Origin of the sequence: Marmoricola sp. URHB0036 (assembly GCF_000426045.1) — a bacterium.
In the GTDB taxonomy this organism is placed as follows: Bacteria; Actinomycetota; Actinomycetes; order Propionibacteriales; family Nocardioidaceae; genus Marmoricola.
Map to the genome: position 1 here is coordinate 113,449 of NZ_AUEP01000011.1, position 55,814 is coordinate 169,262.

General features: G+C 70.2%; 56 protein-coding genes (2 of these 56 only partly in view). 37 read left to right on the plus strand and 19 right to left on the minus strand.

Annotated features, from left to right (window positions below; translation table 11 throughout):
• The 6 genes from H976_RS0113775 to glsA form a co-directional block, all read left to right on the plus strand.
• A protein-coding gene (locus H976_RS0113775; RefSeq protein ID WP_027862022.1) for a tyrosinase family protein crosses the window boundary here: on the plus strand, nt 1-1,347 show its 3' portion. 141 nt of this gene lie to the left of the window's left edge; 1,347 of the gene's 1,488 nt are visible here — the last part of the coding sequence; its start codon lies off the left edge, out of view; it ends in the stop codon at nt 1,345-1,347.
• Between the two features lies 1 nt (nt 1,348).
• On the plus strand, nt 1,349-2,086 hold the full coding sequence (locus H976_RS0113780; RefSeq protein WP_027862023.1) for a DUF2182 domain-containing protein: 738 nt from the start codon (nt 1,349-1,351) through the stop codon (nt 2,084-2,086).
• Between the two features lie 66 nt (nt 2,087-2,152).
• Nucleotides 2,153-3,403 (plus strand): arginine deiminase, encoded by a 1,251-nt coding sequence (gene arcA / locus H976_RS0113785; protein WP_027862024.1) that lies wholly within the window; start codon nt 2,153-2,155, stop codon nt 3,401-3,403.
• 7 nt (nt 3,404-3,410) lie between these two features.
• Nucleotides 3,411-3,968 carry a copper chaperone PCu(A)C gene (locus H976_RS0113790; RefSeq protein WP_027862025.1) on the plus strand — a complete coding sequence of 186 codons (558 nt, stop codon included), beginning with the start codon at nt 3,411-3,413 and terminating at the stop codon, nt 3,966-3,968.
• A complete protein-coding gene (locus H976_RS0113795; RefSeq protein WP_027862026.1) occupies nt 3,965-5,008 on the plus strand; it encodes a lysylphosphatidylglycerol synthase domain-containing protein in 1,044 nt (347 codons plus the stop codon). Before H976_RS0113790 ends, H976_RS0113795 begins: the two co-directional genes overlap by 4 nt.
• Nucleotides 5,009-5,015: 7 nt before the next feature.
• The gene (gene glsA, locus H976_RS0113800) at nt 5,016-6,020 is read left to right on the plus strand and encodes a glutaminase A (RefSeq protein ID WP_027862027.1); all 1,005 of its coding nucleotides are present in this window, start codon (nt 5,016-5,018) and stop codon (nt 6,018-6,020) included.
• A 9-nt stretch (nt 6,021-6,029) separates the two neighbouring features.
• Here glsA and H976_RS26285 read toward each other — a convergent pair whose 3' ends face one another.
• Entirely contained in the window at nt 6,030-7,616 is a 1,587-nt protein-coding gene (locus H976_RS26285) for an alpha/beta-hydrolase family protein (protein ID WP_051276812.1), read from the minus strand.
• A 59-nt stretch (nt 7,617-7,675) separates the two neighbouring features.
• Entirely contained in the window at nt 7,676-9,511 is a 1,836-nt protein-coding gene (locus H976_RS0113810; RefSeq protein ID WP_027862028.1) for a peroxidase family protein, read from the minus strand.
• 205 nt (nt 9,512-9,716) lie between these two features.
• On the opposite strand from H976_RS0113810, the gene H976_RS0113815 reads away from it, so the two are divergent.
• A complete protein-coding gene (locus H976_RS0113815; RefSeq protein WP_036226367.1) occupies nt 9,717-10,094 on the plus strand; it encodes a hypothetical protein in 378 nt (125 codons plus the stop codon).
• Nucleotides 10,095-10,382: 288 nt separating this feature from the next.
• Nucleotides 10,383-11,675 carry an HNH endonuclease signature motif containing protein gene (locus H976_RS0113820; protein ID WP_027862030.1) on the plus strand — a complete coding sequence of 431 codons (1,293 nt, stop codon included), beginning with the start codon at nt 10,383-10,385 and terminating at the stop codon, nt 11,673-11,675.
• A 519-nt stretch (nt 11,676-12,194) separates the two neighbouring features.
• On the opposite strand, the gene H976_RS0113825 is transcribed toward H976_RS0113820, so the two are convergent.
• Genes H976_RS0113825 through H976_RS0113835 form a run of 3 tightly spaced genes read right to left on the minus strand, consistent with a single transcriptional unit; the run spans nt 12,195 to nt 15,225 of the window.
• Nucleotides 12,195-13,019 carry a carbohydrate ABC transporter permease gene (locus H976_RS0113825; protein WP_036226370.1) on the minus strand — a complete coding sequence of 275 codons (825 nt, stop codon included), beginning with the start codon at nt 13,017-13,019 and terminating at the stop codon, nt 12,195-12,197.
• Nucleotides 13,019-13,948, minus strand: coding sequence for a carbohydrate ABC transporter permease (locus H976_RS26290; RefSeq protein ID WP_196804074.1), 930 nt, complete (start codon nt 13,946-13,948; stop codon nt 13,019-13,021). The genes H976_RS0113825 and H976_RS26290 overlap by 1 nt, the downstream gene beginning before the upstream one ends.
• Nucleotides 13,945-15,225 (minus strand): ABC transporter substrate-binding protein, encoded by a 1,281-nt coding sequence (locus tag H976_RS0113835; protein WP_036226377.1) that lies wholly within the window; start codon nt 15,223-15,225, stop codon nt 13,945-13,947. The genes H976_RS26290 and H976_RS0113835 overlap by 4 nt, the downstream gene beginning before the upstream one ends.
• Before the next feature lie 150 nt (nt 15,226-15,375).
• Here H976_RS0113835 and H976_RS0113840 point away from each other — a divergent pair, with 150 nt between their 5' ends.
• Nucleotides 15,376-16,143 carry a DeoR/GlpR family DNA-binding transcription regulator gene (locus tag H976_RS0113840; RefSeq protein ID WP_027862033.1) on the plus strand — a complete coding sequence of 256 codons (768 nt, stop codon included), beginning with the start codon at nt 15,376-15,378 and terminating at the stop codon, nt 16,141-16,143.
• Here the strand turns inward: H976_RS0113840 and melA are convergent.
• The gene (gene melA, locus H976_RS0113845) at nt 16,118-17,428 is read right to left on the minus strand and encodes an alpha-galactosidase (protein ID WP_027862034.1); all 1,311 of its coding nucleotides are present in this window, start codon (nt 17,426-17,428) and stop codon (nt 16,118-16,120) included. The genes H976_RS0113840 and melA overlap by 26 nt on opposite strands.
• A 98-nt stretch (nt 17,429-17,526) precedes the next feature.
• Here melA and H976_RS0113850 point away from each other — a divergent pair, with 98 nt between their 5' ends.
• Genes H976_RS0113850 through H976_RS0113865 form a run of 4 tightly spaced genes read left to right on the plus strand, consistent with a single transcriptional unit; the run spans nt 17,527 to nt 21,094 of the window.
• Nucleotides 17,527-18,495 carry a carbohydrate kinase family protein gene (locus tag H976_RS0113850; RefSeq protein ID WP_196804075.1) on the plus strand — a complete coding sequence of 323 codons (969 nt, stop codon included), beginning with the start codon at nt 17,527-17,529 and terminating at the stop codon, nt 18,493-18,495.
• Nucleotides 18,476-19,354, plus strand: a complete 879-nt coding sequence (locus H976_RS0113855; RefSeq protein ID WP_027862036.1) for an SIS domain-containing protein — start codon at nt 18,476-18,478, stop codon at nt 19,352-19,354. Before H976_RS0113850 ends, H976_RS0113855 begins: the two co-directional genes overlap by 20 nt.
• A 7-nt stretch (nt 19,355-19,361) precedes the next feature.
• Nucleotides 19,362-20,279: a 1-phosphofructokinase family hexose kinase gene (locus H976_RS0113860; RefSeq protein ID WP_027862037.1), complete on the plus strand. Its 918-nt coding sequence runs from the start codon at nt 19,362-19,364 to the stop codon at nt 20,277-20,279.
• Complete coding sequence (locus tag H976_RS0113865; protein WP_027862038.1) at nt 20,276-21,094, plus strand: class II fructose-bisphosphate aldolase; 819 nt, start codon at nt 20,276-20,278, stop codon at nt 21,092-21,094. The genes H976_RS0113860 and H976_RS0113865 overlap by 4 nt, the downstream gene beginning before the upstream one ends.
• Here H976_RS0113865 and H976_RS0113870 read toward each other — a convergent pair.
• The 3 genes from H976_RS0113870 to H976_RS26295 are packed head-to-tail and all read right to left on the minus strand — an operon-like array spanning nt 21,091 to nt 22,450.
• A complete protein-coding gene (locus H976_RS0113870) occupies nt 21,091-21,450 on the minus strand; it encodes a VOC family protein (RefSeq protein WP_027862039.1) in 360 nt (119 codons plus the stop codon). The two genes, H976_RS0113865 and H976_RS0113870, sit on opposite strands and share 4 nt — an antisense overlap.
• A 53-nt stretch (nt 21,451-21,503) precedes the next feature.
• On the minus strand, nt 21,504-21,794 hold the full coding sequence (locus tag H976_RS0113875; RefSeq protein WP_196804076.1) for an anti-sigma factor: 291 nt from the start codon (nt 21,792-21,794) through the stop codon (nt 21,504-21,506).
• A complete protein-coding gene (locus H976_RS26295) occupies nt 21,791-22,450 on the minus strand; it encodes an RNA polymerase sigma factor (protein ID WP_051276813.1) in 660 nt (219 codons plus the stop codon). Before H976_RS26295 ends, H976_RS0113875 begins: the two co-directional genes overlap by 4 nt.
• Nucleotides 22,451-22,591: 141 nt before the next feature.
• Between H976_RS26295 and H976_RS0113885 the strand changes: the two genes are divergently transcribed.
• From H976_RS0113885 to H976_RS26305, 12 genes are all read left to right on the plus strand, one after another.
• The gene (locus tag H976_RS0113885) at nt 22,592-23,212 is read left to right on the plus strand and encodes a GNAT family N-acetyltransferase (protein ID WP_036226380.1); all 621 of its coding nucleotides are present in this window, start codon (nt 22,592-22,594) and stop codon (nt 23,210-23,212) included.
• Nucleotides 23,213-23,215: 3 nt separating this feature from the next.
• Nucleotides 23,216-23,683, plus strand: coding sequence for a GNAT family N-acetyltransferase (locus H976_RS0113890; RefSeq protein WP_081682896.1), 468 nt, complete (start codon nt 23,216-23,218; stop codon nt 23,681-23,683).
• The gene (locus H976_RS26300) at nt 23,677-24,495 is read left to right on the plus strand and encodes a GNAT family N-acetyltransferase (RefSeq protein ID WP_036226383.1); all 819 of its coding nucleotides are present in this window, start codon (nt 23,677-23,679) and stop codon (nt 24,493-24,495) included. Before H976_RS0113890 ends, H976_RS26300 begins: the two co-directional genes overlap by 7 nt.
• A 10-nt stretch (nt 24,496-24,505) precedes the next feature.
• A complete protein-coding gene (locus H976_RS0113900) occupies nt 24,506-25,762 on the plus strand; it encodes a CpaF family protein (protein WP_027862043.1) in 1,257 nt (418 codons plus the stop codon).
• A complete protein-coding gene (locus tag H976_RS0113905) occupies nt 25,762-26,610 on the plus strand; it encodes a type II secretion system F family protein (RefSeq protein WP_027862044.1) in 849 nt (282 codons plus the stop codon). The genes H976_RS0113900 and H976_RS0113905 overlap by 1 nt, the downstream gene beginning before the upstream one ends.
• Complete coding sequence (locus H976_RS0113910) at nt 26,607-27,533, plus strand: type II secretion system F family protein (protein WP_027862045.1); 927 nt, start codon at nt 26,607-26,609, stop codon at nt 27,531-27,533. The genes H976_RS0113905 and H976_RS0113910 overlap by 4 nt, the downstream gene beginning before the upstream one ends.
• Nucleotides 27,534-27,582: 49 nt before the next feature.
• Nucleotides 27,583-27,747, plus strand: coding sequence for a hypothetical protein (locus tag H976_RS30405; RefSeq protein ID WP_196804085.1), 165 nt, complete (start codon nt 27,583-27,585; stop codon nt 27,745-27,747).
• Nucleotides 27,719-28,129, plus strand: coding sequence for a TadE/TadG family type IV pilus assembly protein (locus H976_RS0113920; protein ID WP_027862046.1), 411 nt, complete (start codon nt 27,719-27,721; stop codon nt 28,127-28,129). The genes H976_RS30405 and H976_RS0113920 overlap by 29 nt, the downstream gene beginning before the upstream one ends.
• Nucleotides 28,126-28,566, plus strand: a complete 441-nt coding sequence (locus H976_RS0113925; RefSeq protein ID WP_027862047.1) for a hypothetical protein — start codon at nt 28,126-28,128, stop codon at nt 28,564-28,566. Before H976_RS0113920 ends, H976_RS0113925 begins: the two co-directional genes overlap by 4 nt.
• Nucleotides 28,563-29,006 (plus strand): pilus assembly protein TadG-related protein, encoded by a 444-nt coding sequence (locus H976_RS0113930; protein ID WP_027862048.1) that lies wholly within the window; start codon nt 28,563-28,565, stop codon nt 29,004-29,006. The genes H976_RS0113925 and H976_RS0113930 overlap by 4 nt, the downstream gene beginning before the upstream one ends.
• A 113-nt stretch (nt 29,007-29,119) precedes the next feature.
• On the plus strand, nt 29,120-29,545 hold the full coding sequence (locus H976_RS0113935) for a hypothetical protein (RefSeq protein ID WP_027862049.1): 426 nt from the start codon (nt 29,120-29,122) through the stop codon (nt 29,543-29,545).
• Nucleotides 29,546-29,562: 17 nt separating this feature from the next.
• Nucleotides 29,563-31,014, plus strand: a complete 1,452-nt coding sequence (locus H976_RS26305) for a DUF2252 domain-containing protein (protein ID WP_196804077.1) — start codon at nt 29,563-29,565, stop codon at nt 31,012-31,014.
• A 13-nt stretch (nt 31,015-31,027) separates the two neighbouring features.
• Here the strand turns inward: H976_RS26305 and H976_RS0113945 are convergent, their stop codons facing one another.
• Nucleotides 31,028-32,515, minus strand: a complete 1,488-nt coding sequence (locus H976_RS0113945) for a basic amino acid/polyamine antiporter (RefSeq protein ID WP_231388925.1) — start codon at nt 32,513-32,515, stop codon at nt 31,028-31,030.
• Between the two features lie 102 nt (nt 32,516-32,617).
• Between H976_RS0113945 and H976_RS26310 the strand changes: the two genes are divergently transcribed.
• Nucleotides 32,618-32,890, plus strand: coding sequence for a hypothetical protein (locus tag H976_RS26310; RefSeq protein ID WP_036226388.1), 273 nt, complete (start codon nt 32,618-32,620; stop codon nt 32,888-32,890).
• Here H976_RS26310 and H976_RS0113955 read toward each other — a convergent pair.
• Nucleotides 32,865-33,614 (minus strand): PIG-L deacetylase family protein, encoded by a 750-nt coding sequence (locus H976_RS0113955; RefSeq protein ID WP_051276815.1) that lies wholly within the window; start codon nt 33,612-33,614, stop codon nt 32,865-32,867. The two genes, H976_RS26310 and H976_RS0113955, sit on opposite strands and share 26 nt — an antisense overlap.
• 102 nt (nt 33,615-33,716) lie before the next feature.
• Between H976_RS0113955 and H976_RS26315 the strand changes: the two genes are divergently transcribed.
• From H976_RS26315 to H976_RS26325, 5 genes are all read left to right on the plus strand, one after another.
• Nucleotides 33,717-34,148: a MaoC family dehydratase gene (locus H976_RS26315; protein ID WP_036226391.1), complete on the plus strand. Its 432-nt coding sequence runs from the start codon at nt 33,717-33,719 to the stop codon at nt 34,146-34,148.
• A 101-nt stretch (nt 34,149-34,249) separates the two neighbouring features.
• Nucleotides 34,250-34,822, plus strand: a complete 573-nt coding sequence (locus tag H976_RS0113965) for an OsmC family protein (RefSeq protein WP_027862052.1) — start codon at nt 34,250-34,252, stop codon at nt 34,820-34,822.
• 33 nt (nt 34,823-34,855) lie between these two features.
• Nucleotides 34,856-36,121, plus strand: a complete 1,266-nt coding sequence (locus H976_RS26320; protein ID WP_051276816.1) for an NAD(P)/FAD-dependent oxidoreductase — start codon at nt 34,856-34,858, stop codon at nt 36,119-36,121.
• A 61-nt stretch (nt 36,122-36,182) separates the two neighbouring features.
• Entirely contained in the window at nt 36,183-37,394 is a 1,212-nt protein-coding gene (locus H976_RS0113975) for an NAD(P)/FAD-dependent oxidoreductase (protein ID WP_027862053.1), read from the plus strand.
• A gap of 30 nt (nt 37,395-37,424) precedes the next feature.
• Nucleotides 37,425-40,544 (plus strand): AAA family ATPase, encoded by a 3,120-nt coding sequence (locus tag H976_RS26325; RefSeq protein ID WP_051276817.1) that lies wholly within the window; start codon nt 37,425-37,427, stop codon nt 40,542-40,544.
• Here H976_RS26325 and H976_RS0113985 read toward each other — a convergent pair.
• The 3 genes from H976_RS0113985 to H976_RS0113995 form a co-directional block, all read right to left on the minus strand.
• Nucleotides 40,541-40,732 carry a hypothetical protein gene (locus tag H976_RS0113985; RefSeq protein WP_027862054.1) on the minus strand — a complete coding sequence of 64 codons (192 nt, stop codon included), beginning with the start codon at nt 40,730-40,732 and terminating at the stop codon, nt 40,541-40,543. The two genes, H976_RS26325 and H976_RS0113985, sit on opposite strands and share 4 nt — an antisense overlap.
• A gap of 87 nt (nt 40,733-40,819) precedes the next feature.
• On the minus strand, nt 40,820-41,437 hold the full coding sequence (locus H976_RS28885; RefSeq protein ID WP_051276818.1) for a GNAT family N-acetyltransferase: 618 nt from the start codon (nt 41,435-41,437) through the stop codon (nt 40,820-40,822).
• A gap of 62 nt (nt 41,438-41,499) precedes the next feature.
• Nucleotides 41,500-44,103: an AAA family ATPase gene (locus H976_RS0113995; protein ID WP_036226394.1), complete on the minus strand. Its 2,604-nt coding sequence runs from the start codon at nt 44,101-44,103 to the stop codon at nt 41,500-41,502.
• A gap of 97 nt (nt 44,104-44,200) precedes the next feature.
• Here H976_RS0113995 and H976_RS0114000 point away from each other — a divergent pair, with 97 nt between their 5' ends.
• Together H976_RS0114000 and prfB are read left to right on the plus strand one after the other, a co-directional pair.
• Nucleotides 44,201-44,770 (plus strand): sigma-70 family RNA polymerase sigma factor, encoded by a 570-nt coding sequence (locus H976_RS0114000; RefSeq protein WP_051276819.1) that lies wholly within the window; start codon nt 44,201-44,203, stop codon nt 44,768-44,770.
• Nucleotides 44,771-44,818: 48 nt separating this feature from the next.
• Nucleotides 44,819-45,937, plus strand: a complete 1,119-nt coding sequence (prfB, locus tag H976_RS0114005) for a peptide chain release factor 2 (protein WP_027862057.1) — start codon at nt 44,819-44,821, stop codon at nt 45,935-45,937.
• Here the strand turns inward: prfB and H976_RS0114010 are convergent.
• Nucleotides 45,934-46,764 carry a VOC family protein gene (locus H976_RS0114010; RefSeq protein ID WP_027862058.1) on the minus strand — a complete coding sequence of 277 codons (831 nt, stop codon included), beginning with the start codon at nt 46,762-46,764 and terminating at the stop codon, nt 45,934-45,936. The two genes, prfB and H976_RS0114010, sit on opposite strands and share 4 nt — an antisense overlap.
• A 123-nt stretch (nt 46,765-46,887) precedes the next feature.
• On the opposite strand from H976_RS0114010, the gene H976_RS0114015 reads away from it, so the two are divergent.
• Nucleotides 46,888-48,237, plus strand: a complete 1,350-nt coding sequence (locus H976_RS0114015) for an MFS transporter (protein WP_051276820.1) — start codon at nt 46,888-46,890, stop codon at nt 48,235-48,237.
• Nucleotides 48,238-48,267: 30 nt separating this feature from the next.
• Here H976_RS0114015 and H976_RS0114020 read toward each other — a convergent pair whose 3' ends face one another.
• From H976_RS0114020 to H976_RS0114035, 4 genes are all read right to left on the minus strand, one after another.
• Entirely contained in the window at nt 48,268-48,594 is a 327-nt protein-coding gene (locus H976_RS0114020) for a hypothetical protein (protein WP_027862060.1), read from the minus strand.
• Nucleotides 48,595-48,654: 60 nt separating this feature from the next.
• The gene (locus H976_RS0114025; protein ID WP_027862061.1) at nt 48,655-49,686 is read right to left on the minus strand and encodes an NADP-dependent oxidoreductase; all 1,032 of its coding nucleotides are present in this window, start codon (nt 49,684-49,686) and stop codon (nt 48,655-48,657) included.
• Nucleotides 49,687-49,752: 66 nt separating this feature from the next.
• Nucleotides 49,753-52,590 (minus strand): S8 family serine peptidase, encoded by a 2,838-nt coding sequence (locus H976_RS0114030; RefSeq protein WP_081682899.1) that lies wholly within the window; start codon nt 52,588-52,590, stop codon nt 49,753-49,755.
• Nucleotides 52,591-52,796: 206 nt separating this feature from the next.
• On the minus strand, nt 52,797-53,408 hold the full coding sequence (locus H976_RS0114035; protein ID WP_155918251.1) for a hypothetical protein: 612 nt from the start codon (nt 53,406-53,408) through the stop codon (nt 52,797-52,799).
• A 98-nt stretch (nt 53,409-53,506) separates the two neighbouring features.
• Here H976_RS0114035 and ftsE point away from each other — a divergent pair, with 98 nt between their 5' ends.
• The 3 genes from ftsE to H976_RS0114050 form a co-directional block, all read left to right on the plus strand.
• On the plus strand, nt 53,507-54,196 hold the full coding sequence (gene ftsE / locus H976_RS0114040; RefSeq protein WP_027862064.1) for a cell division ATP-binding protein FtsE: 690 nt from the start codon (nt 53,507-53,509) through the stop codon (nt 54,194-54,196).
• 18 nt (nt 54,197-54,214) lie between these two features.
• Complete coding sequence (gene ftsX, locus H976_RS0114045; protein ID WP_027862065.1) at nt 54,215-55,132, plus strand: permease-like cell division protein FtsX; 918 nt, start codon at nt 54,215-54,217, stop codon at nt 55,130-55,132.
• Between the two features lie 115 nt (nt 55,133-55,247).
• Nucleotides 55,248-55,814: the start of a M23 family metallopeptidase gene (locus H976_RS0114050; protein WP_027862066.1), read on the plus strand. It continues 654 nt past the right edge of the window; the window shows 567 of its 1,221 coding nt (coding positions 1-567); it begins with the start codon at nt 55,248-55,250; its stop codon lies beyond the right edge, outside the window.

Consider the following 55,814-nt stretch of genomic DNA (forward strand, 5'->3'; position numbering starts at 1 on the left):
TGGCAGTTCCAGGCGGCCATCCACGGCCGCGAGGACGGCAACGGCAGTGCGGACACCAGCAACCCGTTCTGGTGCAACTGCCAGCACGGCAGCTGGTTCTTCCTGCCGTGGCACCGGATGTACCTCGCGGCCTTCGAACGGGTCATCCAGTTCCACCTCGAGGACGACGAGTGGTCGCTGCCGTACTGGTACGCCATCGACCCCGACGACGTCCGCAAGGCGGTGCTGCCGCCCGCCTTCCTCGACCGGACGCTGGACGACAACAACCTGCAGACCGAGATGCGGTCGCAGCACGCCAAGGCGGGCCGGCCGTTCTCCGGCGACATCGACCCCGACGCGCTGGGGCGGGCATTGGAGCAGTCGTTGCTGGCGCAGCGCTACACGACGGCGAGCGGATCGTCGACGTTCGGCGGCGGCGAGCGAGCCGACCTGAGCTTCGACGGTGGCGAGCGCGGGCTGCTCGAGAACGTCCCGCACGGTCTGGTGCACTCGCTGGTGGGCAACGACTACGACGCCAACGGACATCCGGTCTTCGAGGGATGGATGGGATCGTTCTACACCGCCGGCCTCGACCCGATCTTCTGGTGCCACCACTCCAACATCGACCGACTCTGGGACGTCTGGCTGCGCGAGGACGACAGCCACACCAACCCGACCGACGACCAGGCTTTCCTCGACACCACGTTCACCTTCCCCGCCCCTGAGGGCGCCACCGTCACCTGGTCGGTCGCCGAGGTGCTCGACACCGAGTCGGGACTCGGGTACGTCTACGAGAGCTACGACCCGCCGTCGGCGATCGCTCCACCCGGCGGCGTGCCGGCCGAACGGGAACGTGTCCTGGCCGCAGGCTCGGGCAGGGAGGAAGCCATGCCACCTCAGGTCCTCGGCGCCGCCGACGACGTGTCGCTGACCAGCAACGCTGCGGTCGAGGTCCCGATGGGGCGGGGCGCGGTGGAGCGTGACCTGACCGCCGGCCCCGAACGCGTGCACCTGCGCATCGAGGGCGTGACCGGGACGCGGGCAGCGCCGCTCTACGGCGTCTACCTGAACGTGCCCGCGGGGGCCGACCCGCACGACTTCCCCGCCCTGCGCGCCGGCTCGTTCGCCACCTTCGGTCTCGCGGAGACCTCCCGCACCGACGACCAGCACGATGCCGAGGGGCTGACCGCGGTCTTCGACATCACCGATCTCCGCGACCGGCTCACCGAGGCCGGACGGTGGGACGACACCCGGGTCGAGGTGCGCTTCAGCACCGAGGTCCCGGGCTCGCCCACTGACGACGCCGGGACACCGGCCGGCCCCGAGCCTGACCTGCGTGCCCGTCGCGTCGCGCTGATGGTCGAGTGAGATGACGACCCTGGCGGGCGAGCGCCCGCGCCTCGCACGCCGTTCCGTTCGTCGTCACCTCGCCTGGCACCCCGAGTGGTGGCTGTACGCCGTCGCGGCCGCCGCCTGGGTGGCGTTGCTGGCGATGAGCCTCGCGATGTCGATGCCGATGGTCGCGCACACGCTCTCGTGGACGGAGCGCTGGTCCCACTGGCTGCTGATGGTGGGCGCGATGATGCTGCCGGTGGCCGCTCGGCAGGTCCGGGCCGTAGCCCAGCGCAGCCTCTGGTCACGCCGCCAGCGCTCGGCGGGGTGGTTCGTCGTGGGGTACGTCGCGCTGTGGGCCGCGGTCGGCGCCGGGCTCGTCACCATCGTCATCGGCGCCGGCCTGGATGACGGCGCGAGCGACCTGCTGGTCGTGTCGCTGCTCCTGGCGGCAGCCTGGCAGACCTCTGCTCCGCGACGACGGCTGGTACGCCGGTGCGAGGCGCTCAAGCTCGGTGCTCCCTCCGGCCTGGCCGGCGATCTCGACTGTGCTCGCCTCGGGGTGCGATCGGGCGTGCGCTGCCTGCAGGAGTGCTGGCCGGCGATGATCGCGATGGCCCTGAGCCAGAGCCTGGTCCTGATGGTGGGCCTGACCGTCGTACTCCTGACCGAGCGGACGCGCGGCGCCAACCCACAGCGTCGCGGCGGCCGGCCGCTCGAAGCCTGGGTGCTGGCAGGGTTCGCCGCCGCCGCCCTCGTGGTCGCTCTCACCTGATCTGGGGGATTTACGGCCGGGTGGCCCCTGCCTAGCGTCGAGGAACCGCTCGGTAAGGAGCACGACATGAGCGAAACCGCTGCTGCCACCCACGGCGTGCACTCCGAGGTGGGCCGCCTCCGCAAGGTCGTGGTCTGCGCGCCGGGCCTGGCCCACAGCCGGCTGACCCCGACCAACTGCGACGACCTGCTCTTCGACGACGTGATGTGGGTGCAGAACGCCCAGCGCGACCACTTCGACTTCATGTCGAAGATGCGCGAGCGGGGCGTGGAGGTGCTCGAGCTGCACAACCTGCTGGCCGAGACCGTCGAGCTCCCCGAGGCCAAGGCGTGGTTGCTGGACCGCAAGATCATCGCCAACGAGGTCGGGCTCGGCCTCGTCAAGGAGACCCGGGCGTACCTGGAGTCCCTCGACTCGCGTGAGCTGGCCCGCTACCTGATCGGCGGCTTGTCGGCCCACGACCTGCCCGAGGAGTACCGCACCAGCTACCTCAGCCTCACCCGCCTCGACGCCGGCGTCCGTGACTACCTGATGCCGCCCCTGCCGAACACGCTCTACACCCGCGACACCACCTGCTGGCTGTACGGCGGGGTCACCTTCAACCCGCTCTACTGGCCGGCCCGGCAGGACGAGACCCTGCTCTACAAGGCGATCTACACCTTCCACCCGGAGTTCGTCGGCTCGACCGTGTGGTGGGGCGATCCGGAGAAGGACTGGGGCCTGGCCACCTTCGAGGGCGGGGACGTGATGCCGGTCGGCAACGGGGTCGTCCTCATCGGGATGAGCGAGCGCACCTCACGACAGGCGATCAGCCAGGTCGCCGCCGCGCTCTTCGCGCAGGGTGCGGCCGAGCGGGTGATCGCGGCCGGGATGCCCAAGCTGCGCGCGGCGATGCACCTCGACACGGTGTTCACCTTCGCCGACCGCGACGTGGCCACCGCTTACCGTGACATCGTCGACGGGATCCAGCCGTTCTCCATCCGACCCAGCGACCGCGACCCCGGCGTGGAGGTGGTGGAGGAGAAGGACTCCTTCGTCGACGTCGTCGCGGACGCGCTCGACCTCCCCGAGCTGCGGGTGATCGAGACCGGTGGCGACATCTACGCCAACGAGCGGCAGCAGTGGGACAGCGGCAACAACCTCGTGGCCCTCGAGCCGGGGGTGGTGGTGGCCTACGACCGCAACACCCACACCAACTCGTTGCTCCGCAAGGCGGGGGTCGAGGTGATCACCATCGTCGGTGCCGAGCTCGGGCGCGGGCGTGGCGGGGGGCACTGCATGACCTGTCCGATCGTCCGCGACCCCGTCCAGTTCTGAGGTCGCCGTGCTGGGGACCCGGACCTCGACCTTCGCAGCGACGCTGCTCCTGGTCGTCGGTGCCGCACTGTCAGGGTGTGGCAGCGACGTGCCCAGCCAGTCGGACGTGCGGGACAAACGCATCAACGCGCCCGTACGCCGCGACAGCGTCAGCACCCAGATCGGGAGCATCCGACTGCTCGCGATGCGCATCCAGCGCCCCGACGAGGCGCACGCTGCAGGTACCAACAGTGCGCTGTGGTTGACGATCGCGAACAGCGGCACCGCGGACACCCTTGTCGCGGTCTCGTCGGTCGACGCACGATCTGTGGTGCTGCGCGACGGTGCCGAGGCGCCGGAGAAGAGCATCGACGTCCACGTGGACGTGGGCGGCGTCGTACCCATGCAGCACGCCACGGGACCGCACCTCGAGCTGGTGGACCTCAAGCGCGACATCGGCAAGCGCTCGTTCGTGCCGGTGACCTTCCGCTTCCAGTACGCCGGCTCCGTGACCGTCCGGGTCTTCGTGTCCGGCGTCGACCACCCGGTGGTCGCGCCGTTGCCCGCGTCGGACAGCACGGGGTGACCGGTCCGGTCGAGACGAGGTCCCGGGCGCGACGCTGGCTGCGCCCGCTCGGTCTGCTGGCCCTCTCCCTCGCCTGCGCCTACATCATCGTGGGCCTCGTCGGGCGCATCGACTGGAGCGCCGTACGCGATGCCATCGGTGCGGTCTCGTTGTGGCAGTTCCCGATCCTGCTGGCCGTGCTCGCGGTGCGACAGGTGCTCAACGCGACTCCGCTGGCGCTGTTCATCGAAGGACTGGGCCTGCGTCGCGCGGTGCAGAACGACCAGGCCGCCACCCTCACCTCGACCATCGCGCCCCCGCCGGCCGACATGGTGCTGCGGCTGGCGATGTTCGACTCGTGGGGGATCCCCATCTCCAGCGGGCTGGCGGGCGCCCTGATGAACATCCTCACCTTCTACGCGACGCGTTTCACGGTGCCGGCCGTGGGAGTGGTGCTCGTGCTGGCCTCGAGCGCGCCGTACCACGCGCTCTACACCTGGACCGCCTGCGTGGGCGCCATCATCGCGATCACCCTGCTCGTCGTGCTCCGGGCCGTGGTGCTGCGGGAGCAGACCGCCATCTGGGTCGGGACCACCGGCGGGAGGTTGGTCCGTCGGCTGAAGCACTCGGTGGACCCGGAGGCATGGGCGGCCCAGGCCGTCGACTTCCGGTCCCACGTGCTGCACCGCACTCGCCGAGGACTTCCGCTCTCGTTGGTGCTGCTGGTCGTGATGGTCGTCGTGGACGGACTCTTGCTGGCGATCAGCCTGCGCTGCGTCGGCGTCGGGACCGACGAGCTGCCGACCCTCGCCGTCGTCGGCATCTTCCTGGTGGCCTACCCGCTCACCCTCTTCCCTCTGGCCGGCGTGGGGATCCTCGACGCCACGCTGTTGGCCGCCTTCGTGGAGATCGCGGGGTTGCCGCTGGAGCCCGACATCGTCGGTGGCCTGGTGGTCTACCGCGTGATCACCCTGGGCGTGCCGATGCTGTTCGGGCTGGTGTCGATCGCGCTGTGGCGTCGTACCGATGGAGAGAAGGCAACGTCCCATGTCCCCACATGATCTGCCCGTGCACGAGCCCACCCCCGAGTCGACGGCCCAGGTGTCGACCGGCACCATGCCCGGGCCGGAGACCGTGGTGGAGCTGATCACCCAGGCCCACCGGTCCTACGCGGACGTGACCGACGGCTCGGTGGCCGACTACATCCCGGCGCTCGCCGTCGCCTCGCCGGACCTCTTCGGCATCGCCGCGGTCGGGGTGAACGGGCGTACGGCCGGGGTGGGCGACAGCGAGCACGCCTTCACCATCCAGAGCGTGGCCAAGCCGTTCCAGTTCGCGCTGGTGTGCGAGGCGCTCGGCCACCGCGAGGTGCGCGAACGCATCGGGGTGAACGCCACTGGTCTGCCCTTCGACTCGGTGATGGCCGTCGAGATCGCCTCGGACGGCCTAACCAACCCGATGGTCAACGCCGGCGCGATCGCCACGACCAGCCTGGCCCCGGGGCGGACGGCCGAGCTGAAGTGGAGGTTCCTGCGCGACGGGCTGTCCCGCTTGGCCGGGCGGGAGCTGGAGGTCGACGAGGAGGCTCTCGCCTCCGAGCGGGCGACCAACGGGCGCAACGAGGCGATGGCCAGGCTGCTCGAGGGACACGGCCGGATGTACTTCGACCCCGACGAGACCACCGACGTCTACACCCGCCAGGGAGCGCTCCTGGTCACCGCCTCCACCCTCGCGCTGATGGGGGCCACCCTCGCCGACGGGGGAGTCAACCCGATCACGCAGCGACGGGTGGTCAGCGAGGACACGTGTCGTCGTACGTTGGCGCTGATGCTCACCGCGGGGCTCTACGAGCTGTCGGGCGACTGGCTCTACGAGGTCGGCCTGCCCGCCAAGAGCGGCGTCAGCGGCGGCATCATCACCGTCGCGCCGGGCAAGGGCGGGCTCGCCACCTTCGCCCCACCGCTGGACGCCGCCGGCAACAGCGTCCGCGGCCAGCTGGCCACCAAGATGCTCTCCCGTGGCCTCGGGCTCGACCTGCTGGCGTCGAGCCCCGTGGCCGAGTCCACCGATTGAGTACGACGTCTACTCGCGGCGCAGCTGCGCGCGCAGCAAGTCCAGCATCTCCGGGGTCCAGCCCTGTGGTTGCAGGATCGCGTTCCAGCCGTCGACGTGCTCGCCGCTGAAGTTGTGGCCGTGCCCCGGCGGGGTGGAGAAGCCGAGCGCCAGGTCGGCGGTGACCTGCCAGAACGTCACGACCGGGATCCACCGCATCGAGTCCGAGACGTCGGACCCGCGTGCCTCGGTGAGCCAGTCCGGCCGGTGCCACAGCAGGTCGGGGCTCCACCAGGTGATCGGGTCCGACGGCTGCTGGAGGTAGAGCACCCGGGTGCCGGTCCACGGCCGGTCCTCGGGCGGGATGTTGTCGCTCGCGCGGTTGGCGAACCGGATGATCCGGCCGTCGCGATAGACCGGCTCGATCTCCGGGCTGCCGGCGTCACGGGAGTCGACGAACTCGCGGTAGAGCGGGTTGAAGCTCGGTGGCCCCACGAACAGCACCCCGTCGGTGCGGTTGGCCAGGTCGGCCTCGCCGCTGAAGGCGTTCTCGCCTCCGAACGAGCCGAGGCTCTCGCCGAACACGTACAGCTTGGGTCGATGGTCGGCGGGCAGCCGCGACCAGTGGTCGTAGACCGCGTCGAACAGGTCGCGTCCCGCGACCCGGGCCGCCGTGTGGTCGACGAGGTAGGACATCCACGACGGGAGGTGGGAGTACTGCATCGCCACGATCGCTGAGTCGCCGTCGTTGAGGTACTCGAAGCTGCTGGACGCGCTCGGCTCGACCCAGCCCGTCCCGGTCGTGGTGGCGACCATCAGCGACCGGCGGTCGAACCCGCCGGCACGGTCGAGGTCCCTGACCGCGAGCCTGGCCTGGTCCTCGAGCGTGTCGGCCGAGGAGGTGCCGGTGAAGATCCGGATGGGTTCCTGCGCCGGGCGCCCGGTGACCTTCGTGATGTCCCCGGCGTCAGGTCCTTCGCCGACGAAGATCCGCCCCTGGCGACCGAGCGAGTCCCACGAGACCAGGGAGTCGGGACCGCCGGAGCGCAGGCTGGTGGTCGGCTTGCCGATGTCTCTCGGCGTGGTGAGGTCGCCCACCGCCAGGCTGGCATCGAGGGTGTTGATCGCCCACGTCCACAGCACCCCGGTCACACCGAGGAACAGCGCCCCGGCGAGTACGACGATCCCGGTGACGCGGGCTGCCCGGTGGCCCATGTGCCGGTCGAGGTAGCCCGCCAGCTTCCGGTACGCCGTCCGCAGGGCACGCGCGAGGGCGACGAGCCCCACGAACACCAGCACGCCGACGATCGGGACCAGGAGTGCGGCGGCGAGGCTCTCCGGGTCGGTGCCGATCAGGGCGGCGCTCTGGCGTTGCCAGTGCCGGCCGACCAGGATCGCGACGAGGAGGACGACGGGTGCGGTGATCGCGAACGCTCGCCGGGCTCGGTGGCTCGAGCGGCGGGCGTCGCGGTCGGCGTACTCCCGCCACACCCAGGCGCCGGCCACTCCGAGGGCGTAGCCCATCGCGGCGTCGACGCCTGCGACGAAGCCCTGGTAGGCGGCCGGACGGGGGAGGAGCGATGGTGTGAACGAGAGCGCCGCGAAGACGAGGGCCACCCACAGCCCGGGCAGGGTGTAGCGGCAACGGGTGCGGACCGAGGTGGCGAACCACCTTGCTAGTGAGCGGGTCGCTTCCAGAGGGCGAAGGCGTTGTCGGTCGCGTCCACGTACGGCGCCAGGCTCGGGCAGTGGCGCTTCAGCACCGAGCCCATCGTGTTCTCGTCGAGCCACGCCAAACCTTCCGCCGTGTAGACCTCTTCGGTGAAGCTGTCGGTGAAGAACCGGTCGCTGTTCAGGCGACGCGAGGCCATCAGGATGAAGATACGGAATGCGGTGTCGCTGAACGCGAAACCCTCCGGCCTGTCCTCGGCATACATCCCGGAGAGGAGGTCGACGCTGTCGAGGTCACCGTCGTACACCTCCTCGAGCTCCCTGGCCCATGCCTGGTTGGAGGTGAGGTCGGCGAAGGACTCGGGCACCGGCTTGTGCATCTGGCGGAGGAACGCGGTGTAGCGCGGGACGCCGAGCTCGCGGCATCGCAGGACGTCGAGCGACGCCATGTCCATCAGCTGGCCGTCGGGTCGGGTGAAGGTCTGGAGGTAGCGCGGGTAGTTGTGCAGGCAGACGACGCCCGGGTTCATGGTGCCGAAGGTGTAGAGCAGGTCTCCGAGCTGCTGTGCCCTGAGCACGTCGACGGCGGCCGGGCCGGTGAGCGTGTCGAACTCGCGTGCCCCCAGGGTCGCGCTGTCGTCGGCGGCGGCGCGGAAGTCGAAGCTGTCAGGGATCAGCGGATGCATCCGGTAGACCGCGACGAACTCCTCGGTCAGCGCGTAGGGGACGCCGTAGTGGTCGGTGTGGGTGCCGGGGATGCCGGTCACGATCTCGTCGTGGACGAAGCGGTCGAGGACGTGGCCGAGCTTCTGACCGGCCAGGCCGTACCAGTTCGCGTGCAGCCCCGCGGCCGCCGTCGGGTGGGCCGTCACGGCGGGGGTCCACTCGATGGTGTGGATCTTGGCGAGCAGGGCGCAGTTGATGACGCGCGCCCGCTGGAACAGCTTCTCGTCGTCCCAGGAAGGGTTGGCGCCCGCGAGCATCGTGGCGATGCTGTTGTGCTCGTGGACGAACAGCGTCTGCATCATCCCGAGGCCGAGCCAGAAACCGGGCAACAGCGTGGGGTTGCTCGCCGGGTCGTCCGGGATGGGTGGCAGCCCGTCGACCAGCTGCATGCGGCCGCCCTCGTGCTCGCGGAGGAAGTCCTGCTCCGCACCGCTGTTGCCGTAGATCTGGGACCCGTCCCACCAGTGCGTGTTCGTGTTGACGTACGTCGGGGGCAGGTCGCTGCTGGGCGGTGACGTCGGGTCGGGCGGCGTCCGGAAGACCTGCAGGGGCGGCTCGGGCCAGTCGTCGTCGGGGTCGAGCTCGAGGACCCACGGGTCGTCGGTGGGGCTGGTGCCGTGCCGGAACCAGTCGTGGATCATGAACTGCAGCCACGCGGCGATCAGCGCGTTGCCGGCGCTGGCCGGGATCAGCTCCTCGCGGGTCATCAACCGTCGGCTGATCGTGCGCGGATTGGGCTCCAGCATGCGGTCGGTGTCGGGCCAGCTGTGCTCGATCGGCACGTTGCGACCGAAGCGGGTGCCGGCCATGCCCATGGTCGGGTTGGCGAGGTCGTTCCAGCTGCCGTCGACGGTGCGCTGCTTCTCGAAGGCCGGGTCCCACTCGGGCGCCTCGACCGCGCCCACCGAGGGTTGGCGGGAGGTGTCGTGCAGGTTGTGCTCGCGCAGCACGTTGCGAATGCCGACCAGGTCGAAGAGTCCCATCAGCTTGGGCAGCTTGTCCCAGCCCAGCTTGTGGTCGACGCCGGTCGCGAGTGCGTCGTACGCCCGCCAGAGGACGTTGAGGTGGAACGGCCTGTCGGCGCTGCTCGGATGTGTGGGTCCGGGATCGGTCATCGCCACTCTCCTTGTCTCACACGAGTCAGGAGAGGCGAGCGGAAGGCACAGATACCCGGTGGCGGGTCTGCTTCCCGACGCGGCCCGAGCGACTCGGGACGAACGAATCTCAGTATGTGAGCGCGCGAGAGCCGGTGTAAACGGGTGGGGACCTTGGTCCATACCGCCGCCCCGTCGTACGCCCGGGTCGCCTAGCGTGCCAAGAATGAGCGACCACGCATCCCTCGGCACCGCGGCGGTCCGCACCCTCGCGGCGATCCGCATCGTCAACGGCACCCTCGGCCTGCTGGCCCCGCACGTCCTCGCGGCGCGCACCAGCACCGATCCCGACAGCACCGAGCCGTACTACGCCTTCCGGATGTTCGGCATCCGCACTGTCGTACTCGGCCTCGACCTGCTCACCCTCACCGGCCCGGCCCAGCAACGAGCCCGCACCCAGGCCGTGATCATCCACGCCTCCGACACCGCCGCCGCACTCCTCGGCGGCCTCCGCGGCGACGTACCCCCCAAGGTCGCCAGGACGACAGTCGCCATCTCAGCGGTGAACACCGCCCTGGCCGTCGTAGCCAAGCTCGCGCCGTAGCACTCGGCGCTGGTCGGTCGGTCTGAGTCAACGAGAGTCGTGGTTTCCGTGGGCGTGGGGTTGCGCTGGCGTCCCGGCGCCTTGGTTCGCCGTCCGGCCGCTGGGGTTGAGGTGTTGTGGTTGCGGCGGTCGGGTTCTGGGAGTGGGTCCATCGCGGCTTGCTTGGTGTTCGGTGGTTGAGGAGCGCCAGCGAGCGTCTCGAAACCACTGATGGAGGGGGCAGAGGAGTTCTCCACATCTTCGAATCTCTGATCGAAACTGTCGGTGCCGGCGTCTAGAGTTTTCGCCATGGACACCACCACCCTTACCGCTGCTGAGGTGATCGACGGTGTCCGCCAAGCCCGCGACGACGAGCACACAGCAGCCCTCCGACAAGTCGAGTTCGCCGTCCACTGGGCGCTGATACACCCCTGTCGTGATGAGTTCCCGGCCGGCTGGGAGGACGAGCACGGCATCTTCGCCACGACGCCGACCGCGCCGTTGGCTGGTGCTGGTGCGCCGCTGGTCGACGAGTTCGCGCCGGCATCCTTCGCGGCCGCCCTGGGTATCTCGCTGGAGGCGGCCAAGCAGCGGATGGCAGATGCCCTGGAGCTCACCTACCGACTCCCCCGCCTCCTCGACCTCGTCCAACGCGGGGTGGTGCCGGTGTGGCGAGCACGGGCGATCTCCCGGGAGACTCACGACCTCTCACCAGAGGCGGTCGCGTTCGCAGACCGGCTGATCAGCGCCACGCCCTCGAAGATCGGGCTGGTCGACGCCGCCCGGCTCGTCCAGGAGGCACGGCTGTACTTCGACCCCGACCGGGCGGTGGCCGACGAGGAAGAAGAGCTCGCCCGACGCGGAGTGTGGTTGCGCCATCGCGGCAACCCGGCCACCACCGACGTGGTGATGACCCTCGACACCCCCGACGCATTGTTGTTCGACCAGACCGTCGGACGCATCGCCGGCGAGCTCCGCGAACTCGGCGACACCGAACCGGTCGACGTCCGCCGAGCCCGCGCCGTGGGGATTCTCGCCGACCCCCAGTACGCCCTCGACCTCATGTCCGGCCGCGACGCAGCGCCGGGCCCGGGCAGCGTTCTCGGTGCGGTGAACCTCTATGTGCACCTCGACCCCGACCAACCCGGCGCGGTCAGCATCGAGAAGCTCGGGGCCGCCACCGACCAGCTCCTCACCGAATGGCTCACCAGGTATGCCGCAGCAGGCGGCAAGGTCATCGTCCGACCCGTCCTCGACCGAAGCTCGACCCAGGCGGTCGACCAGCACGACCCACCATCAGCGATGCGAGAGCTCTGCACCCTGCGTGACGCCTACTGCGTCTTCCCCGGCTGCATCCGCGACTCCAGGTCGTGCGACCTCGACCACATCACCGCCTACATCCCCATGTCCGACGGCGGCCCACCCGGTCAGACCAACCCGCTGAATCTTGCGCCGTTGTGCCGCACCCATCACCGGATGAAGACCTTCACCGCCTGGGACTACAAGCGTCGAGACGACGGCACCCACATCTGGACCAGCCCCACCGGCCACCAGTACGAAGTCCCGCGCATCAGCCGCCGCCCACCCCGAAGAACCAACTGATCCGTCACCCCGGCCAGCCCCAGCCGGGGTCACACCCATGCCGTCAGACGGAAATCCACCCCACCCCGGCAGCCGCAACCACAGGACCTGTTGCCGAGCGACGGCACGCCGACTGAGGGCGCCGGGACGCCACCGCAACCACCGCGGACGTCAACCACGTACCCCGTCAACCCGGAGCCCCGACCAGACCGAGCAGGCCCGGAAGCACCACCAACCGAGCTACGTCCAGGCAGGCGCCCACCCCCGCCGCCGCCACGACGCGAGAACAGAGTGGTTTCGAGACTCTCGCTCCTCAACCACCGACCAACAGTGACTGACCCACTCTCCGAAACCCAGCCACCGCAACCACAGGATCTCGAGCCGAGCGACCGTAAGTCGACCGACGGCGCCGGGACGCCACCGCAACCACCGCGGACGTCGACCACGTACCCCGTCAACCCGGAGCCCCGACCAGACCGAGCAGGTACGGAAGCATCGCCAACGACACCCACGCCCAGGCGACCGTCCACCCTCAACCAGTCACTTGATCCCGGTGGTGGCGATCGAGCGGACGAAGTAGCGCTGGCCGAACAGGAACAGCAGCAGCACCGGCAGCTGGCTGAGCAGGGTGCTCGCCATCAGCACCGGCCAGTTGGTGAAGTGCGCGCTCTGGAAGCTGGCCAGGCCGAGCTGGACGGTCATCGTCTCGGGCGAGGAGGTGACGACCAACGGCCACAGGAAGTCGTTCCACACCTGGAGGAAGGTGAGTACGGCGACCGTGCTCAGCGGTGGCCCCATCAGGGGGAGCAGGATGCTGAACAGGATGCGCACCCGACCGGCACCGTCGATGGTCGCGGCCTCCTCGAGCTCGGCCGGGAGGCTGAGGAAGAACTGTCGGAGCAGGTAGATGCCGAACGGGGTGACCAGGTTGGGAACGATCAGGGCCGGGAGGCTGTCGACCAGCCCGAGCTGCTTGACGATCAGCAGGGTCGGGATCATCACCACCTGGAACGGCACCATCAGCGTGGCCAGGATGCCGAGGAACAGCAGTCGGCTGCCGGCGAACGGGATCCGCGCGAAGGCGTAGCCGGCCAGGCTGCACAGGACCAGGTTGCTGACCACGCAGGTCACCGAGACGATCGTGCTGTTCAGCAGCCAGTGAGCGAGCGGGGAGTCGTTCCAGGCCTGGGCGTAGCTCTCCCAGTGCAACGAGGAGGGCAGCCCGGGCGGGAAGCGATGGGTCTCGGCCAGCGTGGACAGGCTGGTGACCAGCATCCAGATGAGCGGCACCAGCATCACGAGGGCAAGGGGCAGCAGCACCAGGTGCCAGGGCGACGGTGCGCGGAGCCGGAGTGAGCGCGCCATCAGCCGCTCGGGTCCAGGTCACGATCGCGGCTGACGCGGATCTGGATGACGGTGATGACGAGGATCGCGACGAACAGCAGGCACGCGATGGCGGCGGCGTAGCCGGCGTGGAAGTACACGAACGCCTGCTGGTAGAGGTAGTAGACGACCACCGTGGTCGCGTGCAGCGGACCGCCCTTGGTGGTCACGTAGACCTCGTCGAAGAGCTGCAGCGCGTTGATCGTGAGCCACACGAGCATGAAGCCGATGATCGGTCGCATCAGCGGCACCTGGATCAGCCAGAACGCCCGTGTCCGCGTGCAGCCGTCGATCTGGGCGGCTTCGACGAGGTCCTGGGGGATGGACTGGAGTCCGGCCAGGAAGATCAGCGCGCCGAACCCGACCCACCCCCACGTGGTCATGGCGACCATCGTGTAGAGAGCGGAGTCCGGCGAGGAGAAGAAGCCGCTCTGCGGGAGCCCCACCTTGTCGAGCAGGGCGTTGACGATGCCGTAGTCGGGGTCGAGCAGCCAGGAGAAGATGACGCCGGTCGCCACCGTGGAGGTGACGACCGGGACGAAGACCGCCAACCGGTAGAGCGAGATGCCGCGCAGCCGCCGGTTGAGGGCCGCCGCGACGAGCAACGAGCAGACCAGCGTGATCGGCACGAACAGCACCGTGTAGACCACGGTGTGCCGGATCGACTCTCGGAAGACCGGGTCGTGCATCAGCTCGCGGTAGTTGCTCGTGCCCGCCCAGGTGGCCGGCGTCTGCAGGTCGCTGTGCTGGAAGGACAGCACCACCGACCACGCCACCGGCACCAGTCCGAACAGGCCGATCAGCAGCACGCTCGGAGCGACCATGCCCCAGGCCGCGCGTTGGTCGGCGCTCTTCTTCGAGGACGGTTTCGTACGACGCCCCGCGGTGGCGGGGAAGAGGGCAGCGGTCACTGACCGGCCAATACGCTCGCCACCTGGTCGCTTGCGGTGTCCAGAGCCTCCTGCGGCTCGGCTTGTCCCAGCAGCACCGACTGGACCATCTGGCCCACCGCCGTCGAGACCTCGGAGTACGACGCGATGTTGGGCCGTACGTGCTTGACGTTGTTCAGGTTGTCGACGAACACCTTGTTGGCGGGGTACTTCTCCAGGAACGTCGAGTACTCCGGGAGCTGGCTCTCCGACTTGCGCAGTGGCAAGTCACCGGTGGCGATCGCGAACTGGAGGTGCACCGGCGCCGAGGTCAGCCAGGTCATGAACTTCACGGCGGTCTCGGACCGGCCCTTGGAGTGGTCGAAGGCCATGTAGAGGTCTGGCCCCGAGATGGTCTCGTGGTTGCCGTCGTGGCCGGGCAGCAGGGTGATGCCGTAGTCGACGTCGGCGTTGATGCTGGACAGGTCCCACGGGCCGGTCCACAGCATCGCGATCTTGCCGCTGTTGAACAGGTTCAGGTAGTTGCCGTTGCCGTTGTCGAGGTAGACCGACTTGTCGGTGACGGCCATGCCCTTCAGCAGGTCGAGCGCCTCCTTGCCGGCGGCGGAGTCGAACTCAGGCTTGGTGTTGTCGCTGTTGAGGAGCTCCCCACCGGCCTGCCACAGCAGCGGGAGGTAGCGCCACACGGTGTCCTCGCTGCCGTCGTTGACGTAGGCCCAGCCGTAGGTCTTCTTGGCGGGATCGGTCAGCTTCTTGGCGGCGTTGCGGAAGTCGTCCCAGCTCCACGACGCGGTCGGCAAGGGTACGCCGGCGGCCTTGAACAGCGCCTTGTTGTAGACGAGAGAGAGGTTGTCCACCAGGGCGGGTACGCCGAGCACCTTGCCGTTCACCTCGGCCGCCTGCTGCTCGGAGGGGTAGAAGTCGTCCCAGTTGAAGGCGGGCTTCTTCACGGTGTCGGTGAGGTCGATCAGCTTGGGCTGGCGTGCGAGCGCGGCGGCCGACGAACCGAACTCGTAGGCGACGTCGGGATAGTTGCCGGCCGTGAAGCCGGCCACGGTCTTCTGCAGCGCATTGTCGTTGCCGCTGTTGTAGACGAGCTTGACCTTCTCGTCGGGGTGGTCGGCGTTCCACTGCTTGACCTGGGCGGTCATCGCCTTGGCCTCCACGTCGGTGTAGCCGTGCCAGACGGTGATCGTGGTGCCGCCGTCGCTGCCGGAGCTCCCGCCGCAGCCGGCGAGCGCGGCTCCGAGGGCCAGCAGGCCAGCCAGTCCGGCGGCCGCCTTGGTGGTCAACGCCATGTCAGGCTCCCTGGTTCATCGAGGCTGAGGGTCTCGGAGCGAGTCGTGCAGATTCGCTCGCCACAGATGAGCAGACTTGCACGTATTGAGCGTGAGGACAAGAGTCTTGACGCTGGATCGAACGCCTTCCCTGCGCGTAATGTGCACATCATGCGTCAACAGGACCGTCTCGGAGTCATCCTTGAGCGTTTGAGCACGCACGGCTCCGTCGATGTCGCCGACCTCTCCGGCCAGCTCTCGGTCTCCCAGGCGTCCGTACGGCGCGACCTCCAGCTGCTCGAGAGCCAGCAGCTGCTCACCCGCACGCACGGCGGCGCTGTCTCCTCGGGGGTGCTCTACGAGCTGCCGATGCGCTACCGCGGGGGGCAGCGCCACGACGCCAAGCGGGCGATCGCCAAGTACACCGTCGGCCTGCTCGGCAAGGACGTGACCTCGGTCGGGCTCAACGGCGGCTCGACCACCACCGAGGTCGCCCGCGCGCTCGCAGGGCGCACCGGTCTGCGCGTCGTCACCAATGCCCTGAACATCGCAGCCGAGCTCGCCGTACGCACCAACATCGAGCTCGTGGTGTGCGGCGGCAGCGCGCGCAGCGAGTCCTACGAGCTGGTCGGGCCGCTGGCCGAGCTGACCCTGAGCAACATCAACCTCGACGTCGCGATCATCGGCGTCGACGGCGTGAGTGCCAGCGCCGGACTCACCACCCATCACGAGGTCGAGGCCCAGACCAACCGCTGCCTGGTGCGCGCAGCCGCCCGGGTCATCGTGGTCGCCGACTCGGCCAAGATCGGACGTCGCGGCTTCGCCCGCATCAGCGAGCTCAGCGCCGTCTCCGACCTGGTCACCGACTCCGACGCCACGGACGCCGACGTGACCGAACTCGAGCGAGCAGGCCTCAGGGTGCACCGAGCCGAGCCCTGAGCTCGGTCGGCAGCAGCGGCTCGTGGGCCGCGACCATCGCGTCCGCAAGGGCCCAGATCGCGTGCACGTCCAGCGTGGCCGACGTGTTCGGGTCGACCATCAGCGCGTGCCGGATGTGCTCGGGTCGGAGCTCGGTGGCGGCGCGCACGGTGAGGTCGACGACTGAGAGGAAGGTGCGGTTGAGGGCCGCACACTGGGCGGGCAGGGCGCCGACCGCGACCGGGTGGGCGCCGTCGGCGTCGATGACGCAGGGGGCCTCGATCGGCGCTCCGTGCGGCAGATTGTCGATCAGGCCGTGGTTGACGACATTGGCCTGGATCTCGCGGCGGCGCCCGGTGACCATGCTGTGGATCACCTGGGGTGCGTACTCCGCCGCATCCTCCTCGGGCTCGACGTACTCACCCGTCGCGGCCTCGGCGATCAGTCGCGTCGTCTCCTCGACGTTGGCGGCGCTGATGCCGACGTAGTCACGGATCGGCAGGCGCAGACGCTCGATCTCGGCGTCGTCATGGAGGTACCACGGCACGTACTCCGAGGAGTGCTCGCTGGTCTCGGTGGGGTAGTAGCCCAGCCGTCGGTACATGTCGACCCGGACCCGGCGACGCAGGTCGGGGTCGTCGGCGACCAGCTTGTCGAGGCGGTCGTAGAGGTTCTCGCCGGCGAGCTCCCAGGAGAGGATCCAGGCCTGGTGGTTGACCCCGGCGCTGCGGAAGTCGATCTCCTCGAACGGGGCGCCGACGAGCTCGCACAGGTCGACCAGGGTCCAGTAGACCGAGTGGCACAGCCCGAGCACCTTCACGCCGGGGTGCGTCGCGGCGAGGTAGCCGATGTTCATCGCCATCGGGTTGGTGTAGTTGAGCAGCCAGGCGTCGGGACACACCTCGGTGATGTCCCGGGCCAGGGCGTCCAGGAACGGGAAGGTGCGCAGTCCTCGGAAGACACCGCCGACGCCCAGGGTGTCGGCGATGGTCTGACGGACGCCGAAGCTCTCGGGCACGTCGAAGTCGGTGAGCGTCGCGGCGTGGCCGCCGATGTTGACGGTGTTGATCACGAAGTCCGCGCCGGCCAGTGCCTCGCGCCGGTCGGCGGTCGCGCGTACGACGGCCTCGCGGCCGTGGTGGCGCAGCGAGATGTGGGCCAGCTGCTCGGCCAGGGCGAGCCGGTCGCGGTCGATGTCGTGCATCACCAGCTCGAGCCCCGGGAGGTCGTCGAAGGTGAGCAGGTCGCGCAGCAGCTGTCGGGTGAACTCGGCCGAGCCGGCTCCCATGAAGACGATGGTCGTCACCCGTGGAGCATGTCAGTCGCGCACGAAATGAACAAGGTCGATCATCGAATCTGATTGAGTGTGGACTTTTCAGCGCCTAGGCGTGCAGACTGACCACCGTGACCGACGTCCTGGTGGTGGGTGATGCCAATCCCGACCTGATCCTCAGCGGCGACGTGGTTCCCCGATTCGGTCAGGTGGAGCAGCTCCTGGACGGCGCCGACCTCGTGATCGGCGGGTCCGGCGGGATCCTCGCGAACGGCTTGGCGCGTCTGGGTCGGTCGACGCGACTCGTGGCCGCCACCGGGTCCGACCTGCTCGGTGACCTGATGCGACAGCTGCTGTCGGCGGGCGGGGTCGAGACCACGGCGCTGCTGCGCCAGCAGGACCACTCGACCGGCATCACGATCGTGCTCACCAGTCCCGACGATCGCGCGGTGCTGACCTATCTGGGCGCCATTCCGCTGCTCTCCCGGGTGGATGTCCAGTCGGCGCTCGACCTGGCGGTGCTCGACGGCGTCCGTCACGTGCACGTCGCGTCGTACTACCTGCTCGGTGCGCTCGCGCCCGACCTGCCCGGCCTGCTGGAGGACGCGAGATCCCGCGGCCTGACTACGTCCCTGGACACGAACTTCGACCCCGCGGAGCGCTGGGACGGGGTGGCCGACCTGCTGCCGCACCTCGACCTGCTGCTGCCCAACCGTCAGGAGGCATTCGGCCTGGCCGGCCGGCTGACCGGCGCCGCTCCAGCCGATGTCGAAGCGGGCGCTGCAGCACTGGCCGCCGCCGGGCCCGTGGTGGTCGTCAAGGACGGAGCCGCCGGTGCGGTGAGCGTCGACCGGTCGGGCCACGTCCTTCGCGAGGCGGCGACCGCGGTCGTCACGCTCGATGCCACCGGCGCCGGCGACACCTTCGACGCGGCGTACCTCGACTCGTTCCTACGTGGTCTCGACCCGCAGGAATGCCTGCGCCGGGCCTGCCTGGCCGGAGCCATCTCCACCTCTGCGCTGGGCGGCACCGGCGGCCAGCCGACCATCGACCAGCTCTCCTCACCCGGAAGGGACGCCGATGTCCTACGTCAGCTCTGAGATCGAGTCGCAACCGTCATCGTGGAGGCGCGCCATCGAGCTGCTGCCCTCGCTAGCTGCCGCGCTGCCCGAACGGGGGGAGCGGGTCGCGGTGATCGGCTGTGGCACGTCCTGGTTCATGGCCGAGGCGTACGCCGCGCTGCGCGAGAGCGCGGGGATGGGGGAGACCGACTTCTACACCGCCAGCGCACTGCCTTCGTCGCGGAAGTACGACCGCGTGCTCGCCATCAGCCGGTCGGGTACGACGACCGAGGTGGTCGACGCACTCGCCGGCACCTCTGCTCGTCGTACGTCGATCGTCACCGACGCCTCGACCCCGGTCGGGGAGGTCAGCGACGACTGCGTGGTGCTCGACTTCGCCGACGAGCAGTCCGTCGTGCAGACCGTCTTCGCGACCACCACCCTGATGCTGCTGCGTGCGTCGCTCGGTGAGTCGCTCGACCACGTCATCGCCGAGGCGGAGCAGGTGCTCAGAGAGACGCCCGACCCGCGGGTGGACGCGGCGTCGCAGTACACCTTCCTCGGTCAGGGCTGGCCCCACGGCATCGCCCGCGAGGCGGCGCTGAAGATGCGAGAGGCGTCGCGGTCGTGGACCGAGTCCTACCCGCAGATGGAGTACCGCCACGGCCCGATCTCCATCGCCGAGCCCGGTCGTGTCGTCTGGGTGTTCGGCCAGCCGGTCCACGACCTGCTCGACGACGTCAGGGCCACCGGCGCGACCGTGGTGTGCGACGACCTCGACCCGGTGAGCGACCTGCTGCGCGTGCAGCTGCTCGCCGTCCGGCTCGCCGAGGCTGCCGGGCTCGACCCCGACCGGCCACGGAACCTGACTCGCTCGGTGGTGCTCGGCGCGCCATGATGCCCGGATGATCGTCTGCGTGGCGCCCAGCCCGGCGTGGGACGTCACCTACGGCGTCGAACGCTTCCGGGAGCACGCCACCAACCGGGCCCACACCGTGTCAGCGCGCGCCGGCGGCAAGGCGGTCAACGTGGCGCGGATCCTGCACGCCTTCGGTGAGGACGTCGTGGTCGTCGCACCGGTCGGCGGCCCGACCGGCGAGCTGTTCGCGGCCGACCTCGCCGAGAGCGGCATCGCTCTCGACGCCGTCGACACCGCGACCGAGCTGCGTCGTACGGTCACCATCGTCAGCGACGAGGCCGGCGACGCCACGATCGTCAACGAGGGCTGCACCTTGACCGAGTGGCCGTCCTTCCTGGCCCGTGTTGAGGAGCAGCTGTCGGAGGCTTCGGTCGTGGTCGCCGCTGGATCGCTGCCGTCGGCTGTTCCGGTCGACGCCTACGGCGAGCTCGCCCGCGTGGGCGCCCGACACGGCGTGCCGGTCGTGGTCGACACGAGCGGCCCCGCGCTCGCGGCCGCGCTGCGCGGCAGCCCGTCGTTGATCAAGCCGAACCTGGCCGAGCTGCCGGACATCACCGATGTCACCGACCCCCGGGAGGCAGCCCGGCGGTTGTCGGCCGAGTCGGGCACCGCCGTCGCGGTGACCCTGGGTGCCGACGGGATCGTCCTCGCGGCCGACGGAGAGCTGTGGCACGGGTCGGTGTCCCGCGCGCTGCACGGCAACCCGACGGGTGCCGGTGATGCGGCGCTGGCCGCGTTCACGCGCGGGATCGGAACGGGTACGCCGTGGCCGGACGTCCTGCACGACGCGGTCGCCCTGTCCGGAGCGGCCGTGCTGGCGCCGTACGCCGGCGAGTTCGACCCCGCGCACCACCAGGAGCTGTCGGAGCAGGTAGTCGTCGAGCGAGTGGGTGCCCGCGCATGACGGCGGCGAGCACCGGAGATCTCGTCGCCTCGGGGGAGGGCGTGGTGGCGTTCAACGTGATCACCCTCGAGCACGCCGAGGGCATCCTGCTCGGTGCTGTGCGTGCTGGTCGACCCGTCGTGCTCCAGGTCAGCGAGAACGCGATCCGCTACCACTCCGGCGGGGCTCCGTTGCTGAGTGCCTGCGCCGCGTTGGTGGCCACGCACGACGCCACCGCGTCGATGCACCTCGACCACGTCGTCGACCAGGCCTTGCTCGACCTCGCGGTGCCCGTGCTCGGCGTCAGCTCGGTGATGTACGACGGCAGTGAGCTGCCCTACGCCGAGAACGTCGAGCGGACCCAGCAGCTGACCCGGATGCTGCACGACCGCGGGCTGTGGGTCGAGGCCGAGCTCGGCGCGATCGGCGGCAAGGGCGGCGCACATGCTCCCGGCGTACGCACCGACCCGGGTGAGGCCGCCGACTTCGTGGCCGCGACCGGCGTCGACGCCCTGGCCGTGGCCGTCGGCAGCACCCACGCGATGACCGAGCAGACCGCCACGCTGGACTGCGACCTGATCACCCGCCTCGCGGCCGCCGTACCGGTCCCGCTCGTGCTGCACGGCTCGTCGGGCGTGCCCGTCGCCCAGCTGAAGGAAGCTCGCGCGGCCGGCATCCGCAAGGTCAATGTCGGCACCGCCCTCAACGTCGCCTTCACCACCGAGGTCCGGGCGTCACTGGACGCCGATACAAAGCTCACCGACCCGCGGAAGTACCTGTCGCGGGCCCGCGACGCCGTGGCCGACGTGGTCGAGGAGCTGCTGACCGCGCTCTAGTCGGTGCAGAGGCAGAACGGGTGACCGGCCGGGTCGAGGTAGACCCGGAAGGTCTTGCCCGGCTGGTGCTCCGGCTTGGTGGCGCCGAGCTCGAGCACGGCCGGCTCGGCCGAGTCGAAGTCCTGCACCATCACGTCGAGGTGCATCTGCTGGGGCACTTCCTGGCCCGGCCAGACCGGTGCCTTGAAGTCCTTCACCGGCTGGAAGCAGATGCACTGGTTGCCGTCCGGTGACCGGATCTCGCCCCACTCGTCGGAGGCGTCGACCTTCCAGCCGAGGAGGTCGCCGTAGAACGTGGCGAGGACGCGCGGGTCGGGGCAGTCCATGACAAAGCTGGGAAACGCTGCGATAGCCATGCGTGCACGCTAGCCGCGGGCACTGACAAAGGGTCGACGAGCCGACCACCGACTCACCGGGTCTCCACCTCGATGGACCGCCAGCGCCGGTAGAGGCTCATCAGGTCGTCCCTCTGGCGCGGGTCCAGGTCCTCGGTGCGCAGACTCCCGGTGACGCGGATCGTCGCCTGGATCTGTTGGAGGTGCTCGAGGCAGTGCGGACACTCGCCGAGGTGCTCCTCGAAGCGCTCGTGGTCCTCCACCCCCAGGGCGTCGTCGAGGTAGGCCGTCACGAGCGAGACGGCCTCGCGGCACGTCATGTCGTGCGCGGCGGACCGGAAGAGCCACAGCCAACGGACGTTCACAGCGCGATCTCCTTCTCGAGTGCGGCCCGGATCGTGGTGCGTGCGCGGTGCAGGAGCACGCGTTGGTTCCCCTCGGTGATGTCGAGGAGCTCGCAGACCTCCGCACCGCTGAGCCCTTCGACGTCTCGGAGGCTGACGACAGCCCGTTGTCCCGGCGGCAGCTCGGCGATCACCTCGTGCACGCGCTCGGCCAGCACGGGCGCCGCGACCCGGTCGACGACCTCGTCGGCCCAGTGGGCCGGTGGTGTCACCCACCAGCCGTCCCGGCTGAACCTGCCGTCGCGGTGCTCGAGCTCGTCGTCGCCGACCGGCAGATGGGTCCGCTCGCGTACGCCGGCACTGATGGCCCGGTTGAGCACGATGCGGAACAACCAGGTGCGCAGCGAGGCACGCTGCTCGAAGGTCTCGATCCCGCGGAGGAGCCCGAGCCACGCTTCCTGGACGACCTCCTCGGCGACCGCCCTGCTGCGCACCCTCGTCAGGGCCAGCCGGATCATCGCGGCGTGGTGGACCTGCACCAGCTCGACGAAGGCCGCCTCGTCGCTCGCGCGCAGCCGGTCCACGAGCTCGTGCTCGTCGTCCCGATGCCCCGGCCCGTCGTCCTGCGGATCCCGGTACGCCGGAGCCCCTTCACGGCGTACCACCTCGTGCTCCATGTCTATTGGTCTCTCGAGAAGCCCAGACGTAACGCTCTTTCTCCAGTGATGACTCACTAGGACGAAATCCGATCGAAGGAGACCCATGTCCGCCCTGCCCGCCATCGACCTCCCGCGCGTCGAGCTCGACGTGGAGTCGGCATGAGCGCGTGCGACGCCTCGCTCGAGACAGAGGCGCCGGTGCTGGCCACGGCGGACGACGCCTCCGTAGTCACCCGCATCCTGGTCGACGCGTTCCGGGACGACCCCATGTGGGGTCCCTGGGCATTTCCCGATCCGGCGACCCGACGGGCGAGTCGCGAGGCCGTCTTCCGGATCGTGGTCGAGGGTGCGCTGGCGCATCCCCACGTGTGGCTCTCGGCCGATCGTTGTGCGGCGGCGCTGTGGATCCCACCGGGCGGCAGGGAGCTGTCTCCGGAGCAGGAGGAGCGAATCGACGCGGTCCTGCGCGCGGCGCTGGGTGACGGAGCCGCAGCGGTCCTCCGTGCTTTCGAGCGCTTCGAGGAGGTCCGGCCGAGCGAGCCGCACCAGTACCTGACCCTGCTCGGCACCCGACCCGACCACTGGGGCAAGGGCGTCGGGGGGCGCCTGTTGCGAGCGAACCTGCGCGAGCTGGATGCCGAGGGGACGCCGGCGTACCTCGAGGCGAGCGACGAGCTCGTGTCGTACTACGAGCGCTTCGGGTTCCGGGGGAGCAGCCGGTTCGTGGTGGACGACGGGCCGACTGTCAACGCCATGTGGCGCGATCCCGAGCCGGTCTGACTCATGGACATCATCATCGAGGAGCTGAAGGGGTCACACCGTGACATCGCGTGGTCGTTCCGCGAGGCGGAGGACTCCGATCACCTCCTGAACAGCTACATCGACCTCGGCCGGGTCTGGGTCTCGGTCACCGCGGCCGGTGAGACCGTCGGACACCTCCAGGCCGTCCCTCGCGACGGCCGGGTCTGGGAGGTCACCAATACGGCCGTGCTCGAGAGCCGGCGTGGGCGTGGTGTCGGGCGCGCCCTGCTGGCGCGAGCCGTGGACGAGGCGCGCGCAGCAGGGATGAACCGGGTCGTGTTGGCCACCGCGACGGCAGACATCGGCAACCTGCGCTTCTACCAGCGCTGCGGCTTCCGGATGACGCACATCGTCCAGGACGTCTTCGGACCTGCGCAGGGCTACCCGGCGGGTCTGGAGGTCGACGGCATCCCCCTGCGTGACCAGGTCTGGTTCGAGCTCGCATGTTGAGCGACCTCGAGCTGTACGCGCGGGGCATCCGGACGGCGGTGGCCTGCTGGTCGTCGTACGCCCGGACGATCGCCGGCGGCGCAGTGCACCACCTCCCCGGCGTCGAGGTCGCGGTCTTCACCGAGGGTCCAGAGCGCGGCGTCTTCAACAACGCGGTGCTCGGTCACGGACTCTCTGCCCCGCACCGGCGTGCGGCCGTGGACGCGATGAGGTCCACGTACCGCGACGCCGGCGTCATGGCGTACGCCGCCTGGGTGCACGAGACCGACACCGCGATGCTCGAGGAGCTGACCAGCGTGGGGTTCGTCCACCAGGAGACGACCTGGGCCATGGGCCTGCAGCTCGACGGCACTGCTCGTGCCACCGACTCCCGCGTCGGACTCGGCGGCTGGGAGGAGTACCTGCGCGTGCTCGAGCTCCCCCCAGGACTGCTCACAGGAGCCGATCCGCACGACTTCCACGTGGTGGTCGGTCGTCTGGAGGCCGAGCCCGTCGCGACCGGCATGGGCTTCGACCACGACGACGACTGCGGCATCTACAACGTCGGCACCCTCGAGCACGCGCGCAGGCGAGGCCTGGGCTCGGCCGTGGTCGGGGCGTTGCTGGACGGAGCTGCGTCACGCAGCTGCACCACCGCGACCCTGCAGTCCACGGAGATGGCACGCCGCGTGTACGCCGGCCGCGGGTTCCGCGACGTCGGACGCATCCTGGAGCTCGGGCCGCCGAGTCGTGAGTCGACTCCTGAGACCGGTGTGACGACGTTGTCCACAGGACGCAGATCGGTGGTTTCCGTCTCGCAATTCCGGGGGTAGAGATTGCTCCATGTCGGTGGATGTCTCGGGGACTCCGTCGGTCGATCTCGTCGGCGAGCTCGACCAGCAGGTGCGTTCCGTCGTACGCCGCGAAGGGGTCGACCCGCAGCTCGACGTGACCCGGGTCCGCCGCATCGCGGAGGACGTCGTGCGAGCCCACGACGAGCGCAGCCTGACCGGCGTCGTCACACCCGTGCCCGATCCGGTGGCCGTGATCGGGGAGCTGGTCGCGCGCGTCTCGGGATTCGGGGCGCTGCAGACGTTCCTCGACGACCCCGAGGTCGAGGAGATCTGGATCAACGACCCGAGCCGGGTGTTCGTCGCACGCAACGGCCGGCACGAGCTGACCAACGTGATTCTGAGCAAGTCCGAGGTGCAGGAGCTCGTCGAGCGGATGCTCAAGTCGAGCGGCCGGCGCATCGACCTGTCGCAGCCGTTCGTGGATGCCATGCTGCCGGCCGGTCACCGGCTGCATGTCGTGCTCGAGGGCATCAGTCGGGAGTTCGCGGCGGTCAACATCCGCAAGTTCGTGCTGAAGGCGGCCCGGCTCACCGATCTGGTGCGGCTGGGGTCGCTGCCGACCGGCGCGGCACGGTTCCTGGAGGCCGCGGTGCTCGCGGGCCAGAACATCGTGATCGCCGGCGGGACCCAGACCGGCAAGACCACCTTCCTGAACTGCCTGGCTGCGGCCATCCCGGGCGGCGACCGCATCGTGTCGGCCGAGGAGGTCTTCGAGCTGCGGTTCAACCATCCCGACTGGGTGGCGATGCAGACGCGACAGGCCGGGCTCGAGGGCACCGGCGAGGTGTCCTTGCGCGACCTGGTGCGCGAGACGTTGCGGATGCGACCGACCCGGATCATCGTCGGAGAGGTCAGGGCGGCCGAGTGCCTCGACCTGCTGCTGGCACTGAATGCCGGGCTGCCGGGGCTCGCGACCCTGCACGCCAACAGTGCTCGAGAAGCGCTGGTGAAGCTGTGCACGCTGCCGCTGCTGGCCGGGGAGAACATCTCGGCTCGGTTCGTCGTACCCACGGTGGCGAGCTCGGTCGACCTCGTCGTACACCTCGGCATCGACCACGCAGGCGTACGACGGGTCAACGAGATCGTCGCGGTCCCGGGTCGGGTCGAGAACGACATCGTCGAGACCGAGCCGGTGTTTCTCCGCAAGGGCGGCGAGCTCGTGCCCACCGGCGGCATGCCCACGCGGCTGGAGTCGTTCGAGCGGGCCGGCATCGACGTGCACCGCATCCTGCGTGAGGCGGGCTGATGGGTCCGGTGCTCGGGTTGCTGTTCGGCGTCGGGCTGGTGCTGATCTGCTCGTCGTTCCGCGAGCCGGCGCCACGACCCGCACCACGGCCCTCCCGGCTTCGGCCACTGCTGGCGAGTGCCGGTCTGGGTGAGGTCAGCGTCGCCGGCTTCCTCGTCGTCTGTGCGGTGTGCGGGTTCACGGCGACCGCGGTGGTGCTGGTCGCGTCGCGGACGGTGCCGGTCGCGCTGGTGTTCGGCGCGATGGGCGCCTACCTGCCGGTGGCGGTGCTGAACGGCCGGGCCCGGCGTCGCCAGCGCGAGTTCGCCGAGGTCTGGCCCGAGGCGGTCGACAACCTCGCGAGCGCCGTACGGGCCGGCATGTCCCTGCCGGAGGCGCTGTCGGCGTTGTCGGAGCGCGGGCCCGAGCCACTGCGAGCGCCGTTCGCCGGCTTCGCGCTGGACTACCAGGTGAGCGGACGGTTCGGCGACGCCCTCGACCGGCTCAAGGATCGGCTGGCCGACCCGGTGGGGGACCGGGTGGTGGAGAGCCTGCGGGTGGCGCGCGAGGTCGGCGGTGGTGACCTCGGGCGCCTGCTCCGCAGCCTGTCGGGCTTCCTGCGCGACGACGCCCGCACGCGCGCCGAGCTCCAGTCACGTCAGGCCTGGACCGTCAACGGTGCCCGGCTCGCCGTCGCGGCGCCCTGGCTGGTGCTGCTGATGATGTGCTTCCAGCCCGAGGTGATCCAGCGCTACTCCACCGGCGCCGGGGTCGTGGTGCTCGTCGGTGGAGCGGTGGCGTGCGCGTTCGCCTATCGCATGATGGTCCGCATCGGCCGCCTCCCGACCGAGCGGAGGATCCTCTCGTGAGCCCGCTCGTCGGTGCCCTGCTCGGTGCGGCGCTCGGTCTCGGTGGCTGGCTGGTGGTGACGGCGGTGCTCGACGCCCGTCGTACGCCGATCGCAGTACGGGTGCTGCCCTATGTCCGCGACCTGCCGCGACCGGACACACTGCCGGCGCCGGTGTCCTCGTCCAGCGCCTTCGCCGGTGTCTTCGGCCCGTGGCTGTCCGGAGCCGGTCAGGTCGTCGAACGAGTGCTCGGCGGATCGGCGTCGGTCCGCCGACGGCTGCAGCGCGCCGGCCTGGAGACGGACGTCGCGCAGTTCCGGGTCGAGCAGGTCGTGTGGGGACTGGTCGCCTTCGCGATCGTCGCCGTCCCGTCCGGCCTGATCGCCGCGTCGTCGCCCGAGCGTTCGGTGCCGCTGCTGATCTTCTGCGCGATCGCGTTCGTGCTCGGCGTACTCCTCAGGGAGAACCGGCTGACTGCCCAGGTCACGCACCGCGAACGACTCATTCTCCAGGAGTTCCCGACCGTCGCCGAGCTGCTCGCGCTGGCCGTGGCGGCGGGGGAGAGCCCGGTGGCCGCGCTCGACCGGGTCGTACGACGCACGCAGGGCGAGCTCTCCGCCGAGCTGGCCATCGTGCTCGCCCAGGTCCGCACCGGTACGCCGATCGCCCGTGCCTTCGACGAGCTGGCTGCCCGCTCCGGACTGGCCGTGGTCTCCCGGTTCGCCGAGGGGATCGCCATCGCCGTCGAGCGAGGCACTCCGCTGGCCGACGTACTCCATGCCCAGACCGGTGACGTGCGCGAGGCCGGTCGGCGCGCGCTGATCGAGTCCGGCGCTCGGCGGGAGGTCCTGATGATGGTGCCCGTCGTCTTCCTGGTGCTCCCTGTCGTTGTCGTCTTTGCGTTCTGGCCCGGGCTGGTCGGCCTGCGGCTGGTCGTGCCGTAGCTGTCACCCCGTAGCTGTCACCCCGTAGCTGTCATGAGGAGGAATGAAGATGAGACACCTGATCCGCCGCCGGCTCCGCGGCGAGCACGGTGACGTGCCCGGCTGGGTGCTGATCACAGTGATGACCGCCGGCCTGGTCGCCGGCCTCTGGGCCATCGCCGGGTCGCAGCTCGGCTCGATGCTGCGTGAAGCGTTGGCCTCGGTCTCCGGCTGACCGGCGCCGCGGCGAGCACGGCGCGGCGGTCGTCGACTTCGTGCTCGTCAGTCTGGTGCTGGTGCCGCTCGTGCTCGGCCTGATCCAGGTCGGGCTGGTGCTGCACGTCCGCAACACCTTGGCGGCCGCGGCGACCGAAGGGGCTCGCTACGGCGCGAACATCGACCGCACGCCGGCCGACGGTGCGGCACGCACCCGCTCGCAGATCGACGACGCCATCGCGGCGCGGTTCGCCGACGACGTCTCGGCCCGCCGCGAGGTTGTGGACGGAGTGCCCACCGTCGCGGTGACCGTGCGTGCCTCGGTCCCCGCGCTCGGGCTGTGGGGTCCGGCGGTCGGCTTGTCCGTGACCGGCCACGGCGTGCAGGAGACGGCGCCGTGAGGCGGAGACGTGACGAGTCGGGCACCGCGATCGTGGAGTTCGTCTGGTTGGCGATCCTGCTGATCGTGCCGTTGCTCTACATCGTGCTCGCGGCGTTCGACACCCAGCGCGCGGCGTACGCCGCCTCGGCGGCCGCCCGTTCCGCTGGTCGTGCCTTCGTGACCGCCCCCGACCAGGCGACCGGCTACCAGCGCGCCCGGGAGGCGGTCCGGCTCGCCTACCGCGACCAGCGGCTCGAGACCGTGCCCGAGGTGCGGATCACCTGTCGTCCCGACCCGCGCCACTGCCTCACGCCGGGTTCCGTGGTGCGGGCCGAGGTGCACTCCGCCGTGTCGCTGCCCCTGATGCCGGCCGCGCTCGGCTCCAACACCCCGACCATCCGGGTCGACTCCGAGCACGAGGCGCCGTACGGCACCTTCCGCGAGGCCCGCCCGTGAGCCGTCCCCGAATGCGGCAGAGCGAGAACGGCTCGGTGACGCCGCTGATCATCGGCTTCGCGGTCGTGGTGGCGATGATGGTCGGCGTGGTCGTGGATGCCTCGGCGGCCTACCTGCGCCGGCAGGGACTCAACTCGGCCGCCGACGCTGCTGCACTTGCCGCGACCGACGGGATCCAGGGCGAGGAGGTCTACACCCACGGCCTCGGCAAGCGGGCCGAGATCGACCCGGTGGCGGCCCGTCGCTACGTGGAGGACTACGTCGCGAGCAGCGGTATCCGCCGCCGCTTCCCGGGTCTCGACTACTCCGTGCAGACCACCACCAACACCGTCGTGGTGCGGATCGTCGCGCCGATGGACCTCCCGCTGCACGTGCCGGGCGTCGGCACTGACGTGGCCGTGAGCGGTACGGCGGCCTCGGTGGTGGTCGTGTCCGACTAGACCTCACCCAGATCGGATGAGGCGGCGCCTCGCGCGGCCGCCGATGGTGGGGGCGTCAGTTCGGCTCCAGAGAGGGGATCGACGTGTCCGAGTTCGGTCGACCAAGCGGCAGCATGAGCCAACCCAACCTCGCCAACGAGTACCAGACCCAGTCCGGGACCTCCGGCTGGACCGGTTGGGTGGTGTTCGCCGGAATCATGATGGTGATGCTCGGGGTCTTCCACGCCATCCAGGGGCTCGTGGCCCTCTTCCAGGACGACTACTTCCTGGTGGGCAAGTCGGGCCTCACCCTGCACATCGACTACACCGCGTGGGGCTGGATCCAGCTCATCTCCGGCGTCATCGTGTTCGCAGCCGGGCTGGCGGTCTTCGTCGGCCAGGTGTGGGCGCGGAGCGTCGGAGTGCTGGTCGCCATGCTGAGCGCCATCGTCAACGTCGGGTTCCTCGCGGCGTACCCGATCTGGTCCACGATCATGATCGGGCTCGACGTGCTGGTGATCTGGGCGCTGATCGTCCACGGAGGCGAGCTGCGGGAGTAGGGGTCGTGGCGAGCGGCGTGGCGAGCGAAGTCCCTCCCCTGGAGGGGCCTCAGCCGCGCGCGTGGCCGCACGTCGACGAGGGCGTGGGCAACCGCGAGGCGCAGGTACGACGAGGCAAGGTCGCGCGCTCGATCGCCCCTCGGGTCAGTCAGGGGGCGTGGCAGCCGGGTATCGGTCGAGCCGACCCGGTGACGATCCTGATGGACCAGGCGAGCGCTCGGGTGCCCGAGCTGGTCCCGCTGCGCAACGCCCGGATGCTGGCCTCGCCGTTCGCGTTCTACCGCGGGGCGGCCGCGATCATGGCGGCCGACCTGGCGCACACGCCGCGCTCCGGGATCAGCGTCCAGCTGTGCGGCGACGCCCACCTCTCCAACATCGGGGGGTACGCCGCCCCTGACCGCGAGCTGGTCTTCGACCTCAACGACTTCGACGAGACCCTGCCCGGACCGTGGGAATGGGACGTCAAGCGACTGATGGCCAGCCTCGCCATCGCCTGTCGGGAGAGGAGCTTCGGGGATCGTGACCGGGCCGCCGTCGTGCGGTCCGCCGCGGCGGCCTACCGCGACGCGATGCGCGAGTTCGCGACCATGGGCAGCCTGGCGGTCTGGTACTCGCGGATGACAGTCACCGACGTGCGCGCGGGCTGGGGTGGCCAGCTCGACAAGAAGACGAGGCGCGCCTTCGACCGCAACGTCGAGAAGTCGATGACGAAGGACAGCGCGCGGGCCGCGGCCAAGCTGACCCGGGACGAGGGCGGTTCGCCCCGGATCGCGAGCGACCCACCGCTGGTGGTGCCGATCGCCGAGCTGCTGGGTCCCCACGACGCCCATGCCTTCGAGGAGATCGTCGAGCAGACGCTGCGCAGCTATCGCGCCAGCCTGTCGGCCGGGAGACGCAGCCTGCTGGAGCGCTATCGCTTCGTCGACGCCGCCCGCAAGGTCGTGGGCGTCGGCAGCGTCGGCACCCGGGCCTGGGTGGTGCTCATGCTCGGCATCGTCGACGACGAGCCGCTGATGCTCCAGCTCAAGGAGGCGAGCCCCTCGGTGCTCTCGGGGTACGCCGGCCGGAGTCGCTACGAGAACCAGGGGCAGCGGGTCGTGGTCGGCCAGCAGCTGCTCCAGGCGGCGTCCGACATCTTCCTGGGCTGGACCCGGATCGCCGGTGTCGACGGTGTGGCCCGTGACTTCTACATCCGGCAGCTCTGGGACTGGAAGCTGTCGATCGACGTGAGCCGGCAGAGCCCGTCCACGATGCGCATCTACGCCCAGGTGTGCGGGTGGATCCTGGCGCGTGCGCACGCCCGGTCGGGGGACCGGGTGGCCATCGCGTCGTACCTGGGCCGGGGTGATGTCTTCGACGTGGCCATGGCCGACTTCGCCGAGGCCTATGCCGACCAGAACGAGCGCGACTTCAACCGCTTCGTCAACGGTGCCCGGGAGCACCGCTTCGAGGTCAGCCCGGAGGTCTGACCCGGGGACGGGCTCAGATGCTGATGCGGCCGGTCCAGAGTCCGACCACCCCGGCGACGCCGCCCGCGACGATGATGACCAGCAGGCCGATCTCTGTGGGGCTGAACAGCCGTTTGCCGTGCTCGCTGCGGGCCTTGACGTAGAGCAGCGCCGCTGGGGCGAGCAGCACGGTGGCGAGCAGCAGGAACTTCATGCCGGCGGCGTCGAACAGGAAGAGCGTGTAGGCGGTCGCGGCCCCGGCGACGATCGTCTCCTTGCGCCGCGCCCCGGCCGGGACACCCTCGTAGGTCTCGCCGGTCAGGCCGAGCTTGAGGGCGTAGGCGGCGGCCAGGAAGTACGGCAGCAGCGCCAGGCTCGTGGACAGGTCCAGCATGAAGTTGAGCGCGTCGTCGACGAACATCGTGAGCGCGAGCAGTGCCTGTACGCCCAGCGAGGTGATCACCAGGGCGGTGATCGGGGTGCCGTGCTCGTTCTCCTGGCCGAGGAAGGACGGCATGTCGTCGGCCCGCGCCGGGATGTACATGACCTCGGCCGCCATCAGCGTCCACGCCAGATAGGCGCCGAGCACGGAGACGATGACCGCGACGCTGATGAACACCTCGCCCCAGTCGCCGACCACGGACTGGAAGACCCCGACCATCGAGGGCTGCCGTGTCTTGGCCAGCTCGGGCTGCGGCACCACCGAGTAGCTGGAGAGGGTGACCAGCGCGAAGATCGAGAGCACGCTCAGGAAGCCGAGCACGGTGGCCTTGCCGACGTCCTCGCGCTTCTTGGCGTAGCGGGAGTAGACGCTGGCGCCCTCGATGCCGATGAACACGAAGGTGGTGATCAGCATCGTGTTGCGGACCTGCTCGTTGAGGTCGCCGAGCTCGCCGTACGACGACGCCGTCCAGTTGTCGGCGAACACCCCAGCATCGAAGGACACGAACAGCACCACGATGAACACCAGGATCGGCAGGATCTTGAAGATCGTGACGATGCGGTTGATGACGGCAGCGTCTCGTACGCCGCGCGCGATCAGGGTGTGGAACAGCCAGACGCCGACCGTCGAGACCGCCACCGCGAGGAAGGTGGCGCCGTCGCCGAAGCTGTCGAAGAAGGCGCCAAGGGTGGCGCCGATGAACACCCAGTAGAAGGTGTTGCCGGCCACCGTGCTGGCCCAGAAGCCGATCGCGGAGTTGAAGCCGGCGTAGTCGCCGAACCCGGCCTTGGCGTAGATGAAGACACCGGAGTCGAGCTCGGGCTTGCGGATGGCGAGGTTCTGGAACACGAAGGCGAGCATCAGCATCCCGGTGCCGGCCACGGCCCAGGCGATCAGCGAGCCGAGGATCCCGGTGGCGACCCCGAACCGGGCCGGGAGCGAGAACACACCGGCCCCCACCATGCTGCCGACCACCATGGCGGTCAGGGTGGGCACGGACATCTTCGCGACGATGCCGGGCGCCGACTCGGCGGCCTGGACGGCCGGGACGGCGCTCGTAGGAGTGCTCGGCGTAGTCATCGTGCCCACGACCGTAGGGTCAGGGCTCGCCGGGCTCCTTCACCCGAATGGGGTGGTCGGGTTCGGGCAACACTGTTCGAACACCTGTGCGACCATCGATCCATGCGCGGTGGCTACGGGACGGGGGAGCACGGCACTCTCGCCGAGCGGGTCGCCGGCACGACAACCCACCAGCGGCGTCCACCGACACCGCCCAGCCCCGCCCGGCACTGCTTCGTCGACAGCGAGCCGAGCCTGCTCGTCGAGTGGCGTCGGGGCAACCGTGGCTGGGAGGGTCGCGTGCTCACCCTGCTCTGGGTCGACGCCGTGGGCTGGGTGACCATGGAGCGCTGGCTCCCGGCCACCGAGATCACCCCGCGTCCGTTCCCGGTGTAGCGGCGACGAAGAACTCCGTCGCCCACCAGCGGCGGAACAGCTCGGTGCCGAGCATCTCCTCGAGGACTGCCGTTTGGGACGCGTGCGCCCGCAGCACCTGGTACTTGAGGTCGAGCAGGCCCTCGTCGCAGTGCAGCTCGAGGGCCAGCTCGGAAGCCTGCGTCACCGGCGCCACCTCCTCGTCGATCAGGATGCCGAGCTGCCGGTGGAGGTCTTCCCACTCGGCCTGGAACTCGGGGGTCGTCGTCGCGTACCAGAGGGCGCCCGAGCGGCCGGTGCGGCGCCAGGCCTCGGTGACCCAGGCCGAGACGGTCTGGTGGTCAGGGTGGCCGGTCATGCCGTCGGGCCCGAAGGTGACGATGACGGCGGGGCGGGTGCGCTCGATCAGCGCGACGACCTGGGCGACCCCGGCCTCGAACGGTACGTCGGTCAGGGAGCCGTCGGCGTGGCCGAGCCACTGGTGGTCGTCGACGCCGATGAGCCCGAGGCTCTCGAGGAGCTCCTGCGCCCGGATCCCGGCCAGCTTCTCCGGTGGCCAGGTGTCGGGGTCGGGGGTGCCGTGCTCGCCACGGGTGGCGGTCGCGACGGCGACCCGGCCGCTGGCCCGGCGTACGGACGCCATCAGGGCGGACGACAGGTAGGCCTCGTCGTCGGGGTGGGCCCAGACGCCGAGCAGCGAGTCGATGTCGGTGATCGTCGTGGTCTCCATCAGGTGCTCCGTCACGATTCTCACCCCACCCCGACCGGCTTCCCCAGTCCTTCCCACCCGTTCCCCCGACCGAGGGAGGAAGGTCGTGGGAAGCCGGTCGCGGCAGACTCCGGGAGCATGAGCACACATGTGGGCGCGGTTGCGCGCCGTACCAGGAAGATCACCCAGCGCGACATCGAGCTGTTCACCGAGATCAGCGGTGACCGCAACCCGATCCACTACGACGAGGACCTGGCCGCGCAGTCACGCTTCGGCAAGGTCGTCGTCCAGGGCGGGGTCACCTCGGGCCTGCTAAACGCCGTGGTGGCCGAGGAGCTCCCCGGACCCGGCAGCGTCTTCCTCGAGGTCTCGTGGAAGTTCCGGGCGCCGGTCAGCCCGGGCGAGGAGATCACTGCCGAAGTGACGGCCACCAGCGTCCGCGAGGACAAGCCGATCACCACCCTCGACTGCAGGATCACCAACCAGGACGGCGTCGTGGTGCTGGACGGGACCGCGGTGGTCTGGCGTGACCCGGTGGTGGCCGAATCCGTCGAATCGGACCCTTCCTGACCGCGGAATCCGCAGGGAAGGCCGCGGGAAGGCTCGGTTTCTAGCGTCCTCCGTGACACATCAACAGGTCGGAGCATCCGGCCGTCACAGGAGGAACACCCATGAGCGTCACCACCGAGAACCCCAGCATCAACGGCGTCGACGTCGCCACCCTGTTCGCGACCCTCGACGCGGTCAAGGGCCAGCACGAGATCGCGAAGTTCCAGTTCCGCGCCACCACCCAGTGGGTCAGCGGGACGCACAGCCGGTCGACGTACTCCGGCTTTTTCGGCGCGATGCAGGAGATGCAGCACGCCACCGAGACCGAGGTCGTCTCCGACCACCCGGCCGTGCTCGTCGGGACCGACATCGGCCCGACCCCGGTCGAGTACCTGCTGCACGCGATCTCCGCCTGCCTCACCTCGGGCATCGCGAACATCGCGTCGGCGCGAGGCGTCAAGCTGAACAGCGTCTCCTCGACCGTCGAGGGCGACATCAACCTGCTCGGCATCCTCGGGCTGGGCGACAGCTCGGTGCGCAACGGCTACGAGCAGATCAAGGTCACCTTCCACATCGACGCCGACGCGGACGACGAGACGGTGCGTGGCCTGGTCGAGCAGTCGCGCAAGCGCTCTGCCGTGTACGACGCCCTCACCAACCCCACGTCGGTCGTCATCGACGTGGTCACGTCCTGAACCCTCCCCATCGGATCGAACAGGACGACTCCCATGACCACCGTCGACACCGTCGTCATCGGCGCGGGCCACGCCGGCCTGGCCGTCAGCAGGCTGCTCAGCGCCGCCGGCCGCGACCACGTCGTCCTCGACCGGGGACGCGTGGGCGAGCGCTGGCGCACCGAACGCTGGGACTCCCTCCACCTGCTGACGCCGAGCTGGATGACGCGGCTGCCGGGCTGGAGCTACGAGGGGCCTGACCCCGACGGGTACCTCTCGGCCGGCGCGTTCGTCGACCACCTCGAGGCGTACGCCGCCTCGTTCGGCGCCCCCGTCGAGGGCGGTACGACGGTGGAGCAGGTCCGCGTCTCGGGTGGCGGCGGCAGCAGGTACGCCGTCGCGACGGACCGTGGGACCTGGCAGGCGGACAACGTCGTCATCGCGACCGGACCCCACGGGATCCCCCGGATCCCCGCTGGTCTGGCTCGCGACGACGTGTTCACCTCCAGCGAGTACCGCAACCCCGGCCAGCTCCCCGACGGCGGCGTGCTCGTCGTCGGGGCCTCGTCCTCAGGCGTGCAGATCGCCGACGAGCTCACCCGCGCCGGACGCAAGGTCGTGCTCGCCGTCGGTCGGCACACCCGGATGCCGCGCCGATATCGCGGCGTGGACATCTTCTGGTGGCTGGAGACCACCGGACGGCTGGCCCGCAACATCGACGACATGCGCGACCCCGTCGCCGCCCGGCAGGAGCCCTCGCTCCAGCTGATGGGAGGCGCCTGCACACAGCGGTCGGCGCCCGACATCGACCTCGGGCTGCTCCAGGCGCGCGGAGTGCGGCTGGCCGGACGCCTCACGAGGGTGTCGGGTCGGATGGCCGAGTTCGGCGACGACCTCGTCGACAACGTGGCCGACGCCGATCAGGCGATGCACCGCTTGCTGGGGCGGGTCGACGCCTTCGTCGAGCGCTCCGGGCTCACCCGCGAGGTGTGGCCCGGGGTCTGGCCGACTCCTGTGCGCATCGATCCACAGCCGAGGCGGCTCGACCTGCGGGCCGAGGGCATCGGCTCCGTCGTCGTCGCCGCCGGCTTCCGGCCGCACCACCCCTGGCTGCGGCTGCCCGTCACGGGACCGGACGGCAGCATCCGCCAGCACCGCGGCGTCACCGCTGCCCCGGGCGTCTACACCGTGGGCCAGCGCTTCCAGCACCGACGCGACTCCCACCTGATCGACGGCGCCCGGCACGACGCACGCGACGTCGTCCGGCACCTGCTCGGCGAAGGGGCTGACTGCCGGTCGATCGAGGAGTCCCTGACATGAGTTCACCCCACGCTGTTCTCCCCCGCTTCGCTCCCCCGAACAACACCGCGGGGACCCCGAAGTGAGGACCTTTGACGTCGTCGTCGTCGGCGGACGAGTAGCGGGAGCATCGACTGCCCTCCTGCTCGCCCGGGCCGGCGTCAAGGTCGCCGTCGTGGAGCGCGCTGGCCGAGGCGTCGACACGGTGTCCACGCACGGACTGATGCGGGCCGGAGTCCTCCAGCTCTCGCGCTGGGAGCTGCTCGATCGTCTCGTGGCCGCCGGCACCCCGCCCATCACCCGCACCGTCTTCCACTACAGCGACGGCGACCACGTGCAGGTCTCGATCCGCCCCAGCCCCGGGGTGGACGCGCTCTACGCGCCGCGACGCACGGTGCTCGACCGGATCCTGGTCGAGGCCGCCGAGGAGTCCGGCGCCGTGGTGCTGCACGACACCGCAGTCACCGCGCTCCTGCAGTCACCGGACGGCCGGGTTCGTGGCGTCGTCGCCCAGGACGATCGCGGCGTGCGCTTCGAGCTCGAGGCAGCGCTCACCGTCGGTGCCGACGGGATCCGGTCGCTGGTCGCCCAGCAGACGGGAGCGCCCACCATCCACCAGGGGAGTACGGCGAGCGCGGTGCTCTACCGCTACATCCGCGGACTCGACGCGGACGGCTACGAATGGGCCTACGGCGACGGCGCCGGCGCCGGACTGCTGCCCACCAACGACCAGGCCACCTGTGTCTTCGTCGGGACGACTCCCGAGCGGATGCGCCGACTGCGGCGGTCGGGCCGGGAGCAGGCCTTCGCCACCCTGCTCACGGCTGCGGCCCCGGCGCTCGTCGACCGCGTGCTCGACACGGTCGACTGGAGCCCGATGAAGGGATGGGCCGGCATCCCCGGACACCTCCGTCAGTCGTGGGGCCCGGGCTGGGCCCTGGTCGGCGACGCCGGCTACTACAAGGACCCGATCACCACGCACGGGATGTCGGACGGGCTGCGCGACGCCGAGCTGCTCGCCGACTCGGTCCTCGAGGTGCTCGCCGGCACCCCGGAGCCGATCGCCCTGGCGGCGTACCAGGAGGTCCGCGACCGGCTGTCGATGCGGCTGTTCGCCGCCACCGAGGAGGTGGCGCGCTACGACTGGGACTGCCTGCGCGCCCGGGCGCTGCTGCGCACCGTGAGCTCGGCGATGAGCGACGAGGTGGACCACCTCCAGGCATTGCCCGATCGGCGAGTCGGGCCCGGTATCGCCGCTTTCATCCCCACTGACAACGTCGACCGGGCTGGCTAGCGTGGGGACGGTTGGAAAGGACGGCTCGCCGTGACCATCGAACTGCGGCTGCTCGGGGGCTTCGAGGCCACCGTGGACGGGGTCCCGGTCGCGCCCGAGCAGTGGACCCGCCGACAGGCCGCGTCGCTGGTCAAGGTGCTGGCCCTGGCGCCTGGGCGTCGGTTGCACCGTGAGCAGGTCATCGAGGCCCTCTGGCCCCGGGCCAGCATCGAGGCGGCCGGCCCACGTCTGCACAAGGCGGCCCACTACGCGCGCCGTGCCCTCGGTGGCGACGGGTCGGCGGTGCTGCTGCGCAACGACATGGTGGCACTGCTGCCCGACGGCGACGTGCGCATCGACGTCGACGATTTCCGGCAGCGGGCGGCGCACGCCATCGAGGTGGGTACGCCGGAGGCAGCCAACCTCGTGCTCGCCGAGTACGACGGAGAGCTGCTCCCCGACGAGCTCTACGAGTCCTGGGCCGAGGATGCCCGCGACGTCGTACGGATGACGCGTGTGGAGCTGCTGCGCCAGGCAGAGCGGTGGGACGACGTGCTCGCCGAGGACGCGACCGACGAGGCGGCCCACCTCGCCCTGATCAACGGGTACGCCGACCGCGGCGACGTGCGAGCAGCGCTGCGCCAGTTCGAGCGGCTCGACCACGCCTTGCTCCGCGAGCTCGGCACGACCCCCAGCCCCGAGGCCGAACGGTTGCGGGCGCGGCTGCACGCCGTGTCCGGCCGCACCGAGCACGCGAGCCAGGGCGTCCGGCTCGTCGGCCGCCGCACCGTCGGCGACCAGATCCGCGAGGCGATGGCACGCGCCGACCAGGGCCGGGGGAGCACCCTGTTGTTCTCCGGCCTCCCCGGGGTCGGCAAGACCGCCGTGATGGGACTGGCCGAGGCGCTCGCCCGCCAGCGCGACTGGCGCACCGGCCGCGGCACGGCGTCGGCCGTCGAAGGACCGTGGCCCTACGCGCCCGTGCTGGAGGCGTTCGGGGAGCTGTGCCGCAAGCATCCGGCGTTGTTGGACGGGCTCGACGACCGGTTCCGGCTCGAGATCGAGCGGGCCCTCTCCGGGCGGGACGTCAGCTGGACCGGCGAGTCCAGCCACCAGCGCCTGTTCGTCGCCGTGGCTGAGCTGATGCGACTGGCCGCGACCGGCCACGGGCTGCTGATCGTCGTCGACGACCTCCAGGACGCCGACGAGGCGTCGCTGCGACTGCTGCACTACCTGTCGCGGTGCGCCGTGACCGAGCCGGTGATCATCGCGGTGGCGCACCGACCCCGGGTCAGCGACACGGCGCAGCAGGTGGCCGAGAGCCTGGTACGTCGAGGCGCGGGCACGCGCATCGAGCTGGGGCCGCTCGACCACGCGGCCACCGGGCGGCTGCTCGCCGACCGCTTCCCGGACCTGTCGCCCGGGCAGGTCGAGGAGATCTCCCAGCTCAGTGGCGGGCTGCCGTTCTCGGCGCTGGAGCTGGCCGGCAACCCCGCTCCCGGCGGCGCCGTGCCCCTGCCGCCCCTGCCGGCGCCGACGGCCGAGACCTTCCAGCGGACGGCCCTGCTCGGCTCGGTGTTCACCACCGACGAGCTGATCGCCCTCTCGGGGGCCGACGAGGACACCTGCTACGAGCAGCTCGAGGCGGCGCTCTCGGCCGGTGTGGTCGAGCCGTCCGACGCCGGCTACCGGTTCCGGCACGCGCTGGTGCGGGAGCGGTTCATCAAGGCGATCCCGGCCAACCGCAAGGCCGAGGCGTGGCGTGAGGTCGCCGAGAGGATCAGCCGGCTCGGCGGTCCTCCTGCGCGGATGGCGCACCTGTTCGTCGCGGCCGGACTGCCGTCACGCGCGGTGCCGTACGCCCTGCGGGCCATGGAGACCGCGGGGGCGCTCGGCGCCTACCGCGACGGGCTGAGCATGATCGACGCCGTCCGTGAGCACGCCGGCCCCGAGGAGCTGCCCCGTCTGCTCGCCCGTCGAGGAGACCTGCTCAACGCCCTCGGCGACCCGAGTGCCGTGGGTGCCTACCAGGAGGCGGTCGCGGTGACGACCGGCACCGAGCACCGCTTGGTGCGCGCGCGGCTGGCCCGCGCCGCCGCCTTCGCGGGCGAGCTCGACATCTCCCGCGAGGCGCTGGCGGGGCTCGAGGTGGAGGGCGACGCGGCCGACGGTCCGATCCTGCTGTCCCGTGGCAACCTCGCCTACTTCAGCGGCGACCTCGACACCGCGTGGGAGATCGCCAACCAGGGTCGGGCCTTCCTGAACTCCCCGGACGACCCGTGGCAGTTCATGGACCTGATCTCGTTGCAGGGGCTGGTGCTGCACAACCGGGGCGAGTGGTTCGAGCGGTTCCGCATGGAGCTCCGTCGTACTCGCGGCAAGCAGCGTCTCGCGACCGCGCTCTTCGACGCCCACCTCTGCGTGGCGGAGTACCTCCTCTACGGACCGGTGCCCTACCAGGAGGTGATCGACGAGTCCGAGGACCTGCTGCGGCACGCCGACCGGGCCGGGGCGCTGCGCGGCGTCGCCTTCGCACGGGCGCTGATGGGCGAGGCAGCGCTGCTGATGGGCGACCTCGACCGGGCCGAGCGCGAGCTGGTCGAGGCCGTCGACCTGCACCGCGACGTGGACGCACCGGCGGGTGAGGCGCACAGCCTGCAGCGCCTGGCCGAGGTCCGCCTCGAGCAGGGCGACAAGGAGGAGGCCAGGCGGCTGCTCGAACGTGCCCTGCCGATCGCGCGCTGGTCGGTGGTCGCCATGCACCTGCTGCAGCGCATCTACGGGACCATGATCCTCGCGGCTCCCGACGCCCAGTCCGCCCGCGCGCTGGTCGACCAGGCCGAGGCGACGCTGGGGGAGACCGATGCGTGCAGCTTCTGCGTGGTGATGCTGGCCGTCCCGTCGGCCATCGCGTGCGCGCAGGTCGGTGACCTCGAGGCCGCGCGTCACTACGCCGAGGTGGCCGAGACGTCCGCCGAGCGCTGGCCCGGCACTGCCTGGGCCGCAGCGGCGAAGGAGGCGCGGGCACACATCGCGCGAGCCGAGGACGACCCGGCCGAGTCCGAGCGCCTGCTGTCCGCGGCCGCGGCCGGCTTCCGGGCCGCGGGACAGCCGAGCGACGCCGCCCGCTGTGGCAGGCAGCTCGACGAGCTGCACGCCGTCACGGGCTAGGCGACCGACGGGCGGATACGACGGGTGGCGTACCGCGCCAGCCGCTGGGAGAGGCTGGCTCGCTGCAGGGCGAGGTCGTAGGACTCCACCGGGCTGAGGCGCCGGCGCGAGCCGTCGGGCCGCAGGTCGCGGTTCAGGTCGTCCAGCCGGGTCTGGGCGATGGCGAAGGTGAGCATCGGGTGGTACATGACTGTCTCCTGGTGGTGGTGGTTCCGTGGGGTCAACGCTGCTCCTGGCGCCTTCCGAAGGACTTCCCGGCGACTTACCGGTGACTCTCAGCGGTGGGGAGGCGAGGAAGGTTCCGGGAAGGGAGCCGCTGCTGCCACGAGGTCGCGGCGGTAGGCGATCACCGGAATCGGGTCGTATCCGTCGAAGCCGTAGTGCTGGGCGAGGTCCACGTCGTACGCCGGAGCCCGGACGTAGCCGAGCCCGTCGTACAGCGCGATGGCCGAGCGCATGAACCCAGCCGTGTGGAAGGCGAAGACGGGGGAGCGGTCGGCGCGCGCGAGCCGCTCGCACGCGGCGATGAGTGCCCGGGCGACGCCGCGTCCCCGAGCGGCCGGGTGTGCCGCCAGGGCACGTCCGCTCGCCCACCCGGAGGGAAAGCCGAAACCGAGTGTCCCCGCGTCGGGGTAGAAGGCGGCGGAACCGACGATCCTGCCGTCGGCCTCGGCGACGAGCAGGGGTCCGTGGGCCGCGTGCCGGTCCAGGTCGAGCAGGTCTGCGAGGTAGTGGCGGAACACCGGTGCAGGCACGTGCGGTGCGTAGGGCAGGTAGGCCGCCAGCAACAGGAAGCGGACCGCGGCGTGGTCGCGAGGTCGCGCGCGGCGTACTCGAAGGGCCGTGGCGGTCGTCGTGGTGGAGATCGAGTGCTGAGGGGGCAGGGATGGCATGACGGTGGTCCTCGCTGGTGGCGGCGTGTCAGGGAGTGGCACGCCGCGCGCAGCGAGGGCGTTCAGACGGTGGGCTCGCTGAGGCCGAGGGAGCCGATCCGCGCACTCGCCTCGCGACGGGTGCGGGTGCCGAGCTTCTGGAGGATGGCCGAGACGTGGTGGTCGACCGTGCGGGTCGAGATCACCAGCCGGCCGGCGATCTCGGCGTTGGACAGCCCCGTACCGACCAGCTGCAGGATCTCCACCTGGCGATCGGTCAGGCCGGCCGGGTTGCCGCGCGTGCTCGGAGTGGGTCGGCTGGGCAACCGGGAGACGCCGAGACCGCGCAAGCGGTGCCTCGCGAGGGTGCTCGCGGGCTCGGCTCCCAGCGAGTCGAGGATCCGGATCGCCTCCATGGTCGGATCCACCTCGCCGGACTCCATCAGCTCGAGCGCCTGCTCGTAGGGGTCACCGAAGTCGGCCCAGAACTCCGCGGCGGCGCGCCAGTCCCCGGAGCTGCCGGCGGCGTACCCCTCGGGCCCGGTGGTGGGCACCGGCACCTCGTGACCCAGCCGGTGCAGGTAGCGGAGCAGCTCTGCTCGCTGGACCGCGCATCCCGGCCGGTCGGTGCGCGCGAGCAGCAGCTGGGGGTACGGCGCCGCCTCGGTGCCCCGACCGGTCAGCCAGGCCCACTCGATCCACGCCATCCCGGTGGTCACCAGCCACTCGAGCACGTCGGCCCGGTCGGCGTGCTCGCGCGACTGGGTGAGCAGCCGCGGGGCATCGGGGTGACCCTGTCGCACCCTGAGCCGAGCGAGGATGGGCACCGTCTCGCGGCCGATCATCGCCGGGTCGCCCCGGTCCTCGAGCAGCGAGGTGAACCCGGCCACGGCCTCGTTCCACTCGCCGTACATCGCGAGCAGGCGGTGCCGCCGGGCATCGATCATGTAGTGGTGCACCGGGAAGTCCCGGTCACGGCTGTAGTCGCTCGCGGCGTCGAGATACTGCCCGACCTTGGGGTAGTCGCCCAGTCGCCACAGTCCCTCGACGAGGTTGTAGTAGCTGCGCATCACGAACTCGTGGTTGCCGACCCGCCGCGCGATCTCGAGGCTGGCCACCAGCTCGCCCTCGCCGCTCGGATCGCCGAGCTGCAGGTGGGCGGAGCCGATGTAGTTGCGCGACAGGGCCACGAGGTCCTCGGCGCCGGAACGTTCGGCCATCGCCAGCGCCGCCTCCAGGTGAGGGAGCCCGGCCTCCTCCTCGTCGACCAGCACGAGCAGCCCGCCGAGGTTCACCTCGGCCAGGGCCACGTCGCTGCTCTCCTCGGCGCTCACCGCGAGCGCGCGTTCGGCGGAGACCCGGGCATCGGCGGTGCGTTCGGTCAGCCACTGCTGCCGGGACAGCGTGACCAGGGGCCGGACCAGGCGGGGCCGGTCGCCGGCGGACTCGTACTCGCGAACCGCGGCGGCGGCCTCACCGGCGGCGGCGTCGAGGCGGTTGGTGTTGCTCAACGACCAGGCGTAGCCCTCCCGGAGGCGGCCGCGGCTGGTGGCGTCGAGCAAGGCACCCCGCGCCAGCACCTGCTCGTAGGCGACGGCGGCCTGCTGATGGGCGCCGACACGCGTTGCCTGCCGGGCCGCGGTCGTGCCGTGCTCGACCACTGCGCGGTCGTCACCGGCACCGACCGCATGGTGCAGCATCCGGAACGGGTCTGCTCCGCTGCGGCCCTGCTCATCGACGAGCAGCTGCAGCATCACCCGGTTCAGCTCGATCCGCTCGATGCTGGTCAGCGATCCCTCCACCGCGCGTCGGGCCAGCTCGTGCCGGAACGAGACCAGCGTCCCGCGCACCTCCAGCACTCCGGCGCGCTCGGCCTCGCCGACCGGTTCCAGGTCGTCGACCAGCTCCCGCAGGGTGGCCAGGCCGAGTCCCGCAGGCACCACCGACAGCTGCCGTACGACGGCCTGCGACTCGGGCCCCAAGGAGGCGAACCTGGCGAGCACCGCATCCACCACGGTGGGCGGCACGGCTGGGCCGGAGAAGGCCAGCAGCTCGCTGACGAAGAACGGGTTGCCCCCGGTCAGGCGGAACAGCTCGTCGGCGTCGAAGCCGTGCTGCCCGGCCAGCTCGGCCACGGCCGCCGGGGAAAGCCGCTCGAGCCGCAGGCGCAACGCCTCCACGCTGGCCAACCCCCCGAGCACGGACCGCAGGGGGTGGTCGAGATCGAGCTCGTCCTCCCGATAGCTGACCACCAGCACGGCCGGCAGCTCGTGCATCCGCCGTCCGAGGAAGCGGAGCGCGTCGAGGGTGGCCCCGTCGGCCCAGTGCGCGTCCTCGACGACCAGCACGGTCGGGCCCGGTTCCCGAGCCAGCTCCCGGGCGGCCGCCGCGAAGACCTCTCCCGGGTCGTCCGGCGGTGCCGAGAGGGCGTCGTACAGCGGACCGGGTACGGACTGGACCGCCTCACGCAGGGGGCTCAACGGCCGTGGTGTCAGCAGGTCCTCGCAGGCACCGGTGAGCACCCGAACCGTGGGGGCCGCCCCGGCGAGGAAGGCACGCAGCAGGCTGGTCTTGCCGATCCCGGCCTCGCCGAGCACCAGCACGGTGGAACCCCGGCCGGCCGCGGCTCGGCCGACCGCAGCCTCCAGGAGCTGCAGCTGCACCTGCCGCTCCAGCAGACCCGCCACCGGCACATCGTCTCGCACCGGATGGGCAGTTGGGAGGACGCGAATGGGCAGTCGTTGCCGATGAGGGCGGGGCCGCCCCGCGCACACGCTGACGGACATGGAAACCGAGACGCTCCTCCATCCCGCATCGTGCCGGCCCGACGGGTGCGCCGGTCTGTGCACCGAGGCCGGTCTGCGCGCCGCCGACGCGGCGTACCGCCACCGGCTGATCGCCCGCGCCCGCCGCGTCCTCGGGGACCCCGCGCTGGCCGAAGAGGCCGCCCAGGAAGCGCTGGTCCGGGCCTGGCGGTCCTGCGCGACCTTCGACCCGGCCGGCGCGCCGGTCCGCGCGTGGCTGCTGACGATCGTGCACCACGTCGCCGTCGACATGGCCCGGGCACGCGCCCGTCGCCCCCCGGTGTCCGGTGCCTCGCCCGACCACGAGCCGACTCATCGCGTGGCCGCCACCCACGAGGACACCGTCGTGCTGCGCCACGAGCTGCTCGACGCCCTGTCCGGGATCGGCCCGGCCCATCGCCACGTGGTGGTGGAGACCGTGCTCCGCGACCGCTCGCACGCCGACGTGGCGGCCGAGCTCGGCATCCCTGCCGGTACGGTGAGGAGCCGTCTGCACTACGCGCTGCGCGAGCTGAGGGCCCTGATCGAGGCGCGCGCCTGCCCCGCCTGACGGCTCCCGCGTCGCTCCGGACCCGGCGGCCACGTAGCCTCTGTGCTTGTGGCAACCACCGACTTCGACTCCGAGATCAAGCAGCTCCAGGCGACCATGAAGACCATCGGGTCCGTGCTGGACCTCGACAGCATGCGCAAGGAGATCGCCGACCTCGGCGAGCAGGTGGCCGCCCCGGACCTGTGGGACGACCAGACCAACGCCCAGCGGGTCACCGGGCGGCTCTCGGCCCTTCAGCACGACCTCGAGCGCTTCGAGAGCCTGCAGAGCCGGCTCGACGACCTCAGCGTCATGGTGGAGCTGGCCGCTGAGGAGGACGACGCCGACGCGGCGGCCGAGACCGAGACCGAGCTCAAGCGGCTGATCAAGTCGGTGGAGCAGCTGGAGGTGCGCACCCTCCTGTCCGGGGAGTACGACGCCCGCGAGGCGATCGTCAGCATCCGGTCGGGAGCCGGTGGCGTCGACGCGGCTGACTTCGCCGAGATGCTGATGCGGATGTACACCCGCTGGGCCGAGCGCAACAAGTACCCCGTCGAGGTCTTCGACACCTCCTACGCCGAGGAGGCCGGCCTGAAGTCCGCGACCTTCGCCATCCACGCGCCCTACGCCTACGGCACCCTGAGCGTCGAGGCCGGGACCCACCGGCTCGTGCGGATCAGCCCGTTCGACAACCAGGGTCGTCGCCAGACCAGCTTCGCTGCGGTCGAGGTGGTGCCGGTGCTCGAGCAGACCGACGAGATCGACATCCCTGAGGAGGACGTCCGTGTCGACGTCTACCGCTCGAGCGGTCCCGGTGGTCAGTCGGTCAACACCACCGACTCCGCCGTACGCCTCACCCACCTGCCGACCGGCACCGTGGTGTCCTGCCAGAACGAGAAGTCGCAGCTGCAGAACAAGGCCAGCGCGATGGTGATCCTCAAGGCCAAGCTGCTCGCGCTGAAGAAGGCCGAGGAGAAGGCCCAGCTCGACGCCCTGCGCGGCGACGTCCAGGCCAGCTGGGGCGACCAGATGCGCAACTACGTGCTGAACCCCTACCAGATGGTCAAGGACCTCCGCACCGAGTACGAGGTCGGCAACCCCCAGGCCGTCTTCGACGGCGAGATCGACGGCTTCCTCGAGGCCGGCATCCGGTGGCGCGTCGGCGCCGAGATCGCCGCCGCCAACTAGGCACCGAGGAACTGGCTGGCCGTGAACACCGCCCCTTGCGGGTCGCGGATGGTCGCCTGCTGCGTCCAGTCGTTGTCCTCACGGCCGAGCACCGTCGCGCCGAGCGACTCGGCCAGGGCGGCCGACTCGTCGCGGTCGGCCACGGTGAAGGTCACGTGCCAGTGCGGACCCAGCTCGCCAGCCGGGGCGACCCCACCGATGACGTCGGCGAAGCCGGGCGGCGCCGTGGCCTGTCGCTCGTGGATGCCCGGGTCGCTGGTAGCGGCGAGATGGTCGCCGTAGCCCGGCACCTGGATCATCGTCGCGAACCCGAGGTCGGCGAACACCCAGCCGAAGACCTGTTCGTAGAAGCGCCGCACCGCTGAGAGGTCGTCGGTGTGCAGGTCGCTGAAGTTCCAGGCACCCGGCACGTTGGCGAGCTGTACGCCGAGCCGCGACCGGGCCTGCCAAAGGCTCAGCTCCACCCCGGACGGGTCGAGCACGTTCACCCACCGACCCGCCTGCCCGGCATCGGCAGGCTGGGCAAGGAGGCGCCCACCGGCTCGCTCCACCGCAACCGCCGTCGCATCGATGTCGTCGACGGCGACGTAGGTGCGCCAGATCGCCTGACCGTCGTCGGGCGAGGGCTCCGCGGGACCGGTGAGCCCGGCCACGTCCTGGCCGTCGAGCCGGGCGATGACGTAGCTGAAGGGGGTGTCTGGCGGGGTTGCTGTCTCGAACGTCCAGCCCAACAGCGCGCCGTAGAACTCCTGGGCGGCGCCGAGGTCGCCCGCCTCCAGGTCGATCCACGACGTGCTGCCGTGCGGGTAGGTGCGTGCTGCGCTCATGAGCCCACGCTAGGACCGGCCACCGACAGGGCCACCGGGAGCGAGGCGCGGGGTTTCCAGATGGTTGAAGTGGGTAGGAGATGTGATCGGAGTCACATCGCCTGACATCGGCAGGAGACCGAGATGACACTCAACCCGCAGTCGCTGGACGCCTCCACAGAGGTGCAAGGCACCGGCGAGCAGAAGGGCCTCATCCGCAGGGCCGCGCTCGCGAGCACGGTCGGGACCACCATCGAGTGGTACGACTTCTTCCTCTACAACACCGCCGCTGCGCTCGTCTTTCCGGCGCTGTTCTTTCCCGAGTCCTCGACGTACGCCGGACGGCTGGAGTCCTTCGCGACCTATGCCATCGGCTTCGCCGCCCGTCCGGTCGGGGCGTTCATCTTCGGCCACTGGGGTGACCGGATCGGCCGCAAGGCCACGCTGATCGTCACCCTGCTCATGATGGGTATCGCCACCACGCTCGTCGGTGTGCTGCCCGGCGCCGACTCGATCGGCAAGGCGGCTCCGCTGCTGCTCGTGGTGCTGCGCCTGGTGCAGGGCATCGCGGTCGGTGGTGAGTGGAGCGGCTCGGTGCTGCTCTCGATGGAGTGGGGCGACCAGAGGCGACGCGGGTTCATGGCCAGCCTCCCGCAGCTCGGGGTGGCCTTCGGGCTGATCCTCGGCACCGGCTTCCTCTACATCATGAGCTGGCTGCTGACCGACGACCAGTTCACGTCATGGGGCTGGCGGATCCCGTTCCTGTTCAGCATCGTGCTGGTCGGGATCGGCCTCTACATCCGGCTCCGCATCCTGGAGACCCCGATGTTCGCCCAGCGGCTGAAGGAGAACAAGATCAGTCGGCTGCCCTCGATCGAGGTGATCAAGGACCACTGGAAGCCGATCCTGCTCAGCGCGTTCGCACGCATGTCGGAGCAGGCGCCGTTCTACGTGATCACCACCTTCACCCTGACCTATCTCACCGAGGAGCAGGGCTACACGAAGACGTTCGCCCTGGCCGGCATCCTCTCCGCTGCGGCGGTCGAGCTGGTGGCGGTGCCGTTGTTCGGGCACCTGTCCGACACCGTCGGTCGCAAGAAGGTCTACCTCACCGGGGCAGCGTTGACCGGTGTCTACGGGTTCGTGCTGTTCGCCGCCCTCGACAGCGGGGTGGCCGTGCTGGCCTTCCTGGCCATGTTCGTCGCGCTCATCCCGCACGCGATGCAGTACGGCCCCCAGGCCTCGTTGATCGCGGAGTCGTTCCCGACCTCGCTGCGGTACGCCGGGGCAGGACTGGGCTACCAGCTCGCCTCGGTCATCGCAGGTGGTCCGGCACCACTCGTCGCGACGTACCTGCTCGAGCACACCGGGTCGGTCTACTCGATCGCCTGGGCGGTGCTCGGCTGCGCGGTGATCACGATCGTCGCGGTGGCGCTGATGGACGACCGCAGCCGTTCGGACATCAACCTCGACGAGACCTACGCCAAGGTCTGAGCGTGGGCGGTCGGTCGCCGGGTCGTGCGACTAGCGGCCGACCGCCTTCTCCAGCTCCGCCTTGGTCATCGACGAGCGTCCCTTGACGTTCTTCCTCTTCGCCTCTTCGTAGAGCTGGTCCCTGGTGCGTCCGCCCGAACCGGAGTGCGAGCGGAGACCACCGCGACGACTGGAGGAGATGTCCTGCGTCGAGGTCTTGCTCTTCTGCTCGGCCTCGCCAGACCGCGCCCGCTCCTTGTTCACGGTGCGTGCGGCGATCTCCTCGGCGGTGTCCTCGCTGCGGCCCTGGTCCTCGAGTCCCTCCTTGATGTGCTCGTACTGGCGCTCGCGCTTCTTGCTCCATGCCTGCTGCGGCATCGCTGCCTCCTTCGAATCGGGGACCCTTCCGTCGTACCCGATTCAGCGCCGGTCAGGCCACTACCGGGTGGGGTCGTGTGAGACCCGGACCAGGAGCTTGCCGAAGTTGGCACCGGTGAGGAGGCCGCGGAAGGCCTCGGGAGCCGCGTCGAGCCCCTCGACGACGTCCTCGCGGTAGCGCACCGAGCCGTCGGCCACCCAGCCCGACATGTCGCGGACGAAGTCGCGGGTGTGGGACTTCACGAACTCGCCCTGGATGAAGCCACGCACCAGCAGGCTCTTGGTGAGCACCAGGCGCATGAAGCCGGGCAGCCGGTCTCGGCCCTCGGGCGCCGCCGAGGCGTTGTAGTCCGCCACCAGGCCGCACACCGGCATCCGGGCATAGAGGTTCACGTGCCGCAGGACCTCGCGGGTCACCGGACCGCCGACGTTCTCGAAGTAGACGTCGACGCCGTCGGGCACGGCGGCGGCCAGGTCGTCGGCGAACGTGGGGGAGCGGTGGTCGAGGGCGACGTCGAAGCCGAAGTCCTCGAGCAGCGCCTGGCGCTTCTTCTCGCCGCCGGCGATCCCGACGGCACGAGCACCCTTGACCTTCGCGATCTGGCCGACCGCCGATCCCACCGGTCCCGTCGCGGCCGCCACCACGACGGTCTCGCCGGGTTGTGGCTTGCCGATCTCGAGCAGTCCGGCGTACGCCGTGAACCCGGGCATGCCGAGCACCCCGAGAGCCGTCGAGATCGGTGCGCTCGACGGGTCGAGCTTGCGGACGTGAGCGGCACCGGCGACGGCGTGGGTCTGCCAGCCGGAGTAGGAGAGCACCACGTCGCCCACGTCGTACGACGGGTCGCGGGACTCCTCGACGACGCAGACTGTGCCGCCGACGATCACCTCGCCGACCCCGACCGGGTCGGCGTACGACGCAGCGTCGCTCAGCCGGCCGCGCATGTAGGGGTCGAGGGAGAGGTAGACGACGCGCAGCAACAGCTGGCCGTCCTCGAGATCGGGGAGCTCGTGCTCCTCGAAGGCGAAGGTGTCGTCGGTGGGCTCACCCTCGGGTCGACGGGCAAGCCGTACCTGGCGTGACGTGGACATGAGAACTCCTCGGGGAGTGCGAGCTGGGGGAGTCCCCCAGCATGCCCTCCCCGAGGAGTGAGCCGATCAGTACCCCAGCACGGCCTTCTCGGCGTTGATCATCCCGTAGCCGTCGACGGCGGTCCAGCCGTGGCCGAGCTTGTTGCTGAGCATGCCGGTGATCCGCTTGCCGTTGGCCAGCTCGGCGACGTAGGTCAGGCCGCGCGGGTCGGCCGTGCCCTGCGGCAGGAACACCGCACCACCGAGCTCGTCGGCGGAGTTGCCCTCGTTGGATCCGCCGTAGCCGGAGATCGCGAGGTCACGGTCGACGCCGAACCGCAGGCTCTGGCCGCTCTTCAGCCCGGAGGCGAAGTTGAGCGTCAGGTGGCGGTACTGGCCGGCAACCGACTGGCCACCACCAGGCACCGAGTAGACCGGCTTGACCGATCCCTTCGCGAGCCCGCCGGAGACCGACCCGATCGTGAACGGGAAGCCCTGGCCGCCGTACGGCGGGGTGCCGGTGTAGGCCCGCTTGTCGAAGACGATCCCGTCGGACTTGCCGGGTGTCCGCGTGCCGAGCGCCGTGGGGCTGGCCGTCTCGCCCTTGAACGTGAGCGCCTTCACCGGGGAGCTGCCGGAGTAGGTCACCGTGAAGAAGTTCGGGTCGTTCAGCGAGCCCGGGTCGGTGTCGAGCATCTCGCGCCCGCCGGACCCGAACGCCGTGATCTTCAACCCGCTGGCTCCGCCGGCGGCGGACATCGGGTCGAGGTCGTGGGCGAACGTCGCCGCCTCCAGACGCGACCGCAGCGCGGTCGGACTCAGCGACGTGGGGCCACCGGCCTTCTGCAGCACCAGGGCAGCGATCGCCGCAGCGTGCGGTGCCGCGGCGCTGGTCCCGCCGAAGTTGAGGAAGTTGTCCGGGTCGCGCGGGTCCTCGTTGGCGCCGAAGAAGGTGGAGTTCGCACGGTCGGTGCTGGCCACCTGGGGCGCCGTACGGATCGAGACGCTGCTGTAGCGCTTGCCCGACGAGTCGAAGTAGACCGGCATCTTGCCGCCGGGGGAGGTGTACGGCTCCGGCAGGTAGGAGCGGAACGGGTCGTACGCCGCCACCGCGGTCGCGCCCTTGGCGAGCACGTGTCCGTAGAAGGACGGTGAGAGCGGGTTGTTGTACTCCACCTGGTAGGCGTCGCCCTGCCACAGGTTGCGCAGCATGGTGGCGCCGACCGGGCCGGTGCCGGAACGCGAGATCACCATCTGGATGTCACCCGGTCCGCCGAGCCCGGCGATCTCCTGGGGGCGGCCGCTGAGCGGGTTGTTGTCCGCCACGGCACCGAGGTAGCTGCCGTCGGCGTCGAAGAGGAGCACGTTGAAGTCGGTGCTCACCTTGGACGGCGAGAGGACCTGGCGGACGGCCACGGTGAACGGACCGGTGTCGCCGTCGAAGCCCGAGACGGTGATCTTGTAGGCGCCGGCCTTCTTGATGGTCGTGACGTAGGCCTCGGGCGAGGTGCCGGTGTCGATCTCGCCGCTGCTGTTGCCGTCAGGGTCGGTCACCTCGAGCACCAGGTCGGTGGTGCCGGACGGGACCCCGTCGGCACGGAAGTCGAGCTGCTTCCCCACCTGCGCAGAGGTCGCGTTGTAGGTGAACGTCTGCGAGGAGGTGGGCGTGGTCAGGTTGCCACTGGCCGTGTACAGCGGGCTGCCGTAGGTCGCTCCGTCGAGATCGTAGGGGTCGTTCCACTGGAGGTTGAACTGGCCGCCCTCCTCGCTGTCACCCAACCGGATGGTCTGGGCCACGTCGGTGCCGGAGCCGGGGTTCATGTCCTGGAGACCGCCGTCGTAGAGCGCGGGGTCGACCTGGCTGAAGTCGAGGTTGGTGCCCTTGAGGCCCTGCTTGGCCGGGATCAGCTTGACCGGCGAGTTCCAGGACTGGTCCTCGCCATCGTTGCCGGCTGCGGTGAAGTAGTGCACGCCCTTGGCGGTCACGTCGTCGATCGCGTCGTTGACCATGCCGTCGGAGAACATCGGCTCGTCGCCGTACGCCACGTCGTCGACGATCACGTCGGCCCCGCACTTGCCCTTCTTGTCGCCGAGCCTGCGGATGTTGTCGGCGAAGCCGGTCTCGCTGTTCCAGGCCGTCGCGAAGCACAGCTTCGCGGCCGGGGCGATGTCGTGGATGATCTCGAGCATCGCGCGGCCCTCGTCGTGCACGCCGGTGCCGTCGTCGTCGGCGTCCTCGAGGACCACCACCGGTGAGGGGTAGGCGGAGTTGCCCTTGCCGGGCAGGTCGCCGGACTTGATGTTCTGGGCTGCGTGGATCTTGAGCTTGTCGCCGGCGATGGTGTACTTGGCGAGGTCGTAGGAGTCGGACAGGACGCCGATCGTGATGCCCTTGCCGGTGATGTTCTTGCCGAGGACCTTGTCGACGCGCTGCTGGACGACGCCCTGCGTGGTCACCGCGCCGATGCGCGTGATGGGCCGGACCGACTGGGCCACGGTGCCGGTGCCCTTGAGCGCTGCCACGTCGTTCACCGCGTCGAGCGGCACGTAGCCCTCGATGGTGCCGGTGTCGCTGTCGACTCCTTCGACGACGAGACCCTGGGACTGGACCTGCTTGCGGAACGAGGCACGGTCGACGCCGGCCTGCGGGGTGACCTGGACGAGCACGCGGCCCTGGTCGTCACGGACCGCGGTCGCGTCGGGCTTGATGTGCACTCCCCGGGGCGCGGCGAAGGACTTGGCTCGGGGTGCCTGCGACTGGGCCGCCAACCGACCGAGTCCGCCGCCGAGTGCGCGGTTGCCCGCGTCCTTGGTGGTGGGGGACGGCGGTGGTGCCGCCGTGGTCGATGCTCCCGGCAGGACGGCGGCACTCCCGGCCACCACCACTGCTCCCGCGATCCCTGCTGCCCAGCGTCGTCTCGTCATGCCGAGGTTCCCTTCCCCACAACGATCCGGCACCCAGCGGCACCGGTCCGGGGAAGGTTATGCCCGGCAACCGAGATCGGACCAGCGTCAGATTTCCGGCAATTCGGCATAAAAGGGAAATACAGCATTTGATTGCGATAACGGTTCGGTCAACTGTCCTAGTCCGGCATGGTCCGTCATGGTCTGTCCGGCTCGTGGGGGTTGACTCAGCGACCGGTGTTGAGCGCGTTGACCACCTCGACACACCACCGGTCGGCCCGGTCGCGGACGGCGGCAACGCCGTCGGTCGGGTCGGCCACCTCACAGGTGAGCCAGGTCTGGCCGAACAGGCCGGCGTGCCGGACGCGGGTCGACCCGTCCGGCTCCCGACAGGTCTGGGTCACGCTCGGCTCGCCGTAGGACGGAGTGTCGGTGACCCGGCACCGCTTGGTCGCCCGGCTGGACGCGATCGCCGTACGCGCGAAGGCAGCGTCGACGGGTCGGGCGAACAGCCAGGCCCGGGCCGAGGCGCCCTCGTCGGTGCCCCAGGAGCAACCGATCTCGTGGACCACCTGCTTGCCGACTCCCGGCAGGTCGACGTCGTCGCCGTTGCGGTACGACGAGGAGGAGTCCGCCTTGCCACCCAGCGCCGTACGCACCGCCGCCTTGGGAAGCAGCGTGCAGAACTCGATCCGCGGCACCTGGATGGCGCTGCTGTTCAGGTCGGCCAGGGGAGTCGGTGCTGCCTTCGGTGCGGTCGTCTCGCCCTGGGAGCAACCCGTCGCGAGCAGGAAGGTCGCGGCCACGCAGGCAAGGCGACGGGCCGACGTTTCCAGCATGCGCTCAACCGTAGGGCCGCTCACCTATGCTCGCTAGCGGCCGGACGCGAACGCGTTTCGCGAGCCTTCCCACATCCCCCACACCGGCCAGGCCACACGTGATCAGATTCGAGAACGTCACCTCGACCTATCCCGGCCACACCAAGCCGGCGCTGGTCGACGTGTCCGCTGACATCGCCGAGGGCGAGTTCGTCTTCCTCGTCGGCGAGTCCGGCTCCGGGAAGTCGACCTTCCTGCGGCTGGTGCTGCGCGAGACCCGGACCACCCAGGGACACGTGTTCGTCGCCGACAAGGACCTCAACCGCCTGCGCAGCTGGAAGGTGCCGGCCTTGCGGCGCCAGATCGGCACCGTCTTCCAGGACTTCAGGTTGTTGCCCAACAAGACCGTGGCGCAGAACGTCGCCTTCGCACTCCAGGTGATCGGCAAGCCGCGCGCCCACATCAACCAGGTCGTCCCCGAGACCCTCGAGCTGGTCGGCCTCGACGGCAAGGGCCAGCGCATGCCCGACGAGCTCTCCGGTGGCGAGCAGCAGCGGGTGGCGATCGCACGCGCGTTCGTGAACCGGCCGCAGATCCTGATCGCGGACGAGCCCACCGGCAACCTCGACCCCAACACCAGCGTCGGGATCATGAAGCTGCTCGACCGCATCAACCGCACCGGCACCACCGTCGTGATGGCCACCCACGACGCCAGCATCGTCGACCAGATGCGCAAGCGAGTCATCGAGCTCGAGGACGGCCGCGTGGTCCGCGACCAGGCGCGCGGCGTCTACGGCTACCAGCACTAAGAGGAGCTCCTTCCCCCCATGCAGCTGAGATACGTCTTCTCCGAGACCGGCACCGGACTGCGACGCAACGTGTCGATGTCCATCGCCCTGATCGTGACGATCTTCGTCTCGCTCACCCTCGTGGGCATGGGTCTGCTGCTGAACGCGCAGGCCGACAAGGCCGAGAAGTTCTGGGGGAGCAAGCTCCAGATCACGGTCTTCATGTGCAACCAGAACAGCAAGGCGTCGAACTGCACCGGTGACGTGACGCCCGCGCAGAAGGCGGCGATCCGGGGAATCATCGACAAGAACGCCGAGGTGGCGTCGTACTACCACCAGAGCAAGGACCAGGCGTTCAACACCTGGAAGCGCGTCTACATCGACAAGGACAAGTCCGAGCAGGAGATCTACTCCACGGTGACCGCCGCGGACATGCAGGAGTCCTACTGGGTCAAGCTCAAGGACCCCAACAAGTACCGCGGTGTCGAGACCGCACTGTCCAACACCCAGGGCGTCGCGGCCGTCCGTGACCTGCGCCAGGTGCTCAAGCCGATCTACTTCTGGATCACGGTGATGAAGTGGGGCGCCATCTCGATCGCGGCGTTCCTGCTGGTGGCGGCGATCCTCCAGGTCGGCAACACGATCCGGCTGGCTGCCTTCGCCCGCCGCAAGGAGATCGGCATCATGCGGCTGGTCGGGGCCTCCAACCTCTACATCTCGCTGCCGTTCCTGATGGAGACCCTCGTCGCCGCCCTGGTGGGCATCGTCCTGTCCTCACTGGCCGTGCTGTCGTTCATGCAGTTCGTGATCTACGGCAAGCTCAGGCCGAGCTCCAACATCGTGGAGTGGGTCGACTGGCAGGACGCCTTCGTCGCGATCGGCGGCATCGCCGTCATCGGTGTGCTGCTGACGTTGGTCCCGACACTCGTGATGACGCGCAAATACCTCAAAGTGTGACGTCGGTCGGTTACGGTCAAGCGGTTCACTTCCCCATAAATGAACGGCTTCCTCGGTGCGATCCTTCCCCAGAGCACTGCATCAATTCCAACGGGCAAGTCCGGCCCGGTTCCGGATGGTCGCGGCCTGCGTCGCGCTCGCTCTCGCTGCCGTCACCGTGGCGACGCCACTCGCGGTCGCTGACGACAAGCTGAAGAAGAAGCAACGCCAGGCCCACAGCCAGGTGCGCAGCGCCATGGGCGACCTGGACGAGTCGAGCAAGGAGCTGGTGGCCGCCGCGAAGCGGCTCAGCAGCGCCCGCTCGGCGCTCGCCTCCGCGCAGCGCCGGCTGGCCGTTGCCCAGAAGGCAGCCGACGCGGCAGCCCGGGTCGACGCCCAGATGCAGGCCAAGCTCCAGACGGCCGAGCACCAGCTGGCCGTGGCCCGCGAGGCCCTCGACACGGCGCGCCAGCGGGTGGTCGACCAGCGCGCGGCGATCGGCCGGCTCGCAGCCAGCAACTACGCCAACGGCGACCCCGCACTGATGGGTCTCTCGGTGATGCTGACCTCGCAGGACCCGGCCGAGGTGACCACGCAGATGAACACCGTGACGTCGCTGATGTCGCGGCAGACCACGCTCCTCGACTCGCTCAGGACGGCGCGGGCCCAGCTCGCGGCCCAGGAGACGAAGGTCGAGCAGATG

What these genes read in the sequence shown, in the direction of transcription:
- H976_RS0113865 (WP_027862038.1), top strand. Translation starts at nt 20,276, where the DNA reads ATGACGGCGGCGAGCACCGGAGATCTCGTCGCCTCGGGGGAGGGCGTG.
- H976_RS0114015 (WP_051276820.1), top strand. Translation starts at nt 46,888, where the DNA reads ATGACACTCAACCCGCAGTCGCTGGACGCCTCCACAGAGGTGCAAGGC.
- H976_RS0113835 (WP_036226377.1), bottom strand. Translation starts at nt 15,225, where the DNA reads ATGGCGTTGACCACCAAGGCGGCCGCCGGACTGGCTGGCCTGCTGGCC.
- H976_RS26295 (WP_051276813.1), bottom strand. Translation starts at nt 22,450, where the DNA reads ATGGAGCACGAGGTGGTACGCCGTGAAGGGGCTCCGGCGTACCGGGAT.
- ftsX (WP_027862065.1), top strand. Translation starts at nt 54,215, where the DNA reads ATGCAGCTGAGATACGTCTTCTCCGAGACCGGCACCGGACTGCGACGC.
- H976_RS0113965 (WP_027862052.1), top strand. Translation starts at nt 34,250, where the DNA reads ATGAGCGTCACCACCGAGAACCCCAGCATCAACGGCGTCGACGTCGCC.
- H976_RS0114030 (WP_081682899.1), bottom strand. Translation starts at nt 52,590, where the DNA reads ATGACGAGACGACGCTGGGCAGCAGGGATCGCGGGAGCAGTGGTGGTG.
- H976_RS0113905 (WP_027862044.1), top strand. Translation starts at nt 25,762, where the DNA reads ATGGGTCCGGTGCTCGGGTTGCTGTTCGGCGTCGGGCTGGTGCTGATC.
- H976_RS0113885 (WP_036226380.1), top strand. Translation starts at nt 22,592, where the DNA reads ATGAGCGCGTGCGACGCCTCGCTCGAGACAGAGGCGCCGGTGCTGGCC.
- H976_RS0113855 (WP_027862036.1), top strand. Translation starts at nt 18,476, where the DNA reads ATGTCCTACGTCAGCTCTGAGATCGAGTCGCAACCGTCATCGTGGAGG.
- H976_RS28885 (WP_051276818.1), bottom strand. Translation starts at nt 41,437, where the DNA reads ATGCCATCCCTGCCCCCTCAGCACTCGATCTCCACCACGACGACCGCC.
- H976_RS0114025 (WP_027862061.1), bottom strand. Translation starts at nt 49,686, where the DNA reads ATGTCCACGTCACGCCAGGTACGGCTTGCCCGTCGACCCGAGGGTGAG.
- H976_RS0113890 (WP_081682896.1), top strand. Translation starts at nt 23,216, where the DNA reads ATGGACATCATCATCGAGGAGCTGAAGGGGTCACACCGTGACATCGCG.
- H976_RS0113820 (WP_027862030.1), top strand. Translation starts at nt 10,383, where the DNA reads ATGGACACCACCACCCTTACCGCTGCTGAGGTGATCGACGGTGTCCGC.
- arcA (WP_027862024.1), top strand. Translation starts at nt 2,153, where the DNA reads ATGAGCGAAACCGCTGCTGCCACCCACGGCGTGCACTCCGAGGTGGGC.
- H976_RS0114020 (WP_027862060.1), bottom strand. Translation starts at nt 48,594, where the DNA reads ATGCCGCAGCAGGCATGGAGCAAGAAGCGCGAGCGCCAGTACGAGCAC.
- H976_RS26310 (WP_036226388.1), top strand. Translation starts at nt 32,618, where the DNA reads ATGCGCGGTGGCTACGGGACGGGGGAGCACGGCACTCTCGCCGAGCGG.
- H976_RS0113825 (WP_036226370.1), bottom strand. Translation starts at nt 13,019, where the DNA reads ATGGCGCGCTCACTCCGGCTCCGCGCACCGTCGCCCTGGCACCTGGTG.
- H976_RS0113935 (WP_027862049.1), top strand. Translation starts at nt 29,120, where the DNA reads ATGAGCCAACCCAACCTCGCCAACGAGTACCAGACCCAGTCCGGGACC.
- H976_RS26315 (WP_036226391.1), top strand. Translation starts at nt 33,717, where the DNA reads ATGAGCACACATGTGGGCGCGGTTGCGCGCCGTACCAGGAAGATCACC.
- H976_RS0113945 (WP_231388925.1), bottom strand. Translation starts at nt 32,515, where the DNA reads ATGACTACGCCGAGCACTCCTACGAGCGCCGTCCCGGCCGTCCAGGCC.
- H976_RS26320 (WP_051276816.1), top strand. Translation starts at nt 34,856, where the DNA reads ATGACCACCGTCGACACCGTCGTCATCGGCGCGGGCCACGCCGGCCTG.
- H976_RS0113900 (WP_027862043.1), top strand. Translation starts at nt 24,506, where the DNA reads ATGTCGGTGGATGTCTCGGGGACTCCGTCGGTCGATCTCGTCGGCGAG.
- H976_RS0113985 (WP_027862054.1), bottom strand. Translation starts at nt 40,732, where the DNA reads ATGTACCACCCGATGCTCACCTTCGCCATCGCCCAGACCCGGCTGGAC.
- H976_RS26300 (WP_036226383.1), top strand. Translation starts at nt 23,677, where the DNA reads ATGTTGAGCGACCTCGAGCTGTACGCGCGGGGCATCCGGACGGCGGTG.
- H976_RS0113840 (WP_027862033.1), top strand. Translation starts at nt 15,376, where the DNA reads ATGCGTCAACAGGACCGTCTCGGAGTCATCCTTGAGCGTTTGAGCACG.
- H976_RS0113870 (WP_027862039.1), bottom strand. Translation starts at nt 21,450, where the DNA reads ATGGCTATCGCAGCGTTTCCCAGCTTTGTCATGGACTGCCCCGACCCG.
- H976_RS0114010 (WP_027862058.1), bottom strand. Translation starts at nt 46,764, where the DNA reads ATGAGCGCAGCACGCACCTACCCGCACGGCAGCACGTCGTGGATCGAC.
- H976_RS0113810 (WP_027862028.1), bottom strand. Translation starts at nt 9,511, where the DNA reads ATGACCGATCCCGGACCCACACATCCGAGCAGCGCCGACAGGCCGTTC.
- H976_RS0113860 (WP_027862037.1), top strand. Translation starts at nt 19,362, where the DNA reads ATGATCGTCTGCGTGGCGCCCAGCCCGGCGTGGGACGTCACCTACGGC.
- H976_RS0114035 (WP_155918251.1), bottom strand. Translation starts at nt 53,408, where the DNA reads ATGCTGGAAACGTCGGCCCGTCGCCTTGCCTGCGTGGCCGCGACCTTC.
- H976_RS0114000 (WP_051276819.1), top strand. Translation starts at nt 44,201, where the DNA reads ATGGAAACCGAGACGCTCCTCCATCCCGCATCGTGCCGGCCCGACGGG.
- H976_RS0113815 (WP_036226367.1), top strand. Translation starts at nt 9,717, where the DNA reads ATGAGCGACCACGCATCCCTCGGCACCGCGGCGGTCCGCACCCTCGCG.
- H976_RS30405 (WP_196804085.1), top strand. Translation starts at nt 27,583, where the DNA reads ATGAGACACCTGATCCGCCGCCGGCTCCGCGGCGAGCACGGTGACGTG.
- H976_RS0113780 (WP_027862023.1), top strand. Translation starts at nt 1,349, where the DNA reads ATGACGACCCTGGCGGGCGAGCGCCCGCGCCTCGCACGCCGTTCCGTT.